The organism is Haloferax sp. Atlit-6N (assembly GCF_003383195.1).
Classification (GTDB): Archaea; Halobacteriota; Halobacteria; order Halobacteriales; family Haloferacaceae; genus Haloferax; species Haloferax gibbonsii.
In genome coordinates, this window is sequence record NZ_QEQJ01000005.1 from 1 (window position 1) to 56,242 (window position 56,242).

The following is a 56,242-nucleotide window of genomic DNA, read 5'->3' on the forward strand; positions in this document are numbered from 1 at the left end:
ATAGCGAGTAGACGACGCCGGAGAGACCGTGGAAGAACATCGGGTTCGGAAAGGTCGCCGTGTGTCCAGTCATCGAAAACTCGCCGTGGGCGTCTCTCCGAGTGAGACACCGGCGGGCCAGTCCGATTGCGTGTGATCCGTCGAGGGTCCCGCGGCGCGCACCGACGAGAAGCGCTTCGACCCGCCCGAAGTTCCCGCAGCAGACGTGGTCCATGTTCGACGGCTCGGCTCGCGCGGTCTCCGAGAGCGCGTCAATCGCGGCGTTGTGGAGGTCGCTGTCGTCGAGTGCGTCTGCGATGCCGAGCCGAGCGAGTGCCATCCCCGACCGACCGTGGCACCACTTATCATCATAGCTCGTGTCCTCGTGCGATTTCGCCCAGTTGTTCCGGTTCGGGTCGTACAGCGCCGATTCGAAGGCGAGTGCCTCGCGCGTTGCGTCCAAGAACCGTTCGTCCCCTGTCGCCTCGGCGAGGCGGGCGAGCGCGTAGCCGATTCCGCACGCGCCGTGTGAGAACCCCGTGAGTGGCGGCTCGTCCTCGGCAGTTCGCCACACTCGGTAGCCGTCTTCCAGCACGCGGCCATCAAGGAGGCGCTCTCCGCACGCGACTGCCCGGTCGAGAACGGACTCGTCGCCGTGCCGGTCGTAGTACGCGAGGAGGCCAAGAACGGTCCCACCAACCCCCTCCAGTACGTCGAACGTTTCGTCGTTCATTACGTGGGACTCCGTGACGACGTCCGCGGCGGACCGCGCGGCGCGGCGGTATTCGTCGGCGTCGAGAAGCTCCGAGATGACCGTAAGCGTGTATACGACCGACCCGACGCCGAGCATCCCACCCAGGTTCGGCGGCGGGCCACCGTCTTCGATGGCGTCGAGTATGGGTGATAAGATTTCTTCCGCCACGGTTCGATAGCGCGTCTCGCCCGTAGTCTCGAAGAGCGCTGCGGCCGCCAGCGCGATACCACCGCGCCCGTGGTACAGCGAGAAGTCCGTCGGATAGAGGTCGATTCCCGTCTCCGTCGGCGAGATCGACACCCAAGCGTCGCCGTCTGGCGTCTCAATACCGGCGTCCAGAACCTCCTCGAACAGGGTCCTCGCGGTCGCCTCGAACGTATTGGCGGAGACGTCGGGCTCGGGTGCGGGACCCGGTACTTGCGGCCCGAACGCGTACTGGAGCAGCCACGCCTGCCGGTCGCGGTCGTCGTCGTTCATCGAGTCGACCCGCTGTCGACATCGGTGAAAGCCGGGCGTATCGACGTCAACGGGTAACTCCTTCCCATCGTGAACGACTGTGCTGCTCGTCGGCGACGACGCGAACCGCGGGAAGTCGCGGCGGCGGAGCGCCCTCCGCTCGGCCGCGTACAGCGGCCAGTACTGGTCGGCGTCGATTCGACCGTCGAAGAAGGGAACAGCGAGCTTCTCGTACTCGACCGAGAGACGGGCCCCGTCTCGGAGCGGGTCGCGGGCGGCCGCCGACCGGAGAATCGAGCCGTATCGAGCCGTCGCCCGGTACACCAACCGGTTCTCAATGCCGTCGACGAGGCTGGAAGGCAACACCTCGCCGAAGAACGCGCCGTTTTCGTGTAACGAGCGGATGGCGTCGTACGCTTCGGTGAATCCCTCGCCAAGCGCCTCGGTGTACGAAACCGGCGGGTGGTCACCGTCTGTAGTACTCGCGGTGTTCGTGGTCAGGTTGACCTCTGGCCGGACCTCCTCTACCGTCATGACGTCCGTGTTCGCCGCTTCGATACCGGGTTTGGAGACGTCTTTGAACGCCCGCTCACTCGAACTACCGAAACCGGCGTGGGGAACGCCTGCATCGTCGTCGCTCGGGGTGCGCGGGTCGCCGACCGACCACGGTGCCAAGAGCGTAGAGAGTATCGTACTGTGGGCGACCGTGGACACTTCCGTGGGCGTCGGCATGGCCGCCGGATCAACGTAGGGGTGGAAAACCGTCTCGCCGTCGACGACCATCGGGCTCTCACCGTCGACGAGCAGGTTCTCGTACTGGCAGTCGGTCATGTTGAGCGCGTACGCGACGCAAGTGAGGACGCCCGCTTGCTCGTAGTACCGCCGTACTGCGTCGGTATCGGCTAAGTCGTCGTACGCTATCGGCTCCATCCACCCGTAGCTGTCTCTGGGGAGGTATTCCGGCGACCGAAAGGTCGTGACGGACGTGCGTTCGCTTACTCGTTCGAGCACTTCGTACAGGGCCACACCCCCGTCGACGCCTCTCGGTTTGTAGATGACGTCCGTCGAACCGAACGAAACGCGGACCGGAATTCGGCCCTTGGCGTGCGCGTCCGTCGAGAGCGGTTCGAGCGAGGTCACCGAACCGTCGATGCCGAACCGCTCCCTGAGCGAGGGAGCGTCGTCTCGAATCCGCTGGCAGAGTTCGGAAATCGCGTCGACCCAGTTGTCGATAATGACGGCAATTTGTCGGGCGAGAACAGGGTACTCGACGCAGAGGTTAGATATCCCGTGTGCGAACATTGCGTCGATGAACTCCTCGTAGTACTCGGTCGGCGGATCGTCGAACTCGTCGGGGTCGGCCGCAGCCAGTTCGGGGTCGAAGTGCTCTACGAAGCTCTTGAATTCGACGTACAGCGGCCGGACACAGAGCGCGTGGAACCGTCTGGTCAGCCCTTCGACCAGCGGCTCGACCGACTCGTCCGGAACGGAGAGCGTACCGAGCCGACCGCGCGCGAACTCGCTGAACCCGGTCAAAAGCTCCCGGAACGGGACGTCGTCCGGCGTACTCGAGTAGCGCGTCGGGTCGGAAGCCCGGAGGTACTGGATTAGTTCTTCGATCGTCTCGATCCACGCCGGGAGCGGCACGTCGCTTGGCCACTTCGTGGCCGCCAACTGGGCTTCGGCATCTGCCCGCTGGATTCCGTCGGCCGCCAACCGCTCGGTGAACTGTTCTTCGTCGGCGAAAAGTCCCTCCCACTCGTCCAGAATCGTCGTCGGAGATATCTCGGGGTCGGGGCCGGAGTCATTGGAGGGACCTTCGAGACGCTCGTGGAGCGTCCGGGCGCGACCGGCGATTTCGCGACGTTGTTGTTGTGTGAACACCATCTCGTCAGCTGTCGATGTCGTCATAGTGGATGTGAATCGGTACGCTACGGAGTGAATCGGAAAGCGCCTGCGAGCCGTCAGAAAAACCGATGGGCTTCTCCGCGGTCGAGCGACGCGGAGAAGCTTCGGGAACACCTCAGTTGGTGGTGTCGCAGCAGGGGAGCTTCGAGGCCGTGTGGCACGGGAGGTAGCACGACGCCGTCCCGGTGCTGTCGTGGGACATCTCGAACTTATCGGAGATGATCGACCCGAAGAGGCCGTCGTAGTGTGATTTGTCAACAGTACGTGCAATGCCGATGTCCAATGCAACTGACATCAAATTGTATATCTAAACGACATGTTATAAAACTAATGGCAATTAGTTATAAATTCAGCTCGTGTCGTCACTGGGGAGAGTTGGCCGATACCCCGTCGGTGGGTGTCACTCAGTAGTGTCCCATGACACCGCGGCGACGAGCGACCCGCGAGCAGTACTTGAAGACGACGTATCCGCAGACGAGATAACCGACACCGACCCCGAGGAGGACGGACAGTTCTTCGGCCGAGAACTCCCACAGCCGAATCCCGCGGCGCATCGATTGCTGGAGGAGCGCGGACCCCTGGACGAGCGGCAGTAGCCGAAGGGCCGGTACGTCTGCCGTTGGGGCTCCCACGAGACCGACCATCGCGAACTGCATGAGGTTCGAAACCGCTCCGATTCGCTTGTAGATAAGCGCGAGGCCCGCGAACACAAACCCGATTCCGACGACCGAAAGTAGCGAAGCGATTACCACGGGGGCGATAGTGAGCAGGTCGACCGAGAGCGTCCGTCCCGTAGTCACCAGCATGAGCACGAGGATAACTCCGCCGATAGCCATACTCTGAATCACGTTCGAGGCCGCTTTCAGGAGCATGACGCGGCCGAATCCGAACGGAGACATGTATAGCTGTTCGAGGGTTCCCCACTGGGACTCCTGTGTGATGTTCCCCGAGAGACCGGAGTACGCGCCTTGCGCCATCGTCCAGAGGAACCAACCGACGATGACGCCGTTGAGCGTCGAATCGAGCGATTGTGGCGACCCACCGATTCCGCCCACCACCGCTTGTCCGCCGAAGAAGACGATGGCGAAGAACACGTACATCGTCGCCACGTTGATGGCGAAGTTCACGCGGTACCGGAACATCACGGTGAACTGTTTTCTGATGACCTCCCAGAGGAGGCGACCAAGGCCGACGAGTGTCCTCGTCCCACCGAGGCTAGTCGAGTGCGCTGGCTCCGAACTCATGTCTGTGTGTCCATTTGTGGTGGGCGGCCAGATCCGAGTGAGCCCTCCGAAGACTGGTTTGTCAGTTGGATGAATATCTCCTCGAGGTCTGGTTCGACCGAAGTGAACGACTCGACTTCGCACCCGACCTCGCGCAGTCCGTCGACGAGTCGGTAGAACTCGTCGCCGCTGACGCGGACCGAAAACTGGGTCGAATCACCTCTCGTCTCGAACGAGTCCGCGTCGAACTGAGCTGAGAGGTACTGACGGACCCGCTGTGAGAGCGTCCCATCGACTACGATACGATACGACTGTATGTCGAACACATCGAGGAGGTCCGAGACGCTCTGGTCAGTGACGACCTCACCGTCATTCATCACCACAACTCGATCGCAGATGTCCTCGATGACGTCCATGTCATGGCTCGACAGGAGAAGCGTCGTTCCTTGGTCCGTGACCAGACGACGAAGCTCCTTGCGCAGCTCGAGCGAACTCTCGACATCGAGTCCGAGCGTCGGCTCGTCCAGCAGAACGACGTCGGCGTCCCTCGCGAGCGTGCAGGCGAGCGAGACTTTCTGCTTTTCGCCCCGTGAGAGTTCTCTGACGGTCGAGTCAGCTTTGTCTGTGAGCCCAAACTTCTCGAGCAGTTCCTGTTGACGTCGCTCTGTTTGCCCCGTCGACTCTCCGGCGAGTGCCGCGAAAAACCGCATATTCTCCCGAACCGTCAACCGCCAGTAGACGTTCCGAGCGCCCTCCAGCATCGCCCCGATGTGTTGGTACGCGCGCTCCGGTTCGTCATGTACGTCAGTCCCGTGAATCTGGACCGTTCCGTTTGTGGGAACGATGAGGCCGAGCAACGATTTAATCGTGGTCGTCTTCCCGGCACCATTGGGTCCGAGCAACCCGACGGCGGTGCCCCGCTCGATGTCGAAGTCCACTTGCTCGACTGCCGTGACCCGACCATCGCTACCCTCGTACTGCTTGTGGAGGTCTGACACCGAGAGTGCGATAGGGCCCGGTTCAGAGGGAGGAACCGCTCCATCAGATTGTAATGACGAATAGTTGAACTCTTCGAGCACGTCAGTTCGTGACGGCGGTCTACTATAATAAATTGTTGGCTACCAAACACGAACGACAACTCCGCGAAACCACGGTTTTATTCCGCCCGCAGAGTGCGTCTTCCCAAATCTCGAACCAGACGAACGACTCGGATTCGTCTGTTTGAAAGCGTCCTACTCGTCGGCCCGCAGACACTCCCCCAAGAGCTAGTAAATCGTGGGTCGAGGTGCGAGCGCGAACTATCACATCCACTACGTAAATCGCGTTCAGCGAAAGTACATGTGTGTTCGGTCCCTCGGTCTAGCTGCGAACACCAATGTCAGACTACGAACTTGACCCCCTCCCGTACGAGTACGACGCACTTGAGCCCCACATCTCCGAGCAGGTGCTGACGTGGCATCACGACACCCACCATCAGGGCTACGTCAACGGCTGGAACGCGGCCGAGGAGACCCTCGCCGAGAACCGCGAAGCAGGCGAGTTCGGCTCGTCTGCCGGCGCGCTTCGTAACGTCACCCACAACGGCTCGGGACACATCCTGCACGACCTGTTCTGGCAGAACATGTCGCCGGAAGGCGGCGACGAGCCCGAGGGTGCGCTCGCAGAGCGCATCGCGGAGGACTTCGGCTCCTACGAAGCCTGGAAGGGCGAATTCGAAGCGGCGGCCGGCGCGGCCGGCGGCTGGGCGCTTCTCGTCTACGACTCGTTCTCGAACCAGCTTCGGAACGTCGTCGTCGACAAGCACGACCAGGGCGCGCTCTGGGGCTCCCACCCCATCCTCGCGCTGGACGTCTGGGAACACTCCTACTACCACGACTACGGCCCGGCCCGCGGCGACTTCGTCTCCGCGTTCTTCGAGGTCGTCGACTGGGACGAGCCCGCCGCCCGCTACGACCAAGCCGTCGAACTCTTCGAGTAACGTAGCGTAACAGAACGAACCCACCGTTTCCCGCGCGACCACCACGGGTTACCGTGAAAGGGTGCCCAACACAGGGCATCCGGCGGGGCGAGTTCGTCCCGCCAGACCGGCACCCTTCTACCGACCGTCCAGCACGTGTTCCGGCGAGCGGTGCGACTAACACCATCGACCGTTCTCGTTTGTTTCAAGCAAAATTCATAACTACGCGGGAAAGAATGTGCGGTTAATGAGTAATAGTAATCCACCGTGGACTGCCGAATTTGCCGCCCTGAAGTCCGACTGCGCCGTCGAACTCGCCGGGTTGCTGGAGAAATACCCGCAACCGGTCGTCTACGAGGTGATGAGCGAGATGCTCCGCCGAGAGATGCGCGACCAGTTCGCCGTCTCGTTCGCCGAGTCGCAGTTAGACGAATGAACCGCGATAGCGCGTAATCGAGAGTACTACAAAATATCCGCTTTGCTGGGGTTCTTTATCCAGTACGCTAGTGCATGGAACATGGCAGACGTAATCGTCATCGGCGGCGGTCCCGCTGGTCTGACAACCTCCCTCTTCGCCGCGAAGAACGGGCTCTCCACGACGGTCTTCGACACCGACAAGACGTGGATGCACAAGGCGCATCTGTTCAACTACCCCGGAATCGGCTCCATCGACGGTTCGGACTACATGGAGACGCTCCGCACGCAGGTCGACCACTTCGACGCGGAGCGCCACCAGGGCGAGGAAGTCACCGACGTGAGCGAGAGCGACGACGGCTTCGTGGTCACGACCGACGACGGCGAGTACGAGGCCGACTACGTCGTGCTCGCCACGGGCGCGAACCGCGACCTCGCGGAGTCGCTCGGCTGTGCGTTCGACGACGACCTCGTCGACGTGGGCGTGACGATGGAGACGAGCGTCGAGGACGCCTACGCCACGGGCGCGATGGTCCGCGCCGAGGAGTGGCAGGCCGTCATCTCCGCCGGCGACGGCGCGGCCGCCGCCCTCAACATCCTCTCGAAAGAGAAGGGCGAGCACTACCACGACTTCGACGTGCCCGCCGACGCCGAGTCCGTCTACGGCTCCCTCATCGACGACGTCTAATCGCAACCCCGCGGTCGTACTTTCCGACTGCGACTTCGCGACTTCGCGTTCTCGTTTTTTCTTCGCCGAGACTCCGGAGACTCGCCTGTCTCGCTAGCCGAGTCGCTCGATGAACGAGTCGATGACCCGAATCTCGTCGTCGTTGATGGCGTGTCCCAGCCCCTCGTACAGCCGGCTCGTCGCGTCGGCCCCGAGTGCCGCGAGGACTCGGGCCGACGCCTCGACTCGCTCAGGGTCGACGCGAGGGTCGTCGCGACCGCTCCCGAAGAAGGCCGGCGTACCGTCGAGGTCGTCATCGCTGCTGTGACCGTTCTGGTCGCCGTCGTCGTAGCCGTCGTGGGTCCGATTCCCGAGGTCGGGACCGAGGAGACTCCCCGAGAGCGCGACGAGACCGCCGTACCGACGTGGGTTTCGAACCGCGAACTCGGCTGCGAGACACGCGCCCTGCGAGAACCCGAAGAAGACGACTCGTTCGGGCGGAATCCCGGCGTCGGCGGCGATGTCGAGCGCGGCCGACACCCGACCGAGCGCGGAGGTGAGCCACGGTTCGTTTCGCTCGATGGGACTGATGGCCGGTGCCGGATACCACGAACTCCCGGCGGCCTGCGGCGCGAGGTACATCACGCCCCGGTGGAGGAACTCGTCGACGAGGGTGAGGACGTGCCGCGCCTTCGACCCGCGGCCGTGGAGCAGGACCACCGCCGCGTCGGCGACCTGCGGGGGCGCTCCCGCGGTCGCAATCTCCTGCCCCTCGTGGGGGTCGGTCGCGGACCGGGGCGCTGTTGGGCGGCGGGACATCAGTTCAGTCCGTCGTCGCGACTGGGTCCGACGCCGCCGTTGTCCTCAGCGCCTCCAGCGGCCTCGTCGCCTCCGACGCCAACCGGGAGGTCGAGCGGGCGCAGTTGGCTTTCTATCATCTCGCGGTCCTCCTCCAGCCACGGCGGGAGGTACAGCGACTGACCGAGCGTCTCCGGGTCAGCGTCGAACGTGAGACCGGGGCCGTCGGTCGCGAGTTCGAACAGGATACCGCCCGGTTCGCGGACGTACAGCGAGTGGAACACGTGTCTGTCTTTCACCCGCGACACGTCGTAGCCGCGCTCGCGGAACAGGTCGTGCCACTCGTACAGCTGGGCTTCGTCCTCGACGCGGACCGCGACGTGGTGGATGCTCCCCGCGCCCTCGCGGCCGAACTCGCCGTCCCTATCGAGGAGGTCCACGACGGTCGCGCGGTCGCCCGGCGCTCGGTAGCGGACGCGGTCGCCCTCCTGTTCGACGAGGTCGAACCCGAGCGTATCGAGCACGCTGGCGGTCACGAAGGGGTTCGTCGAGTGGAGCGTGACGCCGTGGATGCCCCGAATCGCGCGCTCGGCGGGAACCGGGCCGTCGAACCACGGTTCGACCGACGACCCGCCGGTGACGAGTTCGAGGTCGGTCCCGTCGGGGTCCGAAAACCGGAGGACGGTCTCGCCGAACCGCTCGAACGGGCCGTCGACTTCGACGCCGCGGTCGGCGAGGCGGTCGAGCCAGTAGTCGACGGCGTCGGGGGGAATCACCAGCGACGCGGTTCGAATCTGGGGCGTGCCGGGGCGTCCCGGCTCCTCGGCCGGATACGGGAAGAACGTCAGGGCCGTTCCGGGCGAGCCGGTCTCGTCGCCGTAGAACAGGTGGCGCGTGAACTTCTCGTTGAAGTTCACCGTCTGCTTGACGAGGCGCAGACCGAGCGTCGTCGCGTAGAAGTCGACGTTCGCCTGCGCGTCGCGGACGATTCCCGTGACGTGGTGGATTCCGGCGGTGTCTGTGAGCATCGAGTTGGGCGGGGTGTGTTGGAGAGTGGTAGTGTGGCGGCGACGGTGCGGCGGCGGAGACGTGTCGGCGGCGATACCGCGTCAGCGACCGATGGTTCCCTGTCGGGTGACGGGAGCGTCGGGGTCGATCAGGAACGCGACGACGGTGGCGTCCTCGTCGGCGGTGAGCGTCAGACGGGCGTCATCGACGAGCAGGCCGCTTTCGGTTTTCCCGAAGCGCGTGTCCGCGGCCTCGACCGCGCCGTCGAACACGTAGAAGTACGCGTCTCGTCCCTTGATAGCGGGGAGGTCAGCGCTCGACCCGGCGTCGAGACGGAGGTCGAAGAGGTCGACCTCGTTGCGGACGAAAAGCGGCGCGTGGGAGCCCTCGGGCCCGAACAGGTGCCGCCACTCACCCTCGACGGGGGCGTCGATGGGTTCGTGTTGGATGTTCGGCCCCAGTCCGAGGCTGTGGGGCCGGACGAACATCTGAAGCATCCGCAGCGGCGGGTCGTCCGCGCGGGTGAACTCCTCGTGCCAGAACGTCTCGCCCGCGTTCATCACCATCAGGTGGTCGGCGTCGGTGACGAGGTCGTTGCCGTCTTGGTCGCCGTGACGCATCACGCCGGCGGGCACCCACGAGATGATTTCCTCGTCGCGGTGGGGGTGCATCGCGATGTGGGTGTCGGGGTCCATGAATGACTCGACGATGGTCGCGAGCGGGCCGTAGCCGTGGTCCCCGTGGTCCGGGAGGGCGCGACCGGGGAAGTTGAAGTGGGTCCGGAACTTCCCCTGGTTCTGGGAGACGTCGGTTCGCTCCGCCTTGTAGAGCTTCGTCTCGGAGCCGACTTTCATTACGCACGCACCTACGCATCGAATCTATATACCTTCTCGGCGACGTGACCGAAAGCAGGTGACGTCGGTGTCACCGGGAGCGGACGACCGCTCCGATGACAAACGTTTTGTTCCTGACAACCGACAGAGCGGGCGAATGGAGACGAGTCGGTGGACGCCGCGGCGAAACTGGCTGTTCGTCGTGCTGAGTGGTATCGTCGCGGCGGGAGTGGTCTCCGTGTTCGGCCCCTCCGACTCGAGCGTCATCGCGTCGGTCGCGGTCGGAGTCGTGGTCAGTCTCATGTTCGCGGTCGGCCACGCGGTGTCGAACGAGCGAGTGAAACAGGCGCTCCTTGACGCGCTGTCGCTTCTGCCGTGAGTTCGTCCCCGGGTCGACCGACTGTGAGCGACCCACGGCGTCACCAACCCTGCCGCAGTACGAACGCGGCGTGTCCGAACACGGCGAGCAGAAACGGCACCGAACCGGCGGGCCAGACGAAGACGGTGCCGAGCGGAATCGCACCCAGAAAGAGAGCGGTCACGGCGAACCGCCCCCACACCCGGTCGGCCGACTTCAGCGTCGAGTCCACTCGAATCGACACGTTGTACTGACGGAGCGTCTCCCGGAACCGGGGTTCGAACTCGTCCGGAACGAGAAACATCGAGGGCTTGTTGACGAACGACTGTTCGTAGTACAATCGGACTACAGTCCGGTCCCCGATGGTCACGAACCGGGCAGTTTCAACGTCCGCGAGTGAGGTCGTCACGTCCTCGTCGCTCCGAAACAGCGAGGGGTCACCCATGTGGTAGGTGCTTTCGAGCTCGCCGGCGTCATCGTCGAGCGCGACGCTCATACCGATGAACCGTTCCGAGCTCTGGAGGACTGCCGTCAGTATCACCGCGCAGTACATACTGTACACGAACGGGGCGCGGTCACCGGCGAGCGCGCCGAAAGTCAGCAGGGCAGCGGGGGCGACGGCGAACACGCCCCACCACGACACGCGACCGAAATCAACGCCGTTGAACGCGACACGCCACGGGAGTTCTCGAAGGCCAGCCATCCCCGCGGTCCACGCTGCGACGGACTCGTTCTCGTCTGGATGTGTCACCGTTAGTGTACTTCAAAATCGGCCGATATATAGCTCTCTTTCAACGAGTTGCGGTGCGACCGCCGCGCCTCTGGTCCGGGCGCAAAAAGAAAAAGAATGCGAGTACCGAGGCCTCCCGCAGGTACCAGCCCCTAAATGATAATATATTGATACTCTGCGTCCGAAACAGAAGCCTTACCACTAGCAACCGAGTTCGATGTAGTAGCGGGATGGGATAGCCAGGAGATTCCGCCGGGCTCATAACCCGGAGATCGGTAGTTCAAATCTACCTCCCGCTATGGTTTTGCTGACCTCAACTCCTGAGCGCCGAGTCTCGGCTCGGCGCGACCCACGAGGTCAGCCTCATAGCTCAGTAGAGTTGAACCAGTGAGCAACGCTTCACGTTGCGAGTGAGGCCCGCTTTCCCCGACCATCGAGAGAAGACTGGTTCGGAACGAGGAAACTGGCGACTCAGTTGTCGGCCAACTTACCGCGTTTCTCGGCGACGACCGACCCGACTGCGGACCGCAACGTCTCCCAATCGACGCGGCCTTTGTCGAGTCGAACGTACTCCTCACGGACGATACTCTCGAACACGCGTGCGTGAACCTCGGCGGTCGTGGGCGGTTTTTGGGACGTTTCGATGGCTTCGACGGCGCGGCCGACTCGCGCGTCGGTGACGAGTTCGTCGGCGAGTTCCGCTGGCTCACCTCGTATCGGCTCGTGGTCGCTTATCTCGTCGACGGCGCTCTCTCGGACGAGTGCGCGTCCACCGCGCCGATTCTCGATGACGACACCTGCGGCGGGTCCGGCGTACCACGCGGATTCGTGGATGTCGAGCCGTTCCGGGTGGAAATCCCGGACGTTCAGTTCCTTCTGGAAGGTGTTCAGCGGCGTCAGACCCAAGCGCTCGAACACCTGCTCGGCTTTGTCGATGGGGAACAGTCGCTCTTTGGTCCCGTTCCAGATGGTCCAGCCGAGAAATGCCGGGATTCGCTCCCAGTCGTAGTCGATACCGACATTGCACGGTGCCACGCCGAAGAAGACGTACGCTCCCGGCTCGTCGACCGCGTCGTGGAACGCGTCGCGGTCGAACCGCTCTCGAACGTGCCGAACGGCGGATTCGTACGGCGGAGGCACGTCGTCGAAGACTCGGTCTCGGTCGCCGAACAGTAGACGCCCCGACGGTTCCATCTGAAACCGCAACCGGGGACCAACGACGTACTCGCGGAGCCACAGGTGACCGCTCGACAGCAACTCGTCGGCGGCGTCTCCGAGATGAGGCGTCGGTGGATACGGTTGCATGAGTGATTCGTTCCACGACGAGAGGGATAGTCTTGGGTGTGCGCTCTGGCATCTCACTCGCCGCGTGCCGCCCTTCGAGCCACATGGGAACACGTCGTCGTAGACTGCCTAGAGGTCGAGCCGCGAATGATGAATTTTGTATCGCGCCATATGGTTTATCCTCTACTCTCAGAGAATAACCGACAAATTGCTAATCCTCGTTGTCTCCTGCCGACAACGACGCAACAAATATAGACAATTTTCGGATACTTCTCGTCTCTCACTCGAAATCGGAGCTCACAGAATCAGCGAGGGGTCGGTGTTCGATGTTCTCCCGGTAGCTGACCGGTCAGATTCGCCAGTTCAGCGAGAACGAGTCGTTCGTCGCGGTATCGTTCGTGGCAGTACCGTTCGTCGTCCCGTTCGTGGAGTTCGAAGTGGCCTTCGTCTGCTCGGCCGGCGTTCCCGTGTCTGCCGTGACAGTTCCGCTCGTCAGCTCGCCCAGCGGGGCCTGAATGGCATAGCTCGGCGTCTCGACCTGAATCGTGCTCTGGGCGTCGACCTGTACGAACTTCAGTTCGAGCGTGTACGAGCCGTCGGATTCGATTTCGGTCGCTTCGACCTGGTCGGTCTGCGGGTGGAACGCCCACGCCGTCTCACCGGCGTCGAGGCGGCTCGTCTCGCCTTCGATAGTCCGAACCGTGTAATCCCGGCTCGTGTCGGACCCCGCAAGCGGGTAGTTGCGGTCGAGCCACGCCTGGTATCCCTCGTCGATGGCGTACACGTTCTCGAAGCCGGTCGCGAGCAGCATCGCCGCCCGGAGCGACGACAGGTGGTGCGGGCAGTGGCAGTAGGTCACCACGCGGTCCGCCTCGTTCCAGTCGTCCGTGGGGTCGAGCGTCCGCCCGTCCGGTGCGGGGCTGAGCACGGAGCCGAAGACGTGGGAGACCTCGTATCCGGTCTCGCTGCGGGCGTCGACGAAGCGCGCCTCCCCGCGCGCGTACCAGTAGTACGCGTCCTCGATGGGAACGAGCGGAACTTCGACGGTCACGTCGTGCACCTCTCGCGTGAGCGTATCGTAGGAGCTCGTGTCGATAGACCGCTCTTCCGGCACGGTGTCGAACTCAGGCGGGTAGCCGTCCGAAGGTTTGGGGTCTTGCGGTAGGTCGTCGCCCTCGCGGGGTCCTCGCATCCGGTCTTCGGGCGCGGCCGTCGTCGTTTGCGTCGTCGTCTGCGTCGCGTTCGCGGTGGTCGTCTGGGTCGACGTGGACGGCGTCGATTCGGGGGACCCGCTCGAACAGCCCGCGAGCCCGGCAATCGTCGCTGCACCGGTCAACTGAAGGAACCGTCTGCGGCTCGACTGTCGTTCTGTCATCACCCATCCGTACTGACCAGTAGTGGTTTATTATATACAGAGTAAGCGCTGTGCACCCTTACTCGCGTGGAAAGGCGGGCTACGAGTGACGGGCGTATCGTGCCGCTAAACCGCCGTTCACGCGGTCTGCTTGAGATACCGCTTCTCCCAGCGGCGGCGCGTCTCGACCGCTTCGCGGCCCTCGTCGGTCAGCGAGTACTCGTTGGTCCGTCCGTTCTTGCTCCCTTTGTGGACGAGGTCTTTGTCGACGAGTTCGTTCAGGTTCGTGTACACGCGGCCCGTGAGCAGGTCGCGCCCCTGCGTCTTTTCGAGTTCGGTCTTGATGGTCTGTCCAGAGGAGTCGCTCATTCCTCGCACAACGAACAGCAAATCGCGTTGAATCGCGGTTAATTCGTGTACGCACATAGGGGATGCCACGGGCGCACCCTACATGAACTTCGGAGATAGTTGTGGTTCTAAAGAACCCCTAGAACGTGTGAAACGGTCGTTTCTCGGAGTTCGCTCTCAGCACCGACGGCGACCGCGCGAATAGACACATCATAAACGGGGGTCGCTCCGACCGCTCGAACGCGCGAAACCACGCGGACCCGGACGAACGCGCCATCGTTCCGCGACTGCCGACCAGCGGACGCCGGGCGATAGCCGACCCGCCAACTGCGCCCTCTCGGGAGCGAACGCCCCGACCCAGCGGTTCCTTACTCATCCCATAGTAAGGAACCCCGCCGCCCACGTGCGGAGTATGTTTGGAACGAGCGGCGTTCGCGGTGCCGTCGGCGAAGACGTGACGGCTGAAGTGGCGCTCTGTATCGGAAGGGCGCTCGGTAGCGAGGTCTCCGGGCGCGTCGTCGTCGGTCGCGACGCGCGCGAAAGCGGAACGATGCTCGAACACGCACTCGTCGCCGGGCTTCTGGAGTGCGGAATCGACGTACTCCGACTCGGAACCCTGCCGACGCCGTCTATCGCCCGCGCCGTCGAGTGGTTCGACGCCGACGCCGGTGCCGTCATCACCGCCTCGCACAACCCGCCGACCGACAACGGCGTGAAGCTCTGGACCGCGTCCGGCCGGGCGTTCGATTCGGCCCAGCGCGCCGCCATCGAGCGCCGTATCGATGACGAGGACTACGAACTCGCCGCGTGGGACGGCGTCGGAACCGAGCGACACCGAAGCATCGAAAACCGCCACCGCGACGCGCTCAAATCGAGCGTCGACCTCGAAAACCCCTGTTCGGTCGTCGTCGACATCGGCAACGGAACGGGACGGCTCACGGCGGACGCGCTCTCGGACCTCGGCTGTACGGTGTCGACGCTCAACGGCCAGCGCGACGGTCGATTCCCCGCCCGCCCGAGCGAACCGACCGACGAGACGCTTCGCGGGCTCAAGTCCCACGTCGCCGCGACCGACGCGGACCTCGGTATCGCCCACGACGGGGACGCAGACCGGATGATGGCCGTCGACGGCGACGGGAACTTCGTCGACGGCGACGCGCTCCTCGCCCTGTTCGGGCGCGAGGCCGCGTCAGAAGGCGACCGAATCGCCGTTCCGGTGAACACGAGCCTCGCCGTCGACGACGCGGTCGCGACCGTCGGCGCGGACGTGGTCCGGACGCGCGTGGGCGACGTGTTCGTCGCCGAGCGGTGCGCCGAGCCGGGCGTCGTCTTCGGCGGCGAGCCCTCCGGGGCGTGGATTTGGGCCGACGAGACGCCCTGTCCCGACGGCCCGCTCGCGGCGTGCAAACTCGTCGAGTTCGTCTCGCGGCGCGGCCCGTTGGCCGACCTCGTGGACGATATCGACGCCTACCCGCTTCGCCGCGAGAGCGTCGAGACGAGCGACAAAGCGGGCGTCCTCGAACGCGTCGAAGCGGCGGTGCGCGAGGAGTACGACGACATCGACGACCGCGACGGGCTCCGCGTCGAGACCGACGACGGGTGGTTCCTCGTCCGGGCGAGCGGAACGCAACCGCTCGTGCGAGTCACCGCCGAAGGTCGGACGGAAGCGGCGACCGACCGGCTGTTCGACGAGGCGCTGGCGCTCGTCGAGTCTCGAATCGGCCCCGTCCGTACCTGAACCGGGGGGTCGACCCGGACCTCGAACGTCGGTTCCTCCGGTACGACGAACGCTACTTCGGTTACACGCTCAGGTTCACCACCGAGTGACGCGACCGGAGAGGCAACTTCGCTCCCGCGTAGAATTGGAGTATCGAAATTGGGTGGCCAGCGAATGGGTGACACGCCCACAAATCAGCCGAATTCAGTGCGGTAGTTGTCCGCATGGATATAAAAAGACTGGATATGTGAAGGCACGGTGTTTCTCCGTTTTATGACGTTCAGTAAATTGGATACAAATGAACGCGGAATTTACTCGTCGCACCTTCCTCACCGCCGCCGGCGGACTCGCGCTGCTCGGAACTGTCGGAACTCGGAACGCCGCAGCGGGGTTCTCGCCGGGCGTCGTCGGAACCGCACCGTACCTCAGTGACCGACTCTACCCGACGATGGGCACCGACGATTCGAACCCGACGCTCGTCGTCTACGTGAACTTCCTGTCGGGCTCCTCGCAGTACTTCGTTCAGCACAACCTCGAAGACGTCGTCCGCGAGTACGTCCTGACGGGCGACCTCAACCTCGAAGTCCGACTCCTCTCGTACAAGCCCGACGCCATCGACACCTACCTCGTCGGCGACGACGAGGGCGAAGCCCGCGCCGCCCGCGCCGCCCACGGCGTCTGGGACGTCGAACCGGAGAACTTCTGGCGGTTCTTCGAGTTCATGTTCTGGAACTTCACGACCAAGACGTACACCCACGCTCGGTTGGAATCCTACATGGACCTCGCGGGTGTCCGAAACATCACGAAAATCGCCAACCGCGCCTACGAAGACCGCTACGACAGCCTCGTCCGCTCGGCGACCGACGAGGCCGGCCGCTACGGCATCTCGGGCGTGCCGCGAGTTCGCCTGCTTCGAGACCACAAGGACGGAAACTACGGCGACATCCTCGGCTGGGTTCGGACCCGTCTCGACCGGGTCAACGCGGGGTCGGTACGCACCCACTCGCTCCTTCCGGGAACGAACTACGAGACGCCCGTCCACGTCATCGACTCCGGAAAGCCCGGCCCGACGGCGTTCGTCGTCGGCGGTATCCACGGCGAGGAGCCGCAGGGCTACCGCGCGGCGGACCAACTCAGGCATCTCCGCCCGACCGGCGGCAAGCTCGTCGTCGTCCCCTACGCGAACGCGCCCGCAATCAGTATCGGGGCGCGGTACACCGAAGACGGCGACCTGAACCGACAGTTCCCCACCGGAGCGGAACCCACGTCCCGGCTCGCGCGGGCGCTCTGGGACGAACTCGTCTCGCACGACCCCGACGTCGTCGTCGACCTTCACAGCTCCAGCGGCATCTACAAGCACGACGGAAAAGTCGGCCAGGCGGTCTTCCCGACTCGCGCGACCCCGATGAACGCCGCAAGCGCGTGCGACTACGTCAACGAGCAGTACATCGACCCCTCGGAGTACCCGTCGTACTACGACTTCGACTGCGGGAACTCCCTCGACGGCTCTCGTCCGCTCTTCATCCACAAGGTGTACGGCGACCTGCACCTCCCCGGCTACATCGTCGAGACGACCCGCAAGGGGACGACCCTCGAAGACGCCGTAACGTGGGAAGTCGCCGTCGCCCGCGACCTGCTCTGGCAACACGGCGTCTACCACGGGTGACCGGCTACGACGCGCCTAACGCGACGAACTCGCCGAAAACCGCCGACAACGACCGCTTATCTCGCGTATAATAACGCCCGTCGTTCGACTACGGCGGGGTATGCAAGCGATTCTACTGGCGGCCGGACGCGGCACGCGAATGCGCCCGCTGTCGAACGAGGTTCCGAAACCGATGCTGACCGTGGCCGGACGGCCAATCGTCGGCCACACCGCCGCGGCGGCGGTCGAAGCCGGTGCCGACGAACTCGTCATGGTCGTCGGTTACGGCCAAGAGACGGTGCGCGAGCACTTCGGCTCGTCCTACCGCGGCGTCCCGGTCTCGTACGTCGAACAGGACGAACAGCAGGGGACCGCAGACGCGGTTCGCGCAGCCAAGGAGCACATCGACGGCGCGTTCGCCGTCCTCTACGGCGACAACCTCTACGACCCCGCCGGAATCGACGCCCTGTTCGACGCGGCACCGAGCATCGCGTCGGTCCGCGTCCCGAACCCCTCCAACTACGGCGTGTTGAACGTCAGCGACGGCGCGGTGGCGGAAATCGTCGAGAAACCCGACGCCCCGCAGAACGACCTCGTCAACGCCGGCGCGTACGTGTTTCCCGCCGAGGCCCGCGACATGCTCGACGTCCCGCTGAGCGAGCGCGGCGAGCGCGAACTCACCGACGTTCTCGACCGGGTCATCGACCGGTTCAACGTCTCTCCGGTGACGCTCGACCGCTGGATGGACGTTGGACGCCCGTGGGAGCTCCTCGAAGCCAACGAGTGGAAGCTCGGAACGTTCGACCGCCGCGTCGACGGCGACGTGAGCGACGACGCCACGGTCCAAGGCGACGTGGTCGTCGAGGAGGGGGCGACCGTCAGAGACGGCTCCGTCGTTGAGGGACCCGCCTACATCTCGGCGGGCGCGACGGTCGGACCGAACGCGTACGTTCGCGGGTGCACGTTCGTCGGACCCGACGTCCACGTCGGCCACGCCGTCGAAATCAAAAACAGCGTCCTCCTCGCGGAGACGAGCGTCGGCCACCTCTCGTACGTCGGCGACAGCGTCGTCGGCCGCCGCGTCAACCTCGGCGCGGGGACGAACGTCGCCAACCTCCGCCACGACGGCGAGGCCGTCTCCGTGACGGTCAAAGGCGAACGTGTCTCGACCGGCCGCCGAAAGTTCGGCGCGGTCGTCGGCGACGACGCGAAGACCGGCATCAACACGGCGCTCAACGCCGGGGTGAAACTCTCCGAAGGCGCTCGTACCATGCCCGGCGAGACCGTGTCGACCGACCGATAACGCGACGGGTCGCTCTTTTTCCGCTCGTTTACTCCCGTAGGTCACGCGCTGTCGATGCCGGCACCGACACCGACACCGACACCCGCAGGTGTCGATGTCTGGATGGGGCGACTGCGGGGCCGGCGGGCGCGTCGTCGAGACGGACTGACGGGAAGAAGAGCTGCGGAGTTCAGGAGTCGGTGAGCATCCGCACCGGCGGACACAGCACGTCGTTGGGGGTGAGGACGCTGTCGTCGTCCGCGGCGTTCATCCACGTGGTGATGTCGTTGATTCGGAGCTTGACCCTGACCGGAAGCTCGTGGATGCTCGGGTAGCCGGGGAACAGTTTGCGGTCGAGTTCGTTCCGGTCGTACTGCGCCTCCATGTCGGGCCACGGCGAACTGAACGGCTCGATACCGGGGACTTTCCGGCGGACGAACTTCTCGATTTGGTTCTTCCTGAACGAGTTGTGCGGTCTGTCCGGCGGCCGGTGGCGGAAGATATCCGGGTTGAGTTTCCGCATCGCCGCCATCATCGTGTTCGTGTTGCGCTTTTCGGGCGGGGTCTTCAGGTGCCAGTCGATGAGTTCGGCGTCGGCGGCGACGAACGACTCGATGTAGTTGTCCGATAGCTCGAAGTGGAACGGGACCGACGGCTGGTTTTGGATTCCGATGAGTTCGATGCTGTCGTAGACGTTGTCGTATCGGTCCGACCACTTGTCGAGTTGCTCGTCGACGACGTCGTCGATGAACTCCATGCTCGTGTCGAACTCGTCGTAACACTCGGGGAAGACGTGGTCGCACGCCGGGTGGTAGCCGAACTTCGACGACAGCACCTCGGCGGGGTCCGGGTCGGGGTCCAGACCCTGCAACGGGAACCGATTACCGAACACTTCGACGACGTTCTGTGGGAGGAAATGTCCGCGGAGGAACGTGTCGAAGAGCAGTCCGTGAAAGACGGTGTCGGCGTCCATCGTTTCGTCGCAGCCCGCGTGGTGGACGTGGACCGACTCGCGCGTGCCGAGCGAGTACTCGATGACCTCCTCGTCGACGTTGATGTAGTCGTCGTCGGGGACGAGCGTCTCGTGGTCGGCACCGTACTGGTTCGCGATGTTCCGGGCGACTTCGACTTCGGGGTGGTCGGCCGCGCCGAGCGTGTAACAGACGTCGATGTCGGGGTGCTGGGCGACGATTGCCCGCGAGTCGTAGCCGCCGCTCAGGAGCACGCCCTGTTTGCCGGGGAAGTTCGACCGGCGGGCTATCGCCCGTTCGAGGCGCGCCGCGAGCTCGTCGACGTAGTCGAACTCGTCTGGGTCGGCGGGGTCGTAGACGAACCGGGAGAGCGTCCCCGACTCGTCGGCGGTGAAGTAGCCGTCGAACGGGATACAGCTGAGTCGGCTGTAGACCGTCCGCTCGTCGACGACGACCCCCATGTGGATGTATTCGAGGAGGCCGCGGGTGTCGACTTCCAGCCCGGTTGCCGCCGAGAGGACGCGCTGTGGGTTCGTGCCGAACACCCGCCCGTCGGGCGTGTCGGTGTAGAAACACTGCCACGTGCGGGCGGGGTCCGAGGCGACTACCGCGTCGCCGTCGAGTTCGACGAACACGAGGAACGACCCGTTGAGTTCACCGAACGCGTCGGCTCCGACCGCGGCGTACCGTTCGAAGGCGTACTCCGCGGTCGGGGTCGAAACGTCGTCGGGGGAGAACGCCTCGCCCCAGACGATACAGCTCCCTCGCTCGTCTCGATACGTCGATGAGCGTCCCGGGAACCCGAGTGCGGGGTCGCGGATAGCGACGGTCGCGCGCTCGCCGTCGGCGACCCAGTCGAAGCTCGAACGAGACGCGAGGTCGTCGAAGGCCCCGTCGTCGTCGAGGACGCCAAACAGTTCTTTGTTCATTGTGGGTGGCTGGTCTCCGTGAGGTTATTCGACCGTGACACTCTTCGCGAGGTTTCGCGGCTTGTCTATCTCGCGGTCCAACTCGGTCGCGCAGTAGTACGACAGGAGCTGCAGCTGGACGTTCGCGAGGAGGTTCGCACAGACGGGATGCCTGTCGGGAACGTAGAGCTGTTCGTCCGCGGTGTCCATTATCTGATGGTCCGACGGACCGAGGGCGACGATGGGCGCACCGCGGGTCTTCGCCTCCTCGGCGTTTGTCACCGTCTTGCCGCTGCCGTCAGTACAGACCGCGAAGATGGGCGTTCGGTCGGTGACGAGCGCCAGCGGGCCGTGTTTGAGTTCGCCGGACGCGAACCCCTCCGCGTGCTCGTAGGTGATCTCCTTGAACTTGAGCGCGCCCTCCTTGGCCACCGAACAGCCGAGCCCGCGGCCGATGAAGAAGTACGCGTTCATGTCGAGGTACTCGCGCGCGAGCCGCTTGGCGTCGCTCGTCTGGAGCACCTGTTCGACGGCGTCGGGGAGTTCGGCCATATCGGAGACGAGCCGGTCGAGGTTGTCGGCGGGAACGCCGGAGTCGACGATGTCGGAGAGGTGCTGGCTGAGAAGCGTGAGCACCGCCGCCTGCGACGAGAACGTCTTCGTGGCGGCCACGCCGATTTCGGGGCCGGCGCGGATGTAAATCGGTTCGTCGGCCTCGCGGGCGGCGGTCGACTGCACGACGTTCGTCACCGCGAGCGTCTCGACGCCCTCCTCGTTGACCTGCCGAAGCGCGCTGAGCGTGTCCGCCGTCTCGCCGCTCTGGGTGACCGCGATGAACAGCGTGTTGTCCGTCAGCGACCCCGTCGTCAGGTCGTACTCGCTCGCGCGAATCGCGCGCGCCGGAACGTCACAGCGGTTCAGGAGGCTCGCACCGAACAGCGCGGCGTGGTACGATGTGCCACAACCGACGAGTTGGACGGAGTCGACGTCCGAGAGGTCGGTCTCGATGTCGAGGTCGATATCGCCCGCCTCCGGGTCGAGACGCCCTTCGAGCGTCTTCTGGAGCGAGGTCGGTTGCGTGTGAATCTCCTTGAGCATGAAGTGGTCGAACTGCCCCTTTCCGGTCTCGTCGGGGTTCCAGTCGACCGTCTCGACTTCGCGCCGCACCGTCTCGTCGTCCTCGTCGGTGATGTCGACGCCGTCGGCGCGGACCTCGACGGTGTCGCCGTCTTCGAGGTAGACGACGTTTCGCGTGTGGTCGAGGAAGGCGGGCACGTCGCTGGCGAGATAGTAGCTGTTCTCGTCGACGCCGAGGACGAGCGGCGACCCCTGGCGGGCGGCGTAGATGGAGTCGTTGCCGTCGACGACGACCGCGATGGCGTAGCTCCCTTCGAGCGCGTCGACCGCGCGCTCGAACGCCGCCAGCGGCTCGTTTCCGCGGTCGAGGTAGTGGCTGACGAGGTTCGGAATGACCTCGGTGTCGGTGTCGCTCGTGAACTCGAATCCCTCCGCTTCGAGGGACTCTTTGAGCGTCGCGTAGTTCTCGATGATGCCGTTGTGGACCGCGGCGACCTGATTCGTCTGGTTCGTATGCGGGTGCGCGTTCTCGTCGGTCGGCGGCCCGTGGGTGCTCCATCGCGTGTGGCCGATACCGAGGGTCGCGCTCGATTCGACCCCGTCGATGGTGTCCTTGAGGTCGGAAACCTGCCCCGAGCACTTCCACACGTCGAGTCCCGAGCCGTTTTTCACCGCGATACCGGCGGAGTCGTAGCCGCGGTACTCCAGTTTCTCGAGTCCGGTCACGAGCGGGCTGATAGCCCGCTTCTCACCGACGTGAGCGATGATTCCGCACATGTTAGCGTCCCTCCGAGGACTGCGAGACACGCGCGGTCCCGGTCGTCGTTGGCTGTGGTCGGTTCAGGGCGGACGGGGCGGAACTGTTCGACTCCCCCCGATGTTGTTTCTGATGTGTCATGGTTTGTGGGGTCAGCGGCTTGGGCTGTCCGTGAAACCACGATACGGAGAAGCGGCCATTACTATAGACGCGCTAAGGGACGGCGGCGACTCCACAACCGAAGCAAGCGCGTCGCTGTCGTGCGGTTTCTCGGAAACGTGGCATCGGCGGGTCGAACGACGAATTAGGCACCGAACAGGCCACAGAGCGAGCGCCGGAACGCCTTACACGGCCGATAATAATGCCGTTCACGCCCAGGTGTGGAGTATGGTTGACCGAGAGACAGACAGACGGAGTATTCTCAAACTATCCGGCGTCGCGGCCATCGCCTCGCTGAGCGGTTGTGCGAGCTTCGCCAAGGAGGCGAACACCGGCGGGGCGGACACGCCGGCGGGGCAGCCGGAACAGCAGACGACGACCGCGCAGCCCGAGACGCGGACGGCCGCGGGCAACGAGACCGACGCGAACGCGTCCGTCGAGATGCGTCCGAAGACGGTGTCCGACCCGTCGTTCGAGCTCCAGACGGGCGCGCTCCCGTCGTTGCAGACCGACGCGCGGTATCCGACCATCGGAACGGCCGACACGACGGTGACCGTTTACGGGAGCTGGAAGTGCCCGTACACCCAGGAGTTCGTGCGACGGCAGTTCGGCGGGTTGGTCGAGGACTTCGTCGCGACCGGCGACCTCTCCATCGAGTTCCGGAACGTGGCGTACATGGACGGCGAGCCGTACCTCGGGCCGGACGCGCCCCGTGCGAGCGAAGCCGGGCTCGCGGTCTGGAACATCGACCCCGAGTCGTTCTGGACGTACTTCTCCTACGTCTTCGCGAACCAGCCGCAGGAGCGTCGCGACTGGGCGACGACCGAAAATCTCGTCCGATTCGCCGAGGCGGCGGACGCGAACGGCATCGACCAGATTCGGCGGGCGATTCGGTCGCGCGCGTACGCCCAGAGCGTCCAGCTGTCCGCCGACAGCGCGGCCGAACTCGACATCACGACCGTCCCCCGAGTCGCCTCCGACGGCGGGGTGACGGCACCGACGGTCGACCCCGAAGCGACGAGGGAACAGCTCGAACGGGTCGCGAACGGCGGGTCGACGTTCGGCGGAACGACGACCGAGAACAACTCCACGTTCGGCGGGAACTCGACTGAGAACGGCACCTCGTTCGGGTCGTCGGCCGGCGGAAACGAGAGTGGCGCGGCGAACAACAGTTCGACGACGTTCGAAACCAACGAGACGACCGAGTCGGACGACGACGACGCGTTCTAGTTCTTCCCGGCGCTGCCGCGGTCCGATTTTTCGGTGTGAGGCCGTCCGGTCGCTGTGAGACGCAGATAGCTCGTTGACGGAGATGCACGCCCACCACCAGTGATTTCCGCGAGAATCAGTTGATTACGTAGCTGTATTCGAACTCCTCGGATTCGTTGATTGTGATTCCGCTCTGGAGGAGTCCGGCGTTGAGAGTAACGGGTCTCTCGAAGGAACTCCCGTTCATCGTGGCCGTGACGTCGTAGGTGTTCTCCTGACCGGTCAGCGTAGCCACGTGGCGCTTTGCCCCCGCATCGAGGTCGACCGTGTCGTTGTAGACTACGGTCGACTCGTTGCTGATTACGAGGTGGACGCTCTTGCTCGAATGAGCTTCGTTCTCAAGGACGAACGGCACGCGTTCGGCTCGCGGGACAGTTGTCGGTTGTGTGGTGGCCGGGGCTGTCGTGGTTGCCGTGGTTGTCGCTGTCGCTGCCTGTGTCGTAGCTGTTGGCGATGCAGTAGTCGTTGTCTGCCCAGTCGTTGCACACCCGGCAAAGACGACGAGGCACACGGCCACGAGCGTCTGGAGGGACAATCGTCGCATTCTGATAGATATGTTACTCGTTCCGCCGTATGCTTTGTGTGCTCTCGAATCGCGTGACGGCACAGGACAAGAACACCCACTGAAGAAGTTCAACCGACCTGTGTAGCCTTTTCAAGGCCGCTAAAACAGCTCTTCACGAAATCCCGAGACGTACCGCTTCACCGCCCGCGTCACAACGAGAACACCCGACGCGAACACCGCGACAAAAAAGAACGACGGCGATCCGGACGGTCAGTTAGCGCCGGGGAGCGAACAGATGGTTACCTCGCCGTTCGCGTAGACGTAGTTGGTCGTCGGCGGACAGACCTCGGTCTTCGACGGGTCGAGGTTCGTGGCCACGTCCCGTTCGTTCGGGAAGTACGAGGCGCTCTGCGATTGGTACTCCCGATAGGCCGTTATCCCCTGCGGGACCGGCCTGCCCTCTTCGGCCGGTAACGGTTCGGCCGGATACGCGTTCGTCCGCTCCCAGACCGTCCCGTACGGCAGGTCGGTGTAGAGTTCGCCGCCCCGTTGCGACGAGCGGGCCGACTCGTACGTGTCGATGGCGGCGAGTTCCTGTTCGGTGTACGAGAGCCGTTCGTGCTGGTCCGGGAACGCGGGGCTGTCCATCGCGCCGTCGTTCGACATGAGCATCACGTTCGGGTAGACGAGCACGAACAGGAGCAGGATGACGCCGACCACCTTGAGCGAGGTCCGGTTCGCGAGGTGTCGGAACCCGAGGACGCCGATGATGGCGAGGAGGGCGTAGAGGTACGCGAACCAGCGACCGGGGACGAAGCTCTCGATACCGACGAGCGGCAGCCCGAGCACGACGAACAGCATCGCCACGATAGCGCCGACGAACGTGTACGTCGTCTGCGTCGCCCGCGAGCGGTTGAGCACCGTGAGACACCCGATGAGACCCGCGAAGACGAGCATGAGGAACCCGGCTTCGGTGACGTACGTCGAGAGCTGCGAGAGGAACGTCTGACCGGCCGAACCGGCCGCACCGGACGCGCCGGCAGACCCGCCGCTACCGCCCACGCCCTGGAGGAACCCGGCGTTGAACAGGTTCAACACGAGGTAGTTGATGACCGTTTCGAGGAAGGTGTCGCCCTGGTACGGCGTCAGCGACCACGTGAAGACGATGAGTCCGAGGTTGAACCCGACGAGCCCCGCGAGGTTCACCGGGGTGGAGCCGCCGCCCGAGAACGAAAGCGGGTCGGGGTCCTCGGTGAAGAAGTCGAACCGGAGCAACACCTGCGCGACGAACCCCGCGAAGAGGAGCACCAACATGATGAACGACGACACCTGGTGGGTGAGGATGACGGCGGTGCTGAACAGGACGAGCAGGCCGAAGTCGCGCCACCGCTCGCTGGCGTGGGTTATCCGCACGAGGCAGTACAGACACGCGAGGAAAAACAGCAGGCCGAGGCTCGTCGGGATGAGGTGGATGCCCCAGCGGACGACCTGGTCGCCCATCGCGTACAGCGCGCCGGCGGCGAGCGCCCACCGGAGCGGGACGAGCAGTCGTGCGGTTCCGTAGACTAAAATCGGGACGAGCGGCATCGCGACGCCGACCGAGAGGTACAGCGCGTTCCGAAGCGACAGGTCGAGGAGGTGCGTCGACGCCGCCGTGAGAAGGTGGAACAGCGGCGACGCGTAGTACTTGATGTCGTTGATGGCGGACAGCGAGTCCGCCCGAAGAATCATCTGGACGAACGTCGTGTGCGACCAGATGTCGATTCCGATGTAACCCGGCGCGGTGTAGAGCGCGGCGAATCGGACGACGAACGAGTACACGAGAATCTCCGCGAGGAAGACGCTCGGCCGCAGTTCGTCGTCCGGGGCGAGCAGTATCTGCCCGAGGAGGAGCGCGCCGACGACGCCGCCGACGTCCATGAACAGGACGCTTCGTTCGCCCTGAACGACTGCGAGGACGACCATGACGGCGAGGCCGAAGAAGACGCCGGCCGAGATGAGTCGCACGAGCGACGGCGCGAGCGTCGGGAGGCCGTCCGTGGTCCCCCTCCCGCGGGCGGCCGCGAGATAGAGGAGACTGCCGACGCCGAGGAGTATCGGGAGCGTCACGATGAAAATCTGCGACGAGAGGAACCGCAGCGGGAACAACGCGAGCGCGAGCACGACCCCGAGGCCCGCCGCGAGCACGTCGAGCTCGACTCGTCGCAATCGGTCGAATATCGATGAGAGCATCGTCATGTATGAGCTGAGAGTTGTGTCGAAGGAAGTCCGTCAGATTGTGGTCGGGTCCGTATTGGGGCCGTAAAACACGTCCTGCCAGTCGCGGGTCACGTGGGTTCCCCACTCGATGTCGAGTTCGGGAAGCTCACGGTCCATCGCGTACTGCACGCTGAGCGCGGGGATGTTGGCTCCCGCACCGACCGAAGCGGTGACCGACCGGGAGATTCGCGGGTGGACGTCGACGAGTTTCGGCGTCCCGTCGGCGGTGTATTTGAACCGGAACGTGGCGTTGTACTCCAACCCGAAGAGCGAACAGAGCTCGTGCGTGTCCCGGAGGAGCTCCGGGTTCTTTTCGACGGTGCCGACGAACGAGGTGTCGTCGCAGGTCGCGGCGTGCGACCGTGAGACGAGAACCGGCGTCTCGTCGTCCCGGACGAGGGCGTCCACGGTGTACTCCTCGCCGGGGAGATGCTCCATCACGATGAGTTCGGGGAACTGGACTGTCTCCTGGAGGACGGGAAGCACGTCGTCCAGCGTCGTCACGGTGCTGTTCGGTTTCTGGTTCAACAGCGCGTTGAACCGGTCCATGTCCGGGTCGAGGACGCGAAAGCAGCGCCTGTCGTTGCTGACGGGGGGCTTGAAGCAGACGCGGCGGTCGGGGTAGCCGAGCGCGTGGACCGCGTCGAGAAACTCGTCGAACGAGGAGACGCGGTAGAACTCGGGTGCCATCGGGTGGGCCTGCTTGACGAGTTCGTCGTACAGCCGCCCTTTGTCTCTGGCAATCGAGAGCGACTGGGGCGAGACGGCCATCACTTCGATACCCTCGCTCTCGAAGGCGGGCTTCGCCTCGGAGAGGGCCTCGACTTCCGCCGCGTTGAGGGGGAAAATCACGTCGGCGTTCTCGCGGCGCGCGACCGAACGCAGCTCGGAGACGAACGCGTCGGCGTCGCCGGCGGGGACCGTCTCCGCCGTGTCGACGAGGCTGAAGCCGTAGGCGTCCGGGTCCGTATCGACGCCGACGATGTGGGCGTCGAACGCGTCGGCCCGGCGAATCGCCTTGATGATACCCGAAGCGCCGAAGGTACCGGCACCGGTCACCAGCACGGTCACATCGCCGTCCCGGCTCGACGGTCGGACTGTATCCAGCAGTGTCATCGAGACGAGACAGACACCAACGGCCCCTTATTATATAGCAGATAAAAGGCGTGAACCGTCGAAAATCGACGTGTTCGTCCGGGGACGACCCGGCCGGTAAACGAGCGAGAGACGCGCGTTCGAGAGGCGATTCGACGGCCGCTACTCGACGGCCGCGAGAACCCGTTCGACGATGACGTCCGTCGCGTCCACGTTCTCTTCGAGGAGCCGCTGCCGACGGGCCTCCCAGTCGGCGTCGGTCGACCGCAGGATGTCGACCGCCCGGTCCGCGGCGCGTTCGTTCCGGTGCTCGCCGTGGTAGCCGAACAGCAGGTCGAACGAGGCGAGGTCGCGCATGAGCCCGGGGTTCGCGCTGTGGACGTAGACGGTCGGCGTCCCGAGCACGGCGCTCTCGGAGGCCATCGTCCCGCTCTCGCCGACGAAGAGGTCGGCGTACGCGAGCACGTGGTGGATGAGGTGCGGGTCGATGGTGATGGCGTACCCTTCGAGTTCGGGCGGGAGCGCGTCGTCCTCTGCGGAGATGAGTACCGTCGCGCCCGCGTCTTCGAGGCGACCGACGAGGTCGGTGAGGCCGTCGAGGCCCTCGTCGCCGATGTCGTGCGCCGCGCCCCAACTGACCAACCGGACGACCGCGTACGTGTCGTCGGCGTCGACCGGCAGGCCGTCGAGCGCCGCCGGGTCGGGGGCGAACCGGTCGGGGTGGAGGTACGCGAGTTCGTGGTAACTCGGGTACCGGTGGTGGTTCGAGCCGGCGTCGTCGCGGTAGCACTTCGGGGTGGCGACCTCGTCGGCGAAGGGGAACGTCAGCGCGTTCGAGAGCGTCGCGTGCTCCGTGTCGGTGAAGACGACGCACTCGGCGCCGACGAGTTTCGCGACGTGGGCGGCCTCGAACCCGCCGATGGAGGCGACGACGTCCGGGTCGATATCCCGCGCGGCGCGGAAGAGTCGGTACTCGATACCGAGCGTCGAGAGCGCGACGCCGGCCAGCGAATCGCCGCGGGAGCCGACGACCTCGTAGTCGATTCCGTACTCGTCGAGGAGGTCCACGGCGACGTCCTTGTCGAGGGCGCGGACGTGGACCTCGTGGCCGCGGGCCTCGAACTCGTCGATGGCGTGCTTGAAGAAGTGAACGTGCGCGGGGTGCTGAATCGTGATGAGGATGTCCATCGGCGGTGTCTCAGAGCTGCGCGTAGTGGAAGCCGCGCTCGTCGGCCTCGTCGGCGTCGAACACGTCGGCCACGTCTATCATGACCGGGTCCGACCCGAGCGCGGCGGCCATCTCGTCGAGGTCGTAGTCGGCGAACTCCTCGTGGCCGGTCGCCACGACGACGCCGTCGTACGCCTCGAAGTCGACCGACTCGACCACGTCGATGTCGAAGACCGCCCGCGACTCGTCGGGGTCGGCGTGGGGGTCGTAGCCGACGCAGTCGACGTGGAACTCGTCGAGTTTCTCTATCATCGTGCTCACGTCGGAGCTGCGGATGTCGCCGACCCCCGGCTTGTAGGCGAGTCCGAGGACGAGCAGCCGCGTGTCCTGGAGGACGCGGCCCGACTCGTTGATGGTCTTGACCGCCTTGCGGGCGGCGTGAACCGGGACGTACTCGTTGATTTCGCGCGCCTGCAACACGAGTTTCGGCGAGAAGCCCTCGCGCTTGGAGCGGTAGGTGAGATAGAACGGGTCGACGGGGATGCAGTGGCCGCCGACGAATCCGGGGGAGTAGCCGTCGTGGAAGTTCCACTTCGTCCCCGCGGCCTCCAGTACGTCCTTGGTCGTGAGCCCCATGTGGTCGCACGCGACGGCCAGCTCGTTGACGAGCGCGATGTTCATGTCGCGCTGGACGTTCTCGATGACCTTCGACGCCTCCGCCGTCTCGATGTCGGGCGCGCGGTGGATGCCGGCGTCGACGATGCTCCCGTAGAGGTCGGCGAGGCGCTCGCGGACCGCCTCGGAGTCGGCACCGACCACCTTGACCACGTCCTTGACGCTCCGCCCGGTGTCGCCGGGGGACGCGCGCTCCGGCGAGTAGCCGACGAACACGTCCTCGCCGACGGCGAGGTCGGACTCGGATTCGAGCGCGGGCACGAGGACGGACTCGGTCGCCCCCGGATAGACGGTGGATTCGAGGACGACGGTCGTCCCCGGAGAGACGTGCCGACCGATAGTCTCGGCCGCGGATTCGACGAACTTGAGGTCGGGATTCTCCATGCTGTCGACCGGGGTCGGGACCGTCACGATGACGAAGTCCGCGTCCGAGATGTGTGTCGCGTCCGTCGTGAACAGCACGTCGGAGGCCGCGACGCCCTCGTCGGTCACGTCGCCGGTGGGGTCCGTCCCCGCCGAGAGCGTCGAGACCTTGTCGGGGTCGACGTCGTAGCCGATGACCGACTTCCCGGCGCGGTCGAACTCGATGGCCAGCGGCAGGCCGACGTAGCCGAGGCCGACGACGCAGACGGTGTCAGTCATGGAGACCGATTCCCTCGTAGTCGACTCGTTCGTGGTCGCGGTACTCCGTCGCGGCCTGCCGGCCGTCGACGAAGACGACCGGGCGGTCGTCGGCGGCGAAGGCGGGAACGTCGAGGTGGTCGAACGACTCGTGGGCCGTCACGAGGACGATGGCGTCCGCGGACAGGTCGTCGCTCGTCACGCCGCGCATGACCGTCGCGCCGGCCTCCTCGAAGACGGCGGTGTCGTCGAGGATGGGGTCAGTGGCGACCACGTCCGCGCCCGCTTCGTCGAGGTGTTCGACGACGGGGAGCGCCGGCGTCTTGCGAATCTCCTCGACGCCGGCGCGGTACGTGAGACCGAGGACGAGAACGGTCGCGTCCTCGGGGGCGACGCCCTGCGCCGCCAGTCGGTCGAGCGCCGCCTGCGCGGTGACGTGCGGCATCTCGTCGTTGACGGCGCGAGCCGTCTCCATGAGCGGCGACCCCGTCTCGAACTCGTTGATGAGGAACTGCGGGTAGTACGGGATGCAGTGGCCGCCGACGCCCGCGCCGGGCGTGTGAATCTCGCAGAACGGTTGGGTGTTGGCCACGTCGATGGCCTCGGTCACGTCGATTTCGAACTCGCCCGCGTGGGTCGCGAGTTCGTTGGCGAGCGCGATGTTCACGTCGCGGTAGACGCCCTCGAACACCTTGACCGCCTCCGCGGTCGTCGTGTCCGAGACGGTGATGACCTCGTTCGAGGATATCTGGTCGTAGACGAGCGACGCGGCGCGGGCGCTCTCGTCGTCGGCGCCGCCGACGACCTTCGGGTACGCCCCGCGAATGTCCTTCAGCGCGCGCCCGGAGGCGGTCCGCTCGGGGCAGAACGCGAGGCCGAACTCGCCGAGCGAGAGGCCGCTCTCGGATTCGAGAAGCGGGAGGAGCGCGTCGCGACAGGAGCGCGGCGGGAGCGTCGATTCGAAGACGACGAGGTCGCCCTCGTCGAGACCCTTCCCGATGTCTCTGGCGACCGCCTCGATGACCGAGAGGTCCGGCCGGCCCGCCTCGTCGACGAGCGTCGGGACGATGACCACGTGAATGCTCGCCTCGGCGGCGACCTCGCGCGGTTCCGTGTTGGCGACGAGCGCGCCGTCCTCGACGAGTTCCTCGACGAGGTCGTCGAGCCCGGGTTCGCCGACGATGTGGTTCCGTCCGGCGTTTATCTCGCGGACGACGTCGGTGTCGATGTCCGCGCCGGTGACGTTGCCGGTGGTCTCGGCGTAGACGGAGGCGAGGGGAAGCCCCATCTTGCCGAGGCCGTAGACGCCGACCGGCACGTCGCCGGACGTGAGCGCGGCTATCTGTTCGTCTTCGGAGCGTTCGGAGCCGTAGATGGTCGTGACTGAAGATTGCGTGCTCATATGGTGTTCGCTCCCTGAAGCTTCGCCGGGAGTGGGCGGTGTTCGGCGGGCGTTCCGACCGCGAGCGTCTCCGGCGGAACGTCCTCGGTGACGGTCGCGCCGGCGGCGACGAACGCGTTCTCGCCGACGGTCACGCCGGGGAGGATGGTCGCGTTCCCGCCGACCGAGACGCCGTCTTCGAGCGTTGGCCCGGTCATCTCGACGTCCTGCCGGACCGGATACGGGTCGTTCGTGAGCACCGCGCCCGGCCCGACGAACACGTCGTCGCCGATGTGCGTGTGAGTCGGAACGTAAACGCGGGTCTGGAGACTCACGTTCGACCCGATGGTCGTGGTGCCGTCGATGACGGTGTCGGTGCCGACGACGACGTTGTCGCCGATTCGGGTGTCTTCGCGGACGAGCGCGTCGTGACCGGTGACGAAGCCGTCGCCGATGGTCACGTCGCTGTAGACGATGGTCCCCGAGCGGATTCGGGCGTCGTCGCCGACGATCGTCTGCTGTGAGTCGTCGCCGGCCGGGTACCCGAGGGTGACGTCGTCGTCTATCTCGCAGTTTGAGCCCGTGACGTACAGGTTCATGTCTGAGCCGAATCGGCGGTCGTCTCGGCCTCGCCGGAGGGCGACCCGTCGCCGTCCGACCGGAGGGTGGTTGCGAGCACGAACAGTGCGACGAGCGCCGCGAGGAGTTTGGTTTTGGTGCGCATGTGTTGGTCACGCCGCGGACCGTGTGGCCCGCGATTCGAAACGGAGGTCACGCGAAGCGGCCATTATTATCGGGACGATAAGCCCGCAGACGCCCCGAGACGGCGGGAAACGAGTCGTTCCGGCCGTGCGAACGCTCACCAACCGGCGTCGGAATTCCTCGATTTTTCGGAGCGTCACCCCCGGAGCGCCGCCGTCGACGCAGTCAGCTATCCGCCCTTATCAGACCGCTAAGCCGCTCTTTCGCCCGATTTCGAGCGTGAACGGTCGCGGCCATTTTTCAACACGGCCTGTCAAGGCGCGGGTGATGAAGTCGTCTACCCGTCTTTGGACACTCGACGTACTCCTCGTCGTCGCGGGGTCTATCGCCGCGCTCGCGGTGGTCATGCTCGGTCTCTCCGGGTCCGTCGTCCGGAGTCTGTTCGTCGTGCCGCTCATCGTCCTCTACCCGGGATACGCGCTCCTCGCCGCGGTGTTCCCGGAACGGCGGTCGGACGTCGAGTCCGACACCTTGGGCGACGAGTCGGCGCTGACGCGACCGACGCGTCACACCGCCGGACTGCTCTACTCCGTTCGACTGGTCCTCTCGGCGGCGTTGAGCCTCGCGCTCGTCGCCGCGGTCGCGCTCGTCACCAACCTCGTCGGACAGGGGTTCGACGCGAGCATCGTCGCGCTCGGCGTGTTCGGCGTGACGATGTTGTTCACCGCGGTCGCCGTCGCCCGGCGCATGCTGCTGCCCCCGGACGTGCGGGCCGGAGCCCCGCCGCTCAGTACCGTCCTCGGGAGCGTGGCGTCGACCGCCGGAGCGGTCACGTCCCCGCTTTCCTCCGAGTCGCGGAGTTCGCCCGTCTCGCTCGCCGTCAACCTCCTCGTGGTCGTGAGCGTCGTCGCGTTCCTCAGCAGCGTCGGGTTCGCGATGGTCGAGACGCAGGCACCCGAGTCGGACTTCACCGAAGCGTACCTCGTGACCCAAAACGGGTCGGACTACGAGGCCAGCGGCTACCCCCAGCAGCTCAGTCCGGGGGAGTCGGTCCCGGTGACGCTGGCGCTGGAGAACCACGAACACGAGTCGACGACGTACACGGTCGTCACGGAGCTGCAGCGGCTCGACAGGACGCCGAACGGGACGCGAGTGGTCGAAGAACGCGAACTCGACCGAACGCGAGCGTCGGTCGGGGACAACGAGACCGCCTACGTCCAACAGGACGTTCGACCGACGATGTCCGGCGAGTCGCTCCGACTCGTCTATCACGTCTACAAAGGTGACGCTCCGGACGATGCGAACCGCGAGAACTCGTATCGGACCGTCCAACTGGTCGTTTCGGTCAGTGACGGTGGCGGCGGTGACAACACCGCGCAACTCGGTCGGCCGGATTCGATTGGGGGGGCCTCGGCCTGATGTGGCCGTGGGAGCATCTCGTCTTCGGCTACGTGCTGTACTCCCTCGCGAACCGCGCCGCGTGGGGCCCGCCAATGGGTGACGCGGCCGGCGTCACCCTCGCGCTGATGACGCAGGTTCCCGACCTCGTGGACAAGCCGCTGTCGTGGACGCTCGGCGTCGTCGCGACGGGGTACGGCCCGGCGCACTCGCTCCTCGTCGGCGCACCGCTCGTCGGACTCCTCGCGGGGGCGCTCTGGACGCGGAACAGGGCGAAGCTCGCGGTCGCCGCGGTCGCCGGGTACGGGTCGCACCTCGTCGGCGACGTGCTCGCGCTCCGGGCGAACGGGCCCAACGTCGGGCGGGTGCTCTGGCCGGTCGCGCCGCGGGAGCCGTACTCGAACGACCTCGGCTTCGTCCAGCGGTTCGCAGAGTACTTCCAGACGTTCCTCTATCAGATGCTGAGCCCCGAGAACACGGGGCTCGTCGTCGGTTACGCGGCCGTCTTCGGGGCGGTCGTCCTGCTGTGGGTGCTCGACGGAACGCCGGGGCTTCGGTGGGCCCGCCGCGCCGCCGACCTGCGCCGCTGATTCGCGGTCCGTCTTGTAACGGATGACGAGAATATAATTTGACAAAAGCGACCCTGAGCAACAGTTGCATCCCTAATCAACGCCGTAAAGGGACATTCTGTTTGAATAATACGATAAACGCTAAAAATACTCATTACACAGAGGCAGAGACGTTCTCTCGATGCGGAATCAGCGCGCAGAAGAGCGCAGGAGGACAGTCTCTCGGAGACAGCTACTGAAGGGCATCGGCGGGGCGGCCGCGGCCGTTTCGTTCGCCGGGACGGCATCGGCCGACGGCGACGACGACTGGTACAACGTCGTCGACGAGGGGGCCGACCCGACCGGCGGGGAGTCTATCAGCCCGGTCTTAGACGACATTCAGTGCGACGACGGCACGGTTCTGTATTTCCCGGAAGGCGAGTATCTCATGGACGACGCGTTCCGTCACGTCGATTTTCGGGGGTTCGAACTGCGGGGGGATAACGCGACTATCGTCCCGGCCGCCGACTACGACGGCAGGTGGTTGTTCAAGTTAGGAACGTTCGAGCAACCGGGGGAAGACCTGGTCGTCGAGGGCTTCGAGTTCGACTTTACCGCCGACGACACGGGGCTTCGCGTCGTCCAAGCGCAGGTCAGAGACGACCTCCTCGCGAGGGACCTCTCCGTCGTCGGCCAGCACGACAGCGGGAAGTACGGCCCGTTCGCGTTCGACGTCACCGACGCGTCGGGTATCGGCACCGTCCAGAACATCAGGATTCCCGACGGCGGCGAGTTCTCGGACAACACGCCGGGCGACATCGACGTGGGGCCCACGGGAATCATCGTGTCGCCGTACCACGACGGCAAGCTCTGGGTGCGCGACTGCGAGGTCGGCGCCTGGCCCGACAACGGCCTCTACTGTTCGACCGAGGGCGGTCGCGTCGTCGTCGACGGGGGCGTGTTCAAGAACAGCAACATCTCCAACATCCGGCTCTCGGGCGATTACAGCTCGATTCACGGCGCGACCGTCATCGTGGACGACCGCCGCACCGACGACACGAACCAGCGGGGCATCCGACTCGACGGCGGCGCGTACAACTGGATAGACGACACCGTCGTCCGAATCGACGAGCCGAACGGGCGCGCCATCAGCGTCCAGAACGACGTCGAGTGGGCGCGGATTCAGAACTCGAGCGTCATCGTCAACGGAGACGTGCCGACGAAAGCGGTCACCGTCTCGCCGGGGGCCGGGAGAATCGATATCATCAACACCGATATCGAGTTCAACACCAGCGGTCACGCGCTCGTCGTGGGCGGACCGAGCAGCGCCGACGCGGACCCGGTCTACGTTCTCAAGTCGAGCGTCGGCGGCTCCGGCGACGGGTCGAGCGGTCGGCACGCGGTCCGACTCGAACGGGGGAACTGCACGCTCGACCGCTTCGACGTCGAGCAGACCGGCGGCGACTACCGGCGCGCGGTCAAGGTACTCGGCGACGGCAGCACGTTCGTCTGGGGTGACTACGACACGAGCCACATTCCGCTGGTCAACGACGCCGACGGGACGACGTTCCGCGGCATCACCTCCGAATCGCACGACGACTACGAGGGAATGAAAGTCATCGACGGCTCGACCGGCGTCGACGTCGCCGAGTCGGTGATTCACAACGGCGTCTGGGAGTACGGCGACGTCGACGTCGCGTACGACGGAAACTGGTTCTGAGCCGCGACGGTCGGTCCCGAGTCGACTCCGCGTCGCGGCGGGCGCGGCTACCTTCTCACCGCTCGCCCGGACGGAGTCACGGCGACAGGGTCGCCTCGATGAGTCGCGAGATGGCCCGACGAATCCGCTGTGAGACCCCCGACTTGGAGATGCCGAGGATGGCTGCGAGTTCGCCCTGCGAGGACCGCCGCGGAACCTCGAAATAGCCGTGTTCGTGGGCGACGAGAAGCGCCTCGCGCTGTCCCGGGAGGAGCGCCGTCTCGGAGCCCACGTCGGTGTCGCGGGCGACGTGGAGGCGCTTTACCCGGAAGGAGATGTCGTTGTCGTGGTAGTGTTCTTGGACGCGGTGCAGCGTCGAGTGAGCGGGGAGGTGCATCTGGATGGACCACCTGCCGTCCTCGTGTCGAACGGAGATGACTCGAACGCCCATCTCGGTCGAGGACGGGGGAATCAGGCGGACGCCGCTCCCGAAGAGGACGCGAAACCGGCGGTCGGAGCCGACGGAGCCGAGGAAATCCGCCTCTATCACGGTCGGGTCGACGACGAGGGACGCCCCGACTGAATCGACGGGACCCTGTTCGACGACGACGAACGCGCAGTCCCAGCCGAAGCCCTCGGTCGGTTGAAATTCGAGTTCGACCGGCCCCCGGTGTCCCGTGACGAACGACGAGAGAATCAGCCTCGGGTCCTCGAGCGTTATCTCCAAGTATATCGGTCGAGCGTCGTCGCCCCTGCGGTCCTCGTGCATCGCCTGTTGTTCGATAATCGGAACGGGTTATTATGCGGATGATAAGCGTCTGTGGCCGCGTCTCAGCGGATTCGCTCCCGTACCTGTCGGCGGGTTGTGAGCAACTACGATGCCCATAATAACGACACCGAAACGTCCACAGTTCGGTAGGACTCCGACTACAATGTACAAAGACAACTCAATCGCCGTCGTCGTGCCGGCCTACAACGAAGCGGGCTACGTCGGGGACGTCATCGACACCCTCCCCTCGTTCGTCGACCTGGCCTACGTCGTCGACGACGGGTCGACAGACGGGACGTGGGACGAAATCGTGACGCACGCCGACGCGTTCAACGAGGACCACACCCCCGAAGCGACGGCGTACGACGACGTGGTCGTCCCGATTCAACACGAGGAGAACCGCGGGGTCGGCGGCGCGCTCAAGACGGGCTACCTCCACGCGCTGGAAGACGAAGTCGACATCACGGCCGTCCTCGGCGGCGACGGGCAGATGAACCCCGACGAGCTGGCGAAGTACCTCGACCCCATCGCGGAGGGCGACGCCGACTACGCGAAGGGCAACCGGTTCATGGAGCAGTCGGACCTCGACGCCATGCCGGGCTATCGACTCGTCGGCAACTCCATCCTCTCGTACCTGACGAAGTTCGCCAGCGGCTACTGGAAGACGATGGACCCGCAGAACGGCTACACCGCGATTTCCCACGAGGCGCTGCGGCAGGCCGACATCGAGAACATGTACGAGTACTACGGCTACTGCAACGACCTGCTCGTCAAACTCAACGCCGAGAACCTCCGCGTCGCGGACATCGCCTGCTCCGCGGAGTACCTCTACGACGACGACTGGAAGAGCCACATCAACTACGGCGAGTACGTCCCCCGCGTCTCGGGCATGCTGCTCCGGAACTACTTCTGGCGGCTGAAAAACAAGTACATGCTCCGCGACTTCCACCCGCTCGCGGCGTTCTACTACCTCGGAACCGTCATCGCGGGCGTCGCGGCCATCGGCCTCATCGGCTCGGGGCTGACGGGTGGCGGTGACGGCGACTCACGCGGCCTCGGCAGCTGGGCGATCGGTCTCCTCTTCGGAATCACGTTCCTGCTTTTCGGCACGGTCCTCGACCACGACGACAACGAAGCGCTCGAGATTCGGGTCGACGACGACACCTACGAGACCGAGGTTCCGAGCGAGTAACCCGGATGGAATCGGGGGCCGAAGGCCGCCGAAATCCGCGGGCACACTTAAAGGCTGAACATGTGAAGCCGGGAACGTTCGTGAGTATACGACGTTCTTGGTTGTATGAGATTCACGCAATCTGACGATACCGACGCGAATGACTCCCGCGGCCCGAAGTTCACGCGGCGCTCGTATCTCCTCGGAGCCGTCGGCACCCTCGCGGTCGGAAGCTACCTGTCGCACCCCGTCAACAGCGTCGAGGCGAACGCGATGAGCGTCGACGTTCCGCAGGCGTACCTCGACCGGTTCTCGAACGTCGTCAACGTCGTCGATGCGGGGGCCGACCCGAAGGGCATCGAACCCATCGACGACGTGCTCTCGCGGCACGTCGCGGACGACACGCTCCTCGTCTTCCCGGAGGGTCGATACCTGATGCACAGGCAACTCCGAAAGACCGGGTTCGAGAACCTCGGGTTCTACGGGCCGAACGCGACGCTCACGCACGGCCGAATCGACGCCATCGACAGCAACGTCGTCACCGAAGGCGAGTTTACCGGTGCGGCCCGGTTCTTCCGGCTCGGCGTCATCTACGCCCCCGGCAAGGACCTCCTCTTCGAGGGGTTCACGTTCGATTTCACCGCCCCGCAGACCGGGATTCGGGCCGTCGAGGCCTACGTCACGGACGGGCTCGAAGTCCGCGACATCACCATCGCGGGCGAACACGACACCGGAACTCTCGGCCCGGCGCTGTTCAGCGTGACCACCGCCGGCGGGACCGGCACCGTCGAGCGGTTCAGCGCGCCCGACGGCGCGGCGTTCACGAAAGACACCATCGGCGACATCACCCTCGGCCCCACCGGGATACTCATCGACCCGAACAGCGCGGGGACGCTCCGCTTCGTCGACTGCGAACTCGGTCGGTTCCCGGACAACGGGCTGTACGTCTCGGGGTCGAAGGGCGTCGTCCACGTGGAGGGCGGGACGTACAAGAACAGCACCGTCTCCTCGATTCGGCTCAAGGGGTACGGCAGCAGTATCCGCGGCGCGACGGTCGTCATCGACGAACTCGTCCCCGGCATCAGCCAGCGCGGCATCCGCCTCGACGACGGGGCCGACCTCCGCATCGAAGACACCACCATCGAGGTCACGGGCTCCGCGGAGAACGCCATTCGCATCCTCGACGACGCACAGACCTCGGTCATCGAGAACTGCAGCATCGTCCTCAACGACGACGAGGGCTGTGCGCGCGGCATTCAGGTGACTCCCGGCGCGGGCCGCCTCGAAGTCCTCGACACGACCATCGACATCCACGGGTCGAACTTCGCCATTTACCTCCAGGGTGACAACGCCCCGGAGGACCCGATGGTGCTCGTCAAGAACGTCACCATCACCGGTTCGGCACCCGGCGACGGCCAGCGCGAGGCGATTCGCGTCGAGCGCGCGAACGCCCGGTTCGAGAACCTGACCGTCCACCAACCCGGCGAGAGCTACCGACGCTGCGCCGAGATTCTCGCGGACGACGCCCTGTTCGTCGGCGGGACCTACGAGGCGACGCACCACCCCTTCATCAACAAGGGCAACCGGACGCGCTTCGACGGCATCACCGCGCGGTCCCTCAGCGGGCGGCAAGCCATGAAACTGTACTCACAGGGGACCGACGTGGTCGTCATGGACTCGGTGCTCTACGGCGGCTACATCGACGGCGGCGCGGAGGGGTTCGTCGTCGACAACACCGAACTGCCACCCGTCTGAGACGAACGAGAGCTTACCGACCCGATAATCATGGGGGTCGGTACGCAACTGCGGGTAACGCATGGACCACGACCGACTGGCCGACAAGGACCTCCTCGTCGTCTCACACGGCTACAAACACTTCGTCAAGTCGCAGGTCGACGTGCTCGCGGAGTACTTCGATTCCGTCACCGTCTGCGTCAGGTACAACTGGTTCGCCGACGTGGCGTCTCGCCTCCCCGTGAGCGGCGGCGAGGGGTTCGGAAAGGACGCCAAAATCGCCACGACGAACGTGCCGGACAACGTGCACGTCATCGAGACGCCGCTTTTGTACCTCCCGGTCGACGCGCAGCGCGAGCACCTCCTCGGACAGCAACACGCCCGGAAAGTCCGCAAGAAACTGGCGGACCACCCCGTCTCGTTCGACCTGATTCACTGCCACATGACGTGGACCTCGGGGTACGTGGGCGCGCGCCTGAAGGAGGAACTCGGTATCCCGTACGTCCTCACCGTCCACGCCAACCGCGACTGGTTCGAAACGCAGCTCGCCTCCGACAACGCCCGGCTGAAGCGGGCGTGGACCGACGCCGACCGACTCGTTCGCGTCAACCGACGCGACCGCTCGAAACTGGACCCCTACAACGGCGACGTGGTCCACATTCCGAACGGCTACGACACCGACGCGTTCGAGCGCGTCTCCACCGCCGCGGCCCGCGAGCGACTCGGCGTCGACGACGACGCGCCCGTCGTGTTCGCGCTCGGGACGCTGAAACCGCGGAAGGGCTTCCAACACCTGCTGCGAGCGATGACGCGGGTTCACGAGTCCGAACCGGAGGCGCGGCTCGTCATCGGCGGGCAGGGCGGCATGCGCGACGAACTCGAATCGCTCGCGGGCGAACTCGGCATCGACGACCGGACCGACCTGCTCGGCTACGTCGACTCGGAGACGCTCAACGACTGGATGAACGCGGCCGACGTGTTCGTCCTCCCGAGCTACAGCGAGAGCTTCGGCGTCGTCCAACTGGAGGCGATGGCCTGCGGGACGCCCGTCGTCGCGACCAAAAACGGCGGAAGCGAAGAGGTCGTCACGAGCGACGACTACGGCACCCTCGTCGAGGGACCGGAGTCGCACGACGAACTCGCCGACGCCGTCGTCGATGCCCTCCGCGGGCCGTGGGACGCGGACGCCATTCAGGCGTACGCGAACGAGTTCACGTGGGAGAACGTCTGCGAGGACATCGCCGACCTCTACGTCGAAGTCCTCGACGAGGCCGAATCCGAGGCCGAGCGACAGACGGTTACCGCCGCGCAGTAAGGCGACGAAGCGAGAGCCGGGTCCCGCTATCTGTTTCTATTCGGTTGACGACCCGCGTAGCACTCGGGGCCCGACGGTCGGCGTCGAAAGAAAATCGAAACGGTCCGTTAGCGCGCGCTTCGACCGGTGAGCGCCACGATTCCGACGAACAGAACCGAGTAGAACCACGGCGACCCGCCGAGCGGAGACGACTGCAAATCGAGCCACTCGGCCGCCGAAAGCGGTTGCGCCATCAGGAGCGTCGACCCGCTGTCGGTCGTGTTCGACGTCGTCGTGGTCTCGGTCGTGTCGGTCGTCGTCGCGGTATCGGTCGTGGTCGTGTCAGTCGTCGTTGTCGTGTCGGCCGTGGTCTCGGTGTCCGTGGAAGTTGTCGTGGTGTTCGTGGTCGTAGTTGTCGTCGTGTCTGTCGTCATCTCCGTCGTGGTTGTCGTCGCGGTATCGGTCGTCTCTGTCGTTGTCGTGGCCGTGTCGGTCGTCGTAGTCGTCGCGTCTGTGGTCGTCGTTTCCGTGTCAGTCGTTGTCGTTGTCTCGGCCGTCGTGGTGGTGTCCGTCGTCGTCGGTGACGAAGTCGTCATCGTCGTTGTCGTCGTGTTGTTCGACGGTGTCTCCGTCGCCGTCGACGTCGAGGTGGTCGTTGTCGTCGTGTTGTTCGTCGGCGTCTCGGTCGTCGTCGGTGACGAGGTGGTCGTCGTCGCCGTCGTCGTGTTGTTCGTCGGCGTCTCGGTCGCCGTCGGCGACGCGGTCGTCGTCTGGTCGTCGCTGTCATCGCCGTCGTCGTCATCGTCGTCGTCACCGCCCCAGAGCCAGCCGCCGCCGTCGTCCGACTCGGTCGTCGTCGTGTTCGACGGCGGACTGGTCGTGTTCGTCGTCGTCGCCGTCTCGGTCGTCTGCGTGGCAGTCTCGGTCGCCGTCGTCGTCACCGGCGTGTCGGTCGTCGGCATCGGCGTGTCGGTGACCGGGGTGGTGTTGTTCACCTGCGGCACCGGCGAGTCGCCGTCGACCGAGGGAGCGATGCCGACGCTCGGGACGCCGACGGCCAGCGCGACGCCGGAGAGCGAAAGCAGGATACCGGCGACGAGAAGGACGCGTTGCAGCGTGTTTTTGTGCCGGTCGGTCCAGGACTCGTCGCCCCACGCGGGACTCCCGGCGTCGCCGCTGGCGCCGCCGCGACGGGCGCGTATCGCGGTGGCGCGGGAACCGACCGGGTCGGGAAGCGAACTCAGCAGGTCCAGCGCCTCGTCGGCGTCCACGGCCCCGACCACGAACGCCACCGTCACGAAGACGAGGAAGCCGACGGCCGGGACGACGACCAGCGCGAGGAGACTGCTCTCGATGGTCATCGAGAGCAGGAAGATCGGCACCCCGGAGATGAACCCCGTCGCGAGCACTCGCACGAGTCGAGCGTCGGAAAACGGCTTGAACCCGAGGTAGCGCGCGCTGGCGAGATTGAACACCGGGAGCGAGGAGTACCCGATGGTCGTCGCCACGGCGGCCCCGAGAATGCCGTGACGCGGGATGAGAACCACGTTCAAGATGATGTTCAGAACCGCCGCGGCGCCGGTCGCCGCGATGAGCGGCTTCATGTCGGCCTTCGCGTGGCTGATTGCGAGGATGGGCCGAACGACCGCGAAGCCGATAGTCCCCGGGAGCAGGATGAGAAGCGGCGTGACGACGGGCATCGACCCCGAACCGAGGTACAGCGGGACGAAGTCCTTCGCGAGCGCTGCCAGCCCGAGCGACAGGAGGACGATGACGAGCATCCCGTATCGGGTGACGCGGGAGGCGATTTCGTTTATCTGGTCGATTCGTTCGTCCGCCCACAGGTCCGAGACGGACTGCACGAGCATCGACTGAATCGACCGGGGAATGACCCAGAGGAACTGGCTGATGACCAGCGCGGACTTGTAGTAACCGACGCGCGTCTCCGTGACGTGGGACGCCAGCATCAGCACGTCGACGTGGTACATCGACGTGAGAAACAGCATGTAGACCACCGAGAGGTGGTTGAAACTGAACAGCTCCTTCGTCGGGAATTCCCGCGGCGTCGTGCTGAAGATGCCGCGAAGCGAGACGTTCTTGCGGACCCACCACAGCGCGAGGAGCGCGACGAGGCTGTTGACGACGATGAGGCCGACCATCAGCCCCCCGATTTCGTACCCGAGGTAGGCGATGCCGATGAGCGCGAGCCGGGTTCCGACCTTGTTGAACACCCGAAGCGGCTCCGAGAGGTGCTCCTGTTTGAGCCCCATCAGGGACCGACGGGCGTACTCGCGGAACTGCGTCGCGATGGTGAGCCCGGCGAGACCGTAGAAGCCGACGACGTACTCCGGGCCGAGGAATCGGGTGACCACGCCGAACCGCGCGGCGGCGGCGAAGGCGAGCGCGGTCAGCACCGCGAGGACCGTCCCGAGGCGGAAGTAGTAGCCGAACACGTGCGTCTGCCAGTCCGAAATCGAGCGGTCTTCGGCGAGGAACTTCCGGGCACCGCTGTTGATGCCGGAACTCATCAAGATAGTCGAGATGCCGAAGACCGCGGTGAGCGTGCCGTAGCGACCGTACAGTTCGAACCCGAGCGTCGTGATGAGAAGCGGCGTGAGCACCACCGAGGACAGCACGATGAAGATGCGCCCCCCGAAGATGGAGAGGAACGCGGTGACCATGTTCCGCTTCATTCACACCACCCGTCGGCGTCGCTCTCGCCGGGCTTCCTCGCCGGCGCGACGCGCGGGGACCAACGTCGTATCGGCCGCGGACCACCTGCTGTTCGGTGATTCGTGTACATAAATAAACGAACGCGGGAGATTAGTCGGAAGACGCTATCTCGATAGAGACCGAGTCGCCGTTCTTGAGGTAGTAGTCGGTCGGGTCGACGGACTCGCCGTTGACGGTGACGTTCGCAGTCGCGTTGTCACCGTCACCGTCGTACGCGTAGGTCGTTCCGTTGTAGGTGACGCCCTCGTCGGTCATGTTGATGCCGTCGAGCGTCGACATGCCGTAGGCGAGCGTGACGTGCGCCGAGTGCGCGTGCCACGGGTTCGCGTGACCGCCTTCGAAGTGGAAGTGGTCGTTGTGACCCGCCTGCTGGTACTTGTCGCGGCTGAAGTCGAGCCGTTCACCGTCGACGGTGAAGTCGATAGTTCCGTGGACGTGGAGCTGTTCCGGCGGGATGTACTCGCCGGGAGTGGTGACGTTCGAGTCGTCGGTCACGACGAGCACCCACACCTTGTCGTCCGATTCGAGCGTGTACTCCTCGGGGTCGACCTCGTGGCTGTCGACGCGGTAGATGAGTTTCGTACCGTTGGTGGACTCCTCGAAGGTCTCGCCGTCGTAGGACAGCGTCGACTCGGTGGCGTCGACGTCGGCCGCGTCGAGCGCCGCCGCGAGCGTCGTGCTCTCGTTGGTGTGCCACGAGTCGACGTCGCTCATGTGGACCGGCGCGTCCTCGTCGAGGTCCTCCGTGAGACTCACGCGCTCGCCGGTGACCACGACGGCCATCTGCCCGGCGTACGCCGCGTCGACCGACGACTCGTCACTGGTGTTCGCCGCCGAGTCGTGGCTGTGTGAGTCGTGGTCGGTGTCGGAGTCGGAGTCGGAATCCGACGACTCGTTCGTCGCGTCCGCGGCCGTCGTCTCCGCGGCCGTCGCGTCGTCCGAAGACGCCGTGTCGTTCGCGGTTCCCTCGACGTCTGAATCCGTCATCTCCGTCGTTTCGGCGGTTTCGTTCGCCGCGGTCGTGTCCCCCGTGTCGCCGCCCGCGAATGACGAACAACCCGCTGTCGTCATCAAGAGCGCGACGAGGAGGGCGATACTCGCACGTTTCAGTGTCTTGGATGGGATATCCATCTCGAACTCGAACGAGACATCACGGCCACCCACCGTTATTATCGACCACGTAGTGGCGGCTTACCGGGCGGATAATTAGTATGAGCGGGGGCGGGTCTACACCCATCGTGATACGCCTCGACACCCGCGGAGGTCGGTCGGATGGACAGTGACGCGCTCGTCACGCTCGGACTGGCTCTCGTGTGTCTGTTCGCCGTCGGGTCGGCGGCCGGGTCCCTCGAATCGGCGGTCGACTCCTCGCCGAGCGAGGCGATCGACCTCGATTACTCCTCGCTCCCGCTCGACAAGGGCGACGCCAACGACATCAAGCGCGAATACCAGACGCTGACGGACAACCCGAGCCAGCAGGAACACGGCGGCGAGCAGTCGTCGCAGTCGGGACAGTCTAGCGCGAGCGGTCCTGACGACGGTGACGACGACTCCACGTCCGACAGTTCGACAGACAGTTCGGACGCCCAGCGCGACCAATCTTCGGGGTCGAACGAGACGCCGGGCGAGCGAGACGGGCTAGAGGCGCTCATCGATGCCCTGCTCGCGCTTCTCTCGCGTCTCGTCGAACTGGTCGTCGGAGTCGTCGCGGTGGTCGCCCTCGCGCTCGTCGCTCGGTATCGAGACCGCATCGCGGCGCGACTGTCGCCGATAGTCGCTCGCTTCCGCGGGGGAGAGTCTCCGGCGGAAGAGCGCGCCGGAGGCGGGGTCGATGCGCCGCCCGAACCGGAGAACGAGGTCACCGAAGCGTGGTACGAGATGGTCGAGCGCCTCCGACTCGACGACCGTCAGTTGCTCACGCCGCGAGAGCGGGCGGCAATCGCCCGCGAGAACGGGGCCGACGCGAACTCGGTGTGGTCGCTCACGGAACTGTTCGAAGAGGTCAGGTACGGCGGCGCGCCGGTGACCGAAGACCGACGCCGCCGCGCGAGGGAGTGTCTCGAACGGCTCGGCCCGTCCGGGGGGCGAGACCAGTCGTGAACCGCCGAAAGATGCTGTTCGGACTCCTCGGACTCGGCTGCCTCGCCGTCGGGACGGTCGCACGCGGGGCGGTCCTCCCGATGGCATCGCTCGTCTCCGAGGCGGGCGGCGACTACGTCCTCGTGGCCGCGCTCTCGGGAGTCGCGCTGCTCGCGTCGCTGCCGGTCATCGCCTCCGGCCGGGAGAGCGAACTGCGGCAGGCCGACACGCCGGACCCGGAAGTTCCCGCTCGGGTCCCGCCCGCGGGGCGCGAGTTCGACGAGACGGTTCGGGGATGGGACTATCGGACGCCCGTTCTCGGCAACAGCGCCCGGCAGCGAGTGAAAACGCGGCTCCGAACGGCGGCCGTCGAGGCGGTGATGCGCGAGCGGAACTGCGGTCGAAGCCGCGCGCGTCAGCTCGTTCGACGCGGCGAGTGGACCGACGACGCCGAGGCGGCGTCGTTCCTCGGGGGTCCGAAACGGTCGACGCTCGCCACCGCGGTCGCCGCGCTTCGGCGACGACAGACGCCCGCCGAGTTCCGCGCCCGGCGGACCGCCGAGGCCGTCTACGCGGTCGATGGAGGGACGGACCGGTGACGACGCCACAACAGACGAACCGCTGGCGCGGCGTCGTCGCCGTCGCGCTCGTCGTCGCGGCCGCCGGGCTACTGGCGAAGCGACAGGAACTCCTCTTGCTCTCGACGGTCGGCGTCGTCTTCGCGGCGTACCACCGGACCGTCCCGATGCCGACGCCGAATCTCACCCTCGACCGCCGGGTCGACACCGCCGCACCGGCGAGCGGCGACGAGGTCGAAATCGAAGTCGCGGTGACGAACGAGGGCGACGAGACGCTGTACGACTGCCGGGTCGTCGACGGCGTTCCCCCGGCGCTCTCCGTCACGGACGGCCCGGCGAGGTGCGGGATGGTGCTTCGCCCCGGCGAGACGCGGACGTTCTCGTACGCCGTCGAAGCCGAGCGCGGGCGGCACGCGTTCGACGACGCGACCGCCATCGTCCGCGACCCCAGCGGCGACAGGGAGGTCGAACTCGACGTGCGCGCCGCGGACGAGACGGAACTCGACTGCACGACCGAGATTACGAAGCCGCCGCGTCGGTCACAGACGCTCGACACCGTCGGCAGCGTCGCCGCGAACGGGACGGGCTCGGGCATCGAGTTCCAACAGACGCGGTCGTACCGCCGCGGCGACCCGGTCAGCCAAATCGACTGGAAGCGGTACGCCGCTTCGGGTGAGTTGACGACCGTCGACTTCAGGGAAGAGCAAGCGGCGTCAATCCTCGTCCTCGTCGACGCGCGGGCGGTCGCCTACAGTGGCCCGCCCGGGGAGACGCACGCCGTCGACGCCGGGGCGTCCGCCGCGGCTCAGTTGACGACTGCCCTGCTGAACGGCCGGAACCACGTCGGCCTCGCCGCGCTCTCGGCCGAAGACTGCTTCCGAGCGCCGGGCGCGGGGCGGGAACACCGACTCCGGTTGCGGAAACTGCTTTCGAGGCACTCGGCGTTCGCCGCGAGTCCGACGGACACGGACGACCCAGTCGACGAACAGGTCGAATCGTACCTCGGTCGGCTCGGCGAACAGACGCAGATTCTCTTCGTCTCGCCGCTCTGCGACGACACCGCCGTCGAAGTTGCGCGCCGGTTCGACGGGCACGGCCACGCGGTCACGGTCGTCTCCCCGGACGCGACGGCGAACGAGACGCCCGGCGAGCGCTTGGCGGCCGCAGAGCGCCGGAATCGGTTGCGGGCGCTCCGGCAGGTCGGTATCCCCGTCATCGATTGGTCGCTCGACGACCCGCTCGCGCTCGCAATCGACGCACAGCGGGGGGTTCGGCTGTGAACGGGGAGATAACCAGACGGCCGGCGCGGCTCAGCGCGGCGCTGTCGTTGTTCGCCGCCGCGCTGTCCGTCTCGCTCGTGAACACCGGCGCGCCGACCGGGACGTTCGTCGCCGTGGTCGGCCTCGTCGTCGCGATGGAGGGCGCACACCGGTTCCGAACGGGGCAGCGACTGCTCGGGACTGCCGGACTGCTCGTCGGCGTCCTCGTCGCGACGGGCGGTGCGGGCCTCGCCGTATCGAGCGCCACCGGCCAGTCACAGCTCATCGAGGCCGGACTCGGACTCTTCGGCGTGTTCTGCCTCGGACTCGGCGTGCTTCCCCTTCGCGGAGCCGGGTCGCGCGGACTGAGTAAACTCGGCTGCGCGTCGGTCCTCTTGGCTGTCGTCGCCGGCGGGCTGTTCCAGACGGCCGACGCCGTGCCCCTGCTCGTCGCGTGCGCGGCGCTCGTCGTCTCGTGGGACGCCGCGGAGAACTCGGTGACGGTGGGCGAGCAACTCGGCCGGGAGGCGAAGACGTGGACCGTCGAGGCGGCCCATTTCAGCGGGACGGCGCTCGTCGGGGGCGTCGCGGTCGGTGCCGGGCTCGTGGTTCGCGACCTCGGGACGCCCGGTCTGCCGCTTCACGCGGTCGCGTTCGTGCTCGTCGCCTTGGTCTTTCTCACGCTCGCTCTCCACGACTGACCGTCGGGACGGAGACTTCGGCGAGCACGTCGTCGACGAGTTGGCTCCGCTCGACGTTGTCGACCGTCGCCTCGGCGGTCGGAACGATTCGGTGGGCGACCGTCGCGTGGACGACGGCTTTCACGTCGTCCGGAATGACGAAGCTCCGGCCGTGGACCGCGGCCGTCGCGCGGACGACCTCGAACAGCCGCTGACAGCCGCGCGGCGAGACGCCGACCGCGACGCGGGGGTTCTCCCGGGTCGCGCGAACGATGTCGACGATGTACTGTTTTATCTCGCCGTCGACGCGGACCGTCTCCGGGACGCGCTGCATCTCGCGGACGCGGTCCGTCGAGAGGACCGAAGAGACCGTCGGCGTGGGCTCGTCGCGCGCGTCGCGGCGGTCGAGCAGTTCCAGTTCGCCCTCCTCGTCCGGGTAGCCGAGGCTGTCTTTGACGAGAAATCGGTCTTTCTGCGCTTCGGGCAGGGGGAACGTTCCCTCCCCCTGTTCGACCGGGTTCTGCGTGGCGATGACGAAAAACGGGTCCGGGAGCGGGTGCGTCTCGCCGTCGACGGTCACCTGCCCCTCGGCCATCGCTTCGAGGAGCGCGGCCTGCGTCTTCGGCGAGGCGCGGTTGATCTCGTCGGCGAGGACGACGTTCGCGAACAGCGGGCCCTCGCTGAACTCGAACGACCGGTCTCGCTCGTCGAACACGTACGTCCCGGTCACGTCGGCGGGGAGGAGGTCCGGCGTGAACTGGATTCGGCTAAACGAGAGGCCGAGCGCCGTGGCGAAGCTCTGTGCGGTCAGCGTCTTTCCCGTGCCGGGAACGTCTTCGAGGAGGACGTGTCCCTGCGAGAGCGCTCCGGTGAGGATGCGCCGAAGGACGGCTCGGTCCACGACGACTGACCGAGCTATCTCGTCGAGAACGCGCGTGCTGTGGTCGTGGAGTTCGCGGACGTCCATACTCCGGAGTCAGCCCAGCCGGCCATTATTATGCGATAGGTAAGCGCGCCACCGACCCGCGCGTTACCTGCTCGATAATAATGCGCCCCCGACGGAGAGTAAGAGGCGATACCCGATGCCGACAGTGAGCGTCATCATCCCCACGTACAACCGCGCGGACGACATCCCGCGCGCCATCGACAGCGCGCTCGACCAGACGCTGTCGGACGTTGAGGTCATCGTCGTCGACGACGCCTCCACGGACGACACAGCGTCGGTCGTCACCGCCTACGACGACCCGAGAGTGAACTACCTCGTCCACGAGACGAATCAGGGTGGAAGCGCCGCCCGGAACACCGGAATCGAGGTCGCGACCGGCGACTACATCGCGCTCCTCGATTCCGACGACGAGTGGGCAGAGACGAAGCTCGAACGGCAGGTCGAGACGCTCGAACGACGGTCCGACGAGTGGGTCGCCGCGTACTGCGGGACGATGATTCTCGACGACGCGGACGCCAACCCGCTCGTGGAGCGCGTCAAGTCCGTCCTCGGAACACACGACTCCCGAGAAGGGGCGGAAGGCGGCGAGGAACTCATCAAGGAGATTCTCATGGAGAACCTCCACACCAGCGCGGGCTCGACGCTCGTCGTCGAGTCCGAGGTGGTCGAGCGAATCGACGGGTTCGACGAGTCGTTCGACCGCTACCAGGACACGGAGTTCCTCATCCGCGTCCTGAAGGAGGGAAAGCTCGCCTACGTCGACGAACCCCTGTTGCGGCGGTACCCCTCCGGCGGACCGAGCGCGGACGCCGTCCGGCGGGCCAACGCGCACTTCCTCAAGACGTTCGCCGAGGAGGTCGTCGAGCTAGAGACCCGCGGCTACGACGTGACCGGCACCCACCAGTACGCGCTCGCCGCGCAGTACCTCCGCGAGGGGCGGTTCGACGCCGGACTGGCGTACCTGCGCGCGGGCTCGACACCCGGACCGGCGCAGCTCCCCGGTCTCGTCTACAGCGTCGTCAGAGGCGTTCAGAACAGAGTGGGCGCGTAACGCGGGGTGAAACCGGGGGAAGCCGAGTCGAAACGGCGAGACGACGCTCGAGTCACTCGTCGAACGGCGACCCCGCACCCTCGGGCATCGACCCCTCTTCGGCGACGATGTTCTGTCGGCCGACAGATATCTTCTCCACCGTTCCGAGCTCGTCCATGCTCGAAAGCAGTCGACTGACCTTCGATTTCGACCAGCCCGTCTGCTCGACGATTCTACTCTGGTAGACCCAACCGCCGTTGTCGCGGAGCAGTTGGATGACTTTGTCCTCGTCGGTCAAGACGGGCTGTGACGACTGCTGGAGTTCGTCCCGGTCGAACTCCGGCGGCGTCGATGGCGAGTCCGATTCGTCGTCTCCGTCGTCCGTCTCGGTCCCGACCGGCTCGAACAGCTGCGGCGCGGACACCGGCGCTTCGAGCTGGTACTCCGACGAGGCGAGGAACCAGCGGCCGCCGACGGCGACGACGCCGAGCAGCGTCCCGCCAGTGAACACGAGCATCGGGGTGGTGCTGCCGTCGGTGGGGTCCGTTCCGAGCTTCCGCTCTAGCCCGTCGTTCAGTCCGTCGCCGTCCGTGTCGGGGTCGACGGGGTCGGTCCCGTGTTCGTACTCGTACCCGTCGTCCAGTCCGTCGCCGTCCGTGTCGGCGGTGCTGTCGTTCGGCGGCGTCCCGAGTCGCATCTCGACGCCGTCGGGGATGCCGTCGCCGTCCGTGTCGGGGTCCGTCGGGTCCAGCGAGTTCGACAGTTCGGCCGCGTCGTTCAGTCCGTCGCCGTCCGTGTCGGGCGTCGTCGGGGACGTCCCGTAATTTTTCACCTCGGCCCCGTCTTGGAGGCTGTCCTTATCGGTGTCCATGAGGAACATCGAGGTGTTGTTGGACAGTTCGTTCGCGTTGCTGAGTTTGTCGCCGTCGATATCGCCGTCTTTCCGGAGTATCGTGATGTTGACCGTGTCGCTGGCAATCTGCTCCGACTGCCCCGGGAAACTGTTCCAGAGGACGACGGAGACGTTGCTCGAGCCCTCGAACTCCGAGAGGGATTCGTACGAGAACTCGACGGTCTGCGTGCCGGACGAGACGCCCTTATCGGTGCAGTCGACCCGGTAGCCGCTCTCGTTTCTCACACACACCTCGTAGATGTTCGACTCGTTCGGGGCGTCGAACTCGACCGAGAGCGTGTTGCGTTCGGACGCCCAGAGGAACGTCGACTCCCTCGGCTGGTCGACCGGAACCGTGTTCGTGAACGCTCCTTCGATGGCCGTCTCGTTGGTCGTCTCTTCGTCCATCGCCATCACCGGTGCGGGAAGGACCGCGCCAGTGAGAACGAGCGCGACCAGAACGAACACCACGCGGGCGTACGACATGGTTATCGGAGAGTCACCTCGATTCGGGCGCGTCGGCTCGGGGGCGACGTGACGTTCGCTCGGCTCGCGGGAGGCCATTGAGAGGCTCCACCGGGTGCTCGCGAACGAAGAGGGCGCGCGTCTGAAATCATTGGGGCCAATTTTGCGCTGTATCGATGATTCTAGTTCAACAATATGAATCTCACGGCCTGTTATGACAGCTGGGCAGTAGCTATCTATCTGGATAGTTCGAGTCGAGAGACGGATAAATCACCCTCGATATAGCGGGTACTTAGGTCGGAACCAGACGAACGGCGTGCGTTGCGCGGTAGAACTCGAAGAGCGTTATTCTTCGTCGCCCGTCTCGAAGTTGTCGAGAACCTGCCAGAACGTGAGCGCCGTGTAGACGCTCATGACCGCGAGCGCGACGAGCAGGTGAGGGATGGAGCCGAACCCGAAGAGGCCGAGCCCCGATGCACCGATAAAGAGCGTACTCAGCCCCGAGACGGAGAGGTAGTACGCCCCCCACGGTCGCTCGGACTCGCCGTCCGTCTCGTCGTCGTCATCGTCGGGGAGTTCGAGGTGAGCCGCGAGCTCGTTGGCGAGGGGCGTCTTCTCGACGATACCCCTGCTCTGATTGTAGTCGATGACGCCCTCTTCGTCGAGTTTCGGGAGGTGCGCTTGGTAGAGGGCGATATAGACGCGCTGGCGCTGGTCGGACATCAACGCCTGAACCGTCGTATCGTGCTCCCACGCGGCGACCTGCTCCGCGATGTCCCGCATCTGAACCGGTCCCTCGCGGTCGCGCAGGTATTCGAGAACCTTCCGACGGCGCTCGTTCTGGAGCAGGTGGTATATCTCGTCTTTCCCAAGTTCCGTGTTCTGCTCGGCCGAATTCGTATGCTGGTCGATGAGCGCGTTCTCGGTACCGTTCACTTGAGTGGTCATGCTCGCTCCAACCGTTACTGTGGCCCCAAATAAAGCGTCAACACCGTCCCGGATTTTCCGAACTGTTGTGAAAACCCGACCGGAATCAAGGCGTATTGCAGCAGTTTAGTGACTGTTTCAGACTGTTTCAGGGGTGCATAATCGCAAGACAGCGGCTTTGTTGCCTGTTTGACAACAGTCGAGAAGCGCCCGATAGCAATTCGGCGAAAACCGGATTGTTGTTCCAGCAAAGGCACGTGATAAGCCCGATAAATCTCGTGTTTCAGTCGACCGTGGAGGTCAGTCGGGCCCCGCCGTCGAGGGTTTCTCGCGCAGCCTCGTCGAGTTCCTTCGTCAGCTTCAACACCCGAAGCCCCTGCTCGCCGTCCACGACGGGCTCCGTACCGGTCGAGGCGGCGTGCGCGAACGACCGCAGTTCGCTCTGTAGGGGCTCGACCTGTTCGACCGCGAGCGTCTCCACGAAGTTCTCGTGGCGGTGCCGGACGAGCGACTCGTCGTCGATGTACGAGGGGACCGACGAGCGGTGAATCTCGATGTTCTGTTCGATGTAGTCGACCTTCACGCGGCAGTCGGCCGCCGAGATGGTGAGGCCGCGGACTTTCTCTTGGGTGACGCGGCTCGTCGTGAGCGACGCCGTCACTCCCGAGTCGAACGCGAGGTTCGCGTTCGCGTGGCGGCAGTCCGGCGTTCCCACGGCGTCGTACGAGTCGACCGCGCCGTCGACGATGTCGAGGACGATGTCGAGGTCGTGAATCATCAGGTCCATCACGACCGTGTCGTCGATGGCGCGGTCGACGGGCGGTCCGAGTCGCTCGGTCGAGACCGCGTGGACGTCGAGGTCGTCGACGAGGTCGCGGAGGGCGCGAACCGCCGGGTTGAACCGCTCGATGTGACCGACCTGCAACACGAGGTCCCGCTCGTCGGCGATGTCGACGAGTTCCTGTCCGTTCTCGGGGTCTTCGACGAACGGTTTCTCGACGAGGACGTGAACGTCCGATTCGAGGGCGCGCTTCGCGTTCTCGTAGTGGAACTGCGTCGGCACGACGACGGAGACGATGTCCGCCGCGTCGAGGAGGCCGTCCATCGACCGCGCGGTCGTCCCGTAGTCGTCCGCGACGGACTCGGCTCGGTCGCCGTCGACGTCGAAGACGCCGACGAGCTCCGTGTCGCCCAGTTCGTCGTACACCCGGGCGTGGTTCTGTCCCATGCTCCCGACGCCGATGACGCCGGCCGCGACGGTGTCGTCAGTCATCGGACGCCTCCGCGGTGGACGCGCGAGTGCCGGCCGGAGGGACGATGGTGACCTCGTCTCGGAGGACGGTCCCGACTCGCTCGACCTCCGCTTCGGTGAGGCTTGGGTGTACCGGGATGGAGAGAGCCTGCTCTGCGACCCGTTCGGCGACGGGCGCACGGGCGTCGAGGAAGTCGTAGGCGGGCTGGTCGTGGATGCACCGCGGATAGTAAATCCCGCACCCGATGCCGCGTTCGTCCAGCTGTTCGACGACCGAGTCGCGGTTGCCGACCCGAATCGTGTACTGGTGGTACGAGTGGTCGAACCCGTCGGGGACCGTCGGCGTCGCCGCGTCCGTGTCGGCCAACAGCTCGTCGAGTCGCGCCGCGTTCGAGCGACGGTTCTCGATGAAGCCGGGCAGGCGTTCGAGTTGGGCGCGACCCATCGCGGCCGCGACGCTCGTCATCCGGAAGTTGTGACCGAGCGAGACGTGACGGTACCCGTCGGTCTCCCGGCCGTGGTTGACGAAGCTCGCGGCGTTCTGTGCGACGGTCTCGTCGTCGGTGACGACCATCCCGCCTTCGCCGGTGGTCATGTTCTTCGTCGGATAAAACGAGAAGCTCGCGGCGTCGCCGAGCGACCCGACCGGCGTGTCGAAGTACTCGGCACCGTGGGCCTGCGCCGCGTCTTCGACGAGAGCCACGTCGTAGTCGTCGGCGATGTCGCGGAGTTCGCCCATCGGCGCGGGGAGGCCGTAGAGGTGGACGACGACCATCGCCTGCACGTCCGAGTCGAGCGATTCGAGGGTCGCTTCGACCCGCTCGGGGTCGAGGTTGAACGTCTCGGGGTCGATGTCCGCGAACACCGGCTCGGCACCGGCGAATCGAATCGCGTTCGCCGTCGCGACGAACGAAAAGGGCGTCGTCAGGACGCGGTCGCCGGGGCCGACGCCGACCGCTTCGAGCGCCGTGTGGAGCGCGGTGGTCCCGTTCGACGTGGCGACGCCGTGGTCGGCGTCGCAGTAGTCCGCGAACTCGGACTCGAACGTCCGTACCTCGGGGCCGTCCGCGATCATGCCCGACTCGACGACGGACTCGATGCGGTCGAGTTCTTCGTCACCGAGAACCGGGGAGGCGATACTGATGTCTCCAGTCATCGGCGTCGTCCTCCGCGCGTCGGAGCAGCCGCGCCGTGAAGCGCCGAACAGTCGCGTCGATAGTCGCTTGGGTGTGTGCGTCTCATAGCATGTCCTGCGGTCCTGCGACCGCTGTCGAGTGCCAGACACCAGGAACCCATTATTATGGTTTAGATAAGCCCACAGCGCCACTGAAGCGTCGATTCCAGCGATTCAGTGGGGCGGGACACCGTAGTTTTATTTTTATAGATTACATAGTCGAGCACGTCAATGGCACCATCGTGGGCACCGGGCGGCCCCGACGACACCGGAGAGCAACCTGGACCATCACTCGACGACAGACCCGGTCTCGGCGGTGTCACCGAATCTCGACGACGGGACACCATCGTTTCGCTCGTGAACGAGCGTTCCGAGACGCCGTACACCGTCGGCGAGCTGACCGTCGCGCTCTCGGAGTGGTTCCAAGACGAGACGGACGGGATGGTCCCGACGGACGAGGAGATACACAGCGTGCTCTTCGACTTCGACCTGCCGCGACTCGACGCCGACGGTCGTCTCGTCTTCCACCGCGAGACCGGGCGCGTCTTTTCGCCGACCCACGACGGTGCCCACGCGACTCGCGCGTCGAGCGAGCTGAACGCGGGTTCGACCGTCGATAACGCGGGAGACACGAACCGCGGTTCGGTCGCGCCCGAGCCGACTGACGACCGAGTGACGGTCTCGCGAAAGCGGTTAGTGAACGTCGCCGTCATCCTGGTTGGCGTCGCCGGCGTCGCCGTCACCGCATCGAGCGTGAGTCCACTGGACACGTCTTTCGCCCTCGTCCCCGCCGCGCTCGTCGTCCTCTTTTTCGGCTATCGCGCGCTCACCGAGGAGTGACGCCAGCGAATCCCTGAGCAGTCGAACGGTTCGTCTCGCGGCACTATTTCGCTCGGCTTACCGAGGCTGTAACGCCGGCCGACGCCGAGCCGACCGCAGAGAGTTCGGTGAAGTGACAACAGGATATTATGAATGCGCCGTCTGTTCCGTTTCAGTTACAGCCTGAATAAGGATATGCCGATGCGCACAATCCACGACCATGCCTCGTGGACACGTAACAAGCGGGACAGAGACGCCGAGCGGGACAGAGACGCCAATCGCTGCCCCTGAGGAGGTTCGGTAGGCGATGCTCACGGGAGAATTCGCCGCGGTGAGCGCACTGTTCGTCGGCCTCGCGGTCGTCACGTCGGGGTTGGGCCACGTGAACCGCGTCGGACCGTCGTACGTCCGAGCGCGCCAGCTCGTGTTCCTGTTCATGCTGTTCGGGACGGTCACGCTCGCGCTGTGAATCGCGACAGTGGGACTTCGCCCGGTCCGCAATCGAGTCTCACGTCGGCGTCCTCGTCGCGTCT

General features: G+C 65.4%; 50 protein-coding genes and 1 tRNA gene. 22 read left to right on the forward strand and 29 right to left on the reverse strand.

From position 1 onward, the window contains the following. The 4 genes from DEQ92_RS16095 to DEQ92_RS16110 all read right to left on the reverse strand — a co-directional run. The coding region (locus DEQ92_RS16095) for a type 2 lanthipeptide synthetase LanM family protein (RefSeq protein WP_115821177.1) at nucleotides 1-3,100 on the reverse strand (3,100 nt) is incomplete at its 3' end. 112 nt (nucleotides 3,101-3,212) lie between these two features. Next, nucleotides 3,213-3,392, reverse strand: a complete 180-nt coding sequence (locus tag DEQ92_RS16100; protein WP_049968935.1) for a hypothetical protein — start codon at nucleotides 3,390-3,392, stop codon at nucleotides 3,213-3,215. Between the two features lie 109 nt (nucleotides 3,393-3,501). Next, complete coding sequence (locus DEQ92_RS16105; RefSeq protein WP_082220718.1) at nucleotides 3,502-4,341, reverse strand: ABC transporter permease; 840 nt, start codon at nucleotides 4,339-4,341, stop codon at nucleotides 3,502-3,504. Beyond that, nucleotides 4,338-5,399: an ABC transporter ATP-binding protein gene (locus DEQ92_RS16110; protein ID WP_233510448.1), complete on the reverse strand. Its 1,062-nt coding sequence runs from the start codon at nucleotides 5,397-5,399 to the stop codon at nucleotides 4,338-4,340. The genes DEQ92_RS16105 and DEQ92_RS16110 overlap by 4 nt, the downstream gene beginning before the upstream one ends. 296 nt (nucleotides 5,400-5,695) lie before the next feature. Between DEQ92_RS16110 and sod the strand changes: the two genes are divergently transcribed. The 3 genes from sod to DEQ92_RS16125 all read left to right on the forward strand — a co-directional run bounded on the left by sod (nucleotide 5,696) and on the right by DEQ92_RS16125 (nucleotide 7,379). Continuing rightward, a complete protein-coding gene (gene sod / locus DEQ92_RS16115) occupies nucleotides 5,696-6,298 on the forward strand; it encodes a superoxide dismutase (RefSeq protein WP_050460256.1) in 603 nt (200 codons plus the stop codon). Nucleotides 6,299-6,524: 226 nt separating this feature from the next. Continuing rightward, a complete protein-coding gene (locus DEQ92_RS16120; protein WP_050460255.1) occupies nucleotides 6,525-6,713 on the forward strand; it encodes a hypothetical protein in 189 nt (62 codons plus the stop codon). An 81-nt stretch (nucleotides 6,714-6,794) separates the two neighbouring features. Beyond that, the gene (locus DEQ92_RS16125) at nucleotides 6,795-7,379 is read left to right on the forward strand and encodes an NAD(P)/FAD-dependent oxidoreductase (RefSeq protein WP_004978409.1); all 585 of its coding nucleotides are present in this window, start codon (nucleotides 6,795-6,797) and stop codon (nucleotides 7,377-7,379) included. Between the two features lie 93 nt (nucleotides 7,380-7,472). On the opposite strand, the gene DEQ92_RS16130 is transcribed toward DEQ92_RS16125, so the two are convergent. From DEQ92_RS16130 to DEQ92_RS16140, 3 genes are all read right to left on the reverse strand, one after another. Continuing rightward, entirely contained in the window at nucleotides 7,473-8,177 is a 705-nt protein-coding gene (locus DEQ92_RS16130) for an alpha/beta hydrolase (RefSeq protein WP_115821126.1), read from the reverse strand. Beyond that, nucleotides 8,177-9,184 carry a ring-cleaving dioxygenase gene (locus DEQ92_RS16135; RefSeq protein ID WP_115821127.1) on the reverse strand — a complete coding sequence of 336 codons (1,008 nt, stop codon included), beginning with the start codon at nucleotides 9,182-9,184 and terminating at the stop codon, nucleotides 8,177-8,179. Before DEQ92_RS16135 ends, DEQ92_RS16130 begins: the two co-directional genes overlap by 1 nt. Nucleotides 9,185-9,265: 81 nt before the next feature. Further along, nucleotides 9,266-10,018, reverse strand: coding sequence for a pirin family protein (locus DEQ92_RS16140; RefSeq protein WP_115821128.1), 753 nt, complete (start codon nucleotides 10,016-10,018; stop codon nucleotides 9,266-9,268). Between the two features lie 136 nt (nucleotides 10,019-10,154). Here DEQ92_RS16140 and DEQ92_RS16145 point away from each other — a divergent pair, with 136 nt between their 5' ends. Then, on the forward strand, nucleotides 10,155-10,376 hold the full coding sequence (locus tag DEQ92_RS16145; protein WP_008093823.1) for a hypothetical protein: 222 nt from the start codon (nucleotides 10,155-10,157) through the stop codon (nucleotides 10,374-10,376). Nucleotides 10,377-10,416: 40 nt separating this feature from the next. Here DEQ92_RS16145 and DEQ92_RS16150 read toward each other — a convergent pair whose 3' ends face one another. Next, nucleotides 10,417-11,058 (reverse strand): hypothetical protein, encoded by a 642-nt coding sequence (locus DEQ92_RS16150; RefSeq protein ID WP_008093821.1) that lies wholly within the window; start codon nucleotides 11,056-11,058, stop codon nucleotides 10,417-10,419. A 251-nt stretch (nucleotides 11,059-11,309) separates the two neighbouring features. Between DEQ92_RS16150 and DEQ92_RS16155 the strand changes: the two genes are divergently transcribed. Beyond that, nucleotides 11,310-11,384 (forward strand) — tRNA-Met (locus DEQ92_RS16155). Between the two features lie 172 nt (nucleotides 11,385-11,556). On the opposite strand, the gene DEQ92_RS16160 is transcribed toward DEQ92_RS16155, so the two are convergent. The 3 genes from DEQ92_RS16160 to DEQ92_RS16170 form a co-directional block, all read right to left on the reverse strand. Beyond that, nucleotides 11,557-12,279: a hypothetical protein gene (locus DEQ92_RS16160; protein ID WP_115821129.1), complete on the reverse strand. Its 723-nt coding sequence runs from the start codon at nucleotides 12,277-12,279 to the stop codon at nucleotides 11,557-11,559. Between the two features lie 439 nt (nucleotides 12,280-12,718). Continuing rightward, nucleotides 12,719-13,744, reverse strand: coding sequence for a rhodanese-like domain-containing protein (locus DEQ92_RS16165; RefSeq protein ID WP_004977865.1), 1,026 nt, complete (start codon nucleotides 13,742-13,744; stop codon nucleotides 12,719-12,721). Nucleotides 13,745-13,861: 117 nt separating this feature from the next. Next, nucleotides 13,862-14,092 carry a helix-turn-helix transcriptional regulator gene (locus tag DEQ92_RS16170; protein WP_004977866.1) on the reverse strand — a complete coding sequence of 77 codons (231 nt, stop codon included), beginning with the start codon at nucleotides 14,090-14,092 and terminating at the stop codon, nucleotides 13,862-13,864. Nucleotides 14,093-14,483: 391 nt separating this feature from the next. On the opposite strand from DEQ92_RS16170, the gene glmM reads away from it, so the two are divergent. The 3 genes from glmM (at nucleotide 14,484) to glmU (ending at nucleotide 18,736) form a co-directional block, all read left to right on the forward strand. Further along, complete coding sequence (gene glmM / locus DEQ92_RS16175) at nucleotides 14,484-15,809, forward strand: phosphoglucosamine mutase (protein WP_115805817.1); 1,326 nt, start codon at nucleotides 14,484-14,486, stop codon at nucleotides 15,807-15,809. A 277-nt stretch (nucleotides 15,810-16,086) separates the two neighbouring features. Further along, nucleotides 16,087-17,454 carry a succinylglutamate desuccinylase/aspartoacylase family protein gene (locus DEQ92_RS16180; protein ID WP_050460249.1) on the forward strand — a complete coding sequence of 456 codons (1,368 nt, stop codon included), beginning with the start codon at nucleotides 16,087-16,089 and terminating at the stop codon, nucleotides 17,452-17,454. A 100-nt stretch (nucleotides 17,455-17,554) separates the two neighbouring features. After that, on the forward strand, nucleotides 17,555-18,736 hold the full coding sequence (gene glmU, locus DEQ92_RS16185) for a bifunctional sugar-1-phosphate nucleotidylyltransferase/acetyltransferase (RefSeq protein ID WP_004977869.1): 1,182 nt from the start codon (nucleotides 17,555-17,557) through the stop codon (nucleotides 18,734-18,736). Nucleotides 18,737-18,905: 169 nt separating this feature from the next. Here the strand turns inward: glmU and DEQ92_RS16190 are convergent, their stop codons facing one another. Continuing rightward, on the reverse strand, nucleotides 18,906-20,615 hold the full coding sequence (locus DEQ92_RS16190) for an asparagine synthase-related protein (RefSeq protein WP_115805816.1): 1,710 nt from the start codon (nucleotides 20,613-20,615) through the stop codon (nucleotides 18,906-18,908). A gap of 24 nt (nucleotides 20,616-20,639) precedes the next feature. Beyond that, on the reverse strand, nucleotides 20,640-22,448 hold the full coding sequence (gene glmS / locus DEQ92_RS16195; protein WP_050460247.1) for a glutamine--fructose-6-phosphate transaminase (isomerizing): 1,809 nt from the start codon (nucleotides 22,446-22,448) through the stop codon (nucleotides 20,640-20,642). A gap of 367 nt (nucleotides 22,449-22,815) precedes the next feature. On the opposite strand from glmS, the gene DEQ92_RS16200 reads away from it, so the two are divergent. Continuing rightward, nucleotides 22,816-23,817, forward strand: coding sequence for a thioredoxin domain-containing protein (locus DEQ92_RS16200; protein ID WP_115805815.1), 1,002 nt, complete (start codon nucleotides 22,816-22,818; stop codon nucleotides 23,815-23,817). Nucleotides 23,818-23,932: 115 nt separating this feature from the next. Here DEQ92_RS16200 and DEQ92_RS24125 read toward each other — a convergent pair whose 3' ends face one another. The 8 genes from DEQ92_RS24125 to DEQ92_RS24430 form a co-directional block, all read right to left on the reverse strand. Further along, nucleotides 23,933-24,391: a hypothetical protein gene (locus DEQ92_RS24125; protein ID WP_233516883.1), complete on the reverse strand. Its 459-nt coding sequence runs from the start codon at nucleotides 24,389-24,391 to the stop codon at nucleotides 23,933-23,935. A gap of 240 nt (nucleotides 24,392-24,631) precedes the next feature. Next, a complete protein-coding gene (locus DEQ92_RS16210) occupies nucleotides 24,632-26,599 on the reverse strand; it encodes a glycosyltransferase family 39 protein (protein ID WP_115805814.1) in 1,968 nt (655 codons plus the stop codon). Nucleotides 26,600-26,632: 33 nt separating this feature from the next. Next, nucleotides 26,633-27,736 carry an ATP-grasp domain-containing protein gene (locus tag DEQ92_RS16215; protein WP_233516884.1) on the reverse strand — a complete coding sequence of 368 codons (1,104 nt, stop codon included), beginning with the start codon at nucleotides 27,734-27,736 and terminating at the stop codon, nucleotides 26,633-26,635. A 141-nt stretch (nucleotides 27,737-27,877) separates the two neighbouring features. Then, a complete protein-coding gene (locus DEQ92_RS16220) occupies nucleotides 27,878-28,903 on the reverse strand; it encodes a DUF354 domain-containing protein (protein ID WP_115805813.1) in 1,026 nt (341 codons plus the stop codon). Between the two features lie 10 nt (nucleotides 28,904-28,913). After that, nucleotides 28,914-30,200, reverse strand: coding sequence for a nucleotide sugar dehydrogenase (locus DEQ92_RS16225; RefSeq protein ID WP_050460241.1), 1,287 nt, complete (start codon nucleotides 30,198-30,200; stop codon nucleotides 28,914-28,916). After that, complete coding sequence (locus DEQ92_RS16230; RefSeq protein ID WP_115805812.1) at nucleotides 30,193-31,581, reverse strand: nucleotide sugar dehydrogenase; 1,389 nt, start codon at nucleotides 31,579-31,581, stop codon at nucleotides 30,193-30,195. Before DEQ92_RS16230 ends, DEQ92_RS16225 begins: the two co-directional genes overlap by 8 nt. Further along, nucleotides 31,578-32,159 (reverse strand): acyltransferase, encoded by a 582-nt coding sequence (locus DEQ92_RS16235; RefSeq protein WP_004977883.1) that lies wholly within the window; start codon nucleotides 32,157-32,159, stop codon nucleotides 31,578-31,580. Before DEQ92_RS16235 ends, DEQ92_RS16230 begins: the two co-directional genes overlap by 4 nt. Continuing rightward, on the reverse strand, nucleotides 32,156-32,284 hold the full coding sequence (locus DEQ92_RS24430; protein ID WP_255564070.1) for a hypothetical protein: 129 nt from the start codon (nucleotides 32,282-32,284) through the stop codon (nucleotides 32,156-32,158). Before DEQ92_RS24430 ends, DEQ92_RS16235 begins: the two co-directional genes overlap by 4 nt. 305 nt (nucleotides 32,285-32,589) lie before the next feature. On the opposite strand from DEQ92_RS24430, the gene DEQ92_RS16240 reads away from it, so the two are divergent. The 3 genes from DEQ92_RS16240 (at nucleotide 32,590) to DEQ92_RS16250 (ending at nucleotide 35,928) form a co-directional block, all read left to right on the forward strand. Beyond that, entirely contained in the window at nucleotides 32,590-33,681 is a 1,092-nt protein-coding gene (locus tag DEQ92_RS16240; RefSeq protein ID WP_115805811.1) for a DUF1616 domain-containing protein, read from the forward strand. Next, on the forward strand, nucleotides 33,681-34,250 hold the full coding sequence (locus tag DEQ92_RS16245; RefSeq protein ID WP_004977888.1) for a metal-dependent hydrolase: 570 nt from the start codon (nucleotides 33,681-33,683) through the stop codon (nucleotides 34,248-34,250). Before DEQ92_RS16240 ends, DEQ92_RS16245 begins: the two co-directional genes overlap by 1 nt. Before the next feature lie 160 nt (nucleotides 34,251-34,410). Further along, nucleotides 34,411-35,928, forward strand: a complete 1,518-nt coding sequence (locus DEQ92_RS16250; RefSeq protein WP_004977890.1) for a hypothetical protein — start codon at nucleotides 34,411-34,413, stop codon at nucleotides 35,926-35,928. A gap of 76 nt (nucleotides 35,929-36,004) precedes the next feature. Here DEQ92_RS16250 and DEQ92_RS16255 read toward each other — a convergent pair whose 3' ends face one another. Continuing rightward, nucleotides 36,005-36,676, reverse strand: a complete 672-nt coding sequence (locus DEQ92_RS16255; RefSeq protein WP_004977892.1) for a helix-turn-helix domain-containing protein — start codon at nucleotides 36,674-36,676, stop codon at nucleotides 36,005-36,007. A gap of 163 nt (nucleotides 36,677-36,839) precedes the next feature. Between DEQ92_RS16255 and DEQ92_RS16260 the strand changes: the two genes are divergently transcribed. The 3 genes from DEQ92_RS16260 to DEQ92_RS16270 all read left to right on the forward strand — a co-directional run bounded on the left by DEQ92_RS16260 (nucleotide 36,840) and on the right by DEQ92_RS16270 (nucleotide 40,896). Beyond that, entirely contained in the window at nucleotides 36,840-37,868 is a 1,029-nt protein-coding gene (locus tag DEQ92_RS16260) for a glycosyltransferase family 2 protein (protein ID WP_004977894.1), read from the forward strand. Between the two features lie 105 nt (nucleotides 37,869-37,973). Beyond that, complete coding sequence (locus DEQ92_RS16265) at nucleotides 37,974-39,602, forward strand: right-handed parallel beta-helix repeat-containing protein (protein WP_115821130.1); 1,629 nt, start codon at nucleotides 37,974-37,976, stop codon at nucleotides 39,600-39,602. 61 nt (nucleotides 39,603-39,663) lie between these two features. Next, the gene (locus tag DEQ92_RS16270; RefSeq protein ID WP_115805809.1) at nucleotides 39,664-40,896 is read left to right on the forward strand and encodes a glycosyltransferase; all 1,233 of its coding nucleotides are present in this window, start codon (nucleotides 39,664-39,666) and stop codon (nucleotides 40,894-40,896) included. Between the two features lie 107 nt (nucleotides 40,897-41,003). Here DEQ92_RS16270 and DEQ92_RS16275 read toward each other — a convergent pair whose 3' ends face one another. After that, nucleotides 41,004-43,568 (reverse strand): oligosaccharide flippase family protein, encoded by a 2,565-nt coding sequence (locus tag DEQ92_RS16275; protein ID WP_199522762.1) that lies wholly within the window; start codon nucleotides 43,566-43,568, stop codon nucleotides 41,004-41,006. Nucleotides 43,569-43,698: 130 nt separating this feature from the next. Then, complete coding sequence (locus tag DEQ92_RS16280; RefSeq protein WP_115805830.1) at nucleotides 43,699-44,739, reverse strand: hypothetical protein; 1,041 nt, start codon at nucleotides 44,737-44,739, stop codon at nucleotides 43,699-43,701. Between the two features lie 141 nt (nucleotides 44,740-44,880). Here DEQ92_RS16280 and DEQ92_RS16285 point away from each other — a divergent pair, with 141 nt between their 5' ends. From DEQ92_RS16285 to DEQ92_RS16300, 4 genes are read left to right on the forward strand one after another with little or no spacing between them, the layout of a single operon-like run. Further along, on the forward strand, nucleotides 44,881-45,708 hold the full coding sequence (locus tag DEQ92_RS16285; protein WP_115805807.1) for a DUF4129 domain-containing protein: 828 nt from the start codon (nucleotides 44,881-44,883) through the stop codon (nucleotides 45,706-45,708). Next, entirely contained in the window at nucleotides 45,705-46,286 is a 582-nt protein-coding gene (locus DEQ92_RS16290; protein WP_233510456.1) for a hypothetical protein, read from the forward strand. Before DEQ92_RS16285 ends, DEQ92_RS16290 begins: the two co-directional genes overlap by 4 nt. Then, entirely contained in the window at nucleotides 46,283-47,545 is a 1,263-nt protein-coding gene (locus tag DEQ92_RS16295; protein WP_004977908.1) for a DUF58 domain-containing protein, read from the forward strand. Before DEQ92_RS16290 ends, DEQ92_RS16295 begins: the two co-directional genes overlap by 4 nt. Continuing rightward, nucleotides 47,542-48,225 (forward strand): hypothetical protein, encoded by a 684-nt coding sequence (locus DEQ92_RS16300; protein WP_115821131.1) that lies wholly within the window; start codon nucleotides 47,542-47,544, stop codon nucleotides 48,223-48,225. The genes DEQ92_RS16295 and DEQ92_RS16300 overlap by 4 nt, the downstream gene beginning before the upstream one ends. Here DEQ92_RS16300 and DEQ92_RS16305 read toward each other — a convergent pair. Beyond that, nucleotides 48,203-49,171 (reverse strand): MoxR family ATPase, encoded by a 969-nt coding sequence (locus DEQ92_RS16305; RefSeq protein WP_004977911.1) that lies wholly within the window; start codon nucleotides 49,169-49,171, stop codon nucleotides 48,203-48,205. The two genes, DEQ92_RS16300 and DEQ92_RS16305, sit on opposite strands and share 23 nt — an antisense overlap. 115 nt (nucleotides 49,172-49,286) lie before the next feature. Here DEQ92_RS16305 and DEQ92_RS16310 point away from each other — a divergent pair, with 115 nt between their 5' ends. Beyond that, nucleotides 49,287-50,201 (forward strand): glycosyltransferase family 2 protein, encoded by a 915-nt coding sequence (locus DEQ92_RS16310; RefSeq protein WP_115821132.1) that lies wholly within the window; start codon nucleotides 49,287-49,289, stop codon nucleotides 50,199-50,201. Between the two features lie 52 nt (nucleotides 50,202-50,253). Here DEQ92_RS16310 and DEQ92_RS16315 read toward each other — a convergent pair whose 3' ends face one another. From DEQ92_RS16315 to DEQ92_RS16330, 4 genes are all read right to left on the reverse strand, one after another. Continuing rightward, a complete protein-coding gene (locus tag DEQ92_RS16315) occupies nucleotides 50,254-51,558 on the reverse strand; it encodes a helix-turn-helix domain-containing protein (RefSeq protein WP_115821178.1) in 1,305 nt (434 codons plus the stop codon). 324 nt (nucleotides 51,559-51,882) lie between these two features. Then, nucleotides 51,883-52,485 carry a hypothetical protein gene (locus tag DEQ92_RS16320; protein WP_115805804.1) on the reverse strand — a complete coding sequence of 201 codons (603 nt, stop codon included), beginning with the start codon at nucleotides 52,483-52,485 and terminating at the stop codon, nucleotides 51,883-51,885. A 262-nt stretch (nucleotides 52,486-52,747) separates the two neighbouring features. Next, nucleotides 52,748-53,737 carry a Gfo/Idh/MocA family protein gene (locus DEQ92_RS16325; RefSeq protein WP_115805803.1) on the reverse strand — a complete coding sequence of 330 codons (990 nt, stop codon included), beginning with the start codon at nucleotides 53,735-53,737 and terminating at the stop codon, nucleotides 52,748-52,750. After that, entirely contained in the window at nucleotides 53,730-54,872 is a 1,143-nt protein-coding gene (locus tag DEQ92_RS16330) for a DegT/DnrJ/EryC1/StrS aminotransferase family protein (protein ID WP_004977921.1), read from the reverse strand. The genes DEQ92_RS16325 and DEQ92_RS16330 overlap by 8 nt, the downstream gene beginning before the upstream one ends. A 249-nt stretch (nucleotides 54,873-55,121) precedes the next feature. On the opposite strand from DEQ92_RS16330, the gene DEQ92_RS16335 reads away from it, so the two are divergent. Both DEQ92_RS16335 and DEQ92_RS23460 read left to right on the forward strand, forming a co-directional pair. Next, nucleotides 55,122-55,730, forward strand: a complete 609-nt coding sequence (locus tag DEQ92_RS16335; RefSeq protein WP_049905290.1) for a hypothetical protein — start codon at nucleotides 55,122-55,124, stop codon at nucleotides 55,728-55,730. Nucleotides 55,731-56,016: 286 nt separating this feature from the next. Further along, nucleotides 56,017-56,178, forward strand: coding sequence for a hypothetical protein (locus DEQ92_RS23460; protein WP_156224453.1), 162 nt, complete (start codon nucleotides 56,017-56,019; stop codon nucleotides 56,176-56,178). The last annotated feature ends 64 nt before the right edge of the window (nucleotides 56,179-56,242 follow it).

What these genes read in the sequence shown, in the direction of transcription:
- DEQ92_RS16225 (WP_050460241.1), bottom strand. Translation starts at nt 30,200, where the DNA reads ATGACTGACACCGTCTGCGTCGTCGGCCTCGGCTACGTCGGCCTGCCG.
- DEQ92_RS16210 (WP_115805814.1), bottom strand. Translation starts at nt 26,599, where the DNA reads ATGACGATGCTCTCATCGATATTCGACCGATTGCGACGAGTCGAGCTC.
- DEQ92_RS16120 (WP_050460255.1), top strand. Translation starts at nt 6,525, where the DNA reads ATGAGTAATAGTAATCCACCGTGGACTGCCGAATTTGCCGCCCTGAAG.
- DEQ92_RS16200 (WP_115805815.1), top strand. Translation starts at nt 22,816, where the DNA reads ATGGTTGACCGAGAGACAGACAGACGGAGTATTCTCAAACTATCCGGC.
- DEQ92_RS16280 (WP_115805830.1), bottom strand. Translation starts at nt 44,739, where the DNA reads ATGGATATCCCATCCAAGACACTGAAACGTGCGAGTATCGCCCTCCTC.
- DEQ92_RS16315 (WP_115821178.1), bottom strand. Translation starts at nt 51,558, where the DNA reads ATGTCGTACGCCCGCGTGGTGTTCGTTCTGGTCGCGCTCGTTCTCACT.
- DEQ92_RS16235 (WP_004977883.1), bottom strand. Translation starts at nt 32,159, where the DNA reads ATGAACCTGTACGTCACGGGCTCAAACTGCGAGATAGACGACGACGTC.
- DEQ92_RS16285 (WP_115805807.1), top strand. Translation starts at nt 44,881, where the DNA reads ATGGACAGTGACGCGCTCGTCACGCTCGGACTGGCTCTCGTGTGTCTG.
- glmU (WP_004977869.1), top strand. Translation starts at nt 17,555, where the DNA reads ATGCAAGCGATTCTACTGGCGGCCGGACGCGGCACGCGAATGCGCCCG.
- DEQ92_RS16250 (WP_004977890.1), top strand. Translation starts at nt 34,411, where the DNA reads ATGCGGAATCAGCGCGCAGAAGAGCGCAGGAGGACAGTCTCTCGGAGA.
- DEQ92_RS16325 (WP_115805803.1), bottom strand. Translation starts at nt 53,737, where the DNA reads ATGACTGACGACACCGTCGCGGCCGGCGTCATCGGCGTCGGGAGCATG.
- DEQ92_RS16270 (WP_115805809.1), top strand. Translation starts at nt 39,664, where the DNA reads ATGGACCACGACCGACTGGCCGACAAGGACCTCCTCGTCGTCTCACAC.
- DEQ92_RS16245 (WP_004977888.1), top strand. Translation starts at nt 33,681, where the DNA reads ATGTGGCCGTGGGAGCATCTCGTCTTCGGCTACGTGCTGTACTCCCTC.
- DEQ92_RS16100 (WP_049968935.1), bottom strand. Translation starts at nt 3,392, where the DNA reads ATGTCAGTTGCATTGGACATCGGCATTGCACGTACTGTTGACAAATCA.
- glmM (WP_115805817.1), top strand. Translation starts at nt 14,484, where the DNA reads ATGTTTGGAACGAGCGGCGTTCGCGGTGCCGTCGGCGAAGACGTGACG.
- DEQ92_RS16125 (WP_004978409.1), top strand. Translation starts at nt 6,795, where the DNA reads ATGGCAGACGTAATCGTCATCGGCGGCGGTCCCGCTGGTCTGACAACC.
- DEQ92_RS16255 (WP_004977892.1), bottom strand. Translation starts at nt 36,676, where the DNA reads ATGCACGAGGACCGCAGGGGCGACGACGCTCGACCGATATACTTGGAG.
- DEQ92_RS16150 (WP_008093821.1), bottom strand. Translation starts at nt 11,058, where the DNA reads ATGGCTGGCCTTCGAGAACTCCCGTGGCGTGTCGCGTTCAACGGCGTT.
- DEQ92_RS16160 (WP_115821129.1), bottom strand. Translation starts at nt 12,279, where the DNA reads ATGGAACCGTCGGGGCGTCTACTGTTCGGCGACCGAGACCGAGTCTTC.
- DEQ92_RS16140 (WP_115821128.1), bottom strand. Translation starts at nt 10,018, where the DNA reads ATGAAAGTCGGCTCCGAGACGAAGCTCTACAAGGCGGAGCGAACCGAC.
- DEQ92_RS23460 (WP_156224453.1), top strand. Translation starts at nt 56,017, where the DNA reads ATGCTCACGGGAGAATTCGCCGCGGTGAGCGCACTGTTCGTCGGCCTC.
- DEQ92_RS16330 (WP_004977921.1), bottom strand. Translation starts at nt 54,872, where the DNA reads ATGACTGGAGACATCAGTATCGCCTCCCCGGTTCTCGGTGACGAAGAA.
- glmS (WP_050460247.1), bottom strand. Translation starts at nt 22,448, where the DNA reads ATGTGCGGAATCATCGCTCACGTCGGTGAGAAGCGGGCTATCAGCCCG.
- DEQ92_RS24430 (WP_255564070.1), bottom strand. Translation starts at nt 32,284, where the DNA reads ATGCGCACCAAAACCAAACTCCTCGCGGCGCTCGTCGCACTGTTCGTG.
- DEQ92_RS16275 (WP_199522762.1), bottom strand. Translation starts at nt 43,568, where the DNA reads ATGAAGCGGAACATGGTCACCGCGTTCCTCTCCATCTTCGGGGGGCGC.
- DEQ92_RS16145 (WP_008093823.1), top strand. Translation starts at nt 10,155, where the DNA reads ATGGAGACGAGTCGGTGGACGCCGCGGCGAAACTGGCTGTTCGTCGTG.
- DEQ92_RS16190 (WP_115805816.1), bottom strand. Translation starts at nt 20,615, where the DNA reads ATGAACAAAGAACTGTTTGGCGTCCTCGACGACGACGGGGCCTTCGAC.
- DEQ92_RS16170 (WP_004977866.1), bottom strand. Translation starts at nt 14,092, where the DNA reads ATGAGCGACTCCTCTGGACAGACCATCAAGACCGAACTCGAAAAGACG.
- DEQ92_RS16130 (WP_115821126.1), bottom strand. Translation starts at nt 8,177, where the DNA reads ATGTCCCGCCGCCCAACAGCGCCCCGGTCCGCGACCGACCCCCACGAG.
- DEQ92_RS16265 (WP_115821130.1), top strand. Translation starts at nt 37,974, where the DNA reads ATGAGATTCACGCAATCTGACGATACCGACGCGAATGACTCCCGCGGC.
- DEQ92_RS16135 (WP_115821127.1), bottom strand. Translation starts at nt 9,184, where the DNA reads ATGCTCACAGACACCGCCGGAATCCACCACGTCACGGGAATCGTCCGC.
- DEQ92_RS16240 (WP_115805811.1), top strand. Translation starts at nt 32,590, where the DNA reads ATGAAGTCGTCTACCCGTCTTTGGACACTCGACGTACTCCTCGTCGTC.
- sod (WP_050460256.1), top strand. Translation starts at nt 5,696, where the DNA reads ATGTCAGACTACGAACTTGACCCCCTCCCGTACGAGTACGACGCACTT.
- DEQ92_RS16215 (WP_233516884.1), bottom strand. Translation starts at nt 27,736, where the DNA reads ATGACACTGCTGGATACAGTCCGACCGTCGAGCCGGGACGGCGATGTG.
- DEQ92_RS16105 (WP_082220718.1), bottom strand. Translation starts at nt 4,341, where the DNA reads ATGAGTTCGGAGCCAGCGCACTCGACTAGCCTCGGTGGGACGAGGACA.
- DEQ92_RS16165 (WP_004977865.1), bottom strand. Translation starts at nt 13,744, where the DNA reads ATGACAGAACGACAGTCGAGCCGCAGACGGTTCCTTCAGTTGACCGGT.
- DEQ92_RS16335 (WP_049905290.1), top strand. Translation starts at nt 55,122, where the DNA reads ATGGCACCATCGTGGGCACCGGGCGGCCCCGACGACACCGGAGAGCAA.
- DEQ92_RS16260 (WP_004977894.1), top strand. Translation starts at nt 36,840, where the DNA reads ATGTACAAAGACAACTCAATCGCCGTCGTCGTGCCGGCCTACAACGAA.
- DEQ92_RS16305 (WP_004977911.1), bottom strand. Translation starts at nt 49,171, where the DNA reads ATGGACGTCCGCGAACTCCACGACCACAGCACGCGCGTTCTCGACGAG.
- DEQ92_RS16320 (WP_115805804.1), bottom strand. Translation starts at nt 52,485, where the DNA reads ATGACCACTCAAGTGAACGGTACCGAGAACGCGCTCATCGACCAGCAT.
- DEQ92_RS16220 (WP_115805813.1), bottom strand. Translation starts at nt 28,903, where the DNA reads ATGGACATCCTCATCACGATTCAGCACCCCGCGCACGTTCACTTCTTC.
- DEQ92_RS16310 (WP_115821132.1), top strand. Translation starts at nt 49,287, where the DNA reads ATGCCGACAGTGAGCGTCATCATCCCCACGTACAACCGCGCGGACGAC.
- DEQ92_RS16180 (WP_050460249.1), top strand. Translation starts at nt 16,087, where the DNA reads ATGAACGCGGAATTTACTCGTCGCACCTTCCTCACCGCCGCCGGCGGA.
- DEQ92_RS16230 (WP_115805812.1), bottom strand. Translation starts at nt 31,581, where the DNA reads ATGAGCACGCAATCTTCAGTCACGACCATCTACGGCTCCGAACGCTCC.